Below are 56,841 nucleotides of genomic sequence, written 5' to 3' on the forward strand. Positions count from 1 at the left end.
CAGCCACTCGCGCTCCCCGGAGTATTTGGAAAAAGATGAAGTGGGCGGAATTGCACTCGGGGGTGGGGCGTGCATGATGCAGTAAAAGGAAAGAGGGTTTCATGGCAGCGACAGATTTTCTGGAGACGCCGCAGGGGCGGCGGCTGGCGTATCACAAGACCGAAGGGGCAGGACCGACCACCATTTTTTTGGGCGGGCTCAAATCGGACATGGAAGGCACTAAGGCAGTGCATCTGGAGGCATGGGCGCAGGCGCGGGGGCAATCGTTCTTGCGGTTCGATTATTCTGGTCACGGCGAAAGTTCGGGCGCGTTCACGGATGGCTGCATTGGTGACTGGCATGAGGATACATTGGCCGCCGTTTCCGCCTTGACCGACGGGCCCCTGATGATTGTTGGATCCTCTATGGGCGGTTGGCAGGCCCTGTTGTTGGCCAAGGCCCTGCCGGAACGGATAGCTGGCATGGTCACAATCGCCGCGGCACCAGATTTTACAGAGGACGGCTATTGGGCGTCATTCAGCGACGATCAAAAAGCTGCGCTGGATACAGTCGGTCATGTTGAACTGCCGTCCGATTACATGGAGCCCTACATCATCACCAAACGGATGATCGAAGACGGGCGACAGAACCTGGTGCTGCGTGAGCCTCTGATCCTGCCGTTTCCCGTTCGTTTCTTGCAGGGTACTGCGGATACTGCCGTTTCGACTGAAACAGCGGTGCGGTTGCTGGAACATGCGACTGGCACAGACATGCGGCTGCTTTTGGTCAAGGATGCCGACCATCGGTTCTCGGACGAGACCTGTCTGGGATTGATCGATGCAGCTGTTCTGGATGTTTTGGGAGAGTCTTGATGCGGCGCTTTGGTTGGTTTCTGGGCCGCTTACTTCTGGCATTGGCTGCTCTTGGCGGTTTCGTTTATTTATTCGGCCCGCGTGAAGAGGTGAATCTGCATCCGGTTTTTGACTCTGGGAAGTTTGGCGAGGGTGTTCAGGTGTACTTCGAAAGCACCGAGGCCGCCTATGATGACATCGTTCCGGGTGTCGAAAAGCGTGTGGTCTGGCAAGAGGGATTCAAGGAACAGCGCACGCCGTACTCTGTTCTCTATATCCACGGCTTTTCGGCAAGTTCCGAGGAAATCCGACCCGTGCCTGATCTGGTGGCCGACGCGCTGGGGGCCAACCTTGTCTACACACGCTTGCAAGGACATGGCCGGGACGGATCGGCGATGGCAGAAGGCACGGCGTCGGGCTGGATGCAGGATGCGGCAGAAGGGCTGGCAGCGGCGCGCGCGGTTGGGGACAAGGTGATAGTGATTTCAACCTCGACCGGAGGGACCGTTGCTGCCGCCGCCGCGTTGGATGTCGACCTCAGCCAAGATGTCGTCGGCATGGTCTTGGTCTCTCCGAATTTCGGGGTGAACACTGTCGCTGCATGGGTGCCTACCTTACCATGGGCGCGGGATTGGTTGCCGATCCTGATGGGGGCAGAACGTGACGTCTCCGGCCCGGACCCGGAGAAAAACAAATACTGGTCATCGGTTTACCCTTGGGAAGCAGTCGTGCCGATGTCTGTTCTGGTGGAAGCGGTTTATGCATTGGATTTCTCAGGCGCTCTGGTCCCGGCGCTGTTCTGGTTCTCGGACGACGATCAGGTCGTGCGCCCGGACCGGACCCACAAGGTCGCCGAGGCTTGGGGGGCGCCGGCAACGGTCGAGTTGGTCACAATGGGGCCGGGCGATGATCCGTCGTCGCATGTCATTGCGGGGCGGCTGATGTCGCCGGGACAAACCGAAGCCACGGTTGCAGGCATTTTGGCTTGGCTGAAAGGGTTGGGAGTAGAGTGAAGCCTGATCAGAAGCGAGGATGAAATTGCGTAAACCCGGCAGCATGTGGAGCCTCGAGACTCTGGGTCGCGTCCGCCTGTCCCGGCATTTCTTCATGCGCGATTTTCTGTATTCGGAAATTGGTAACTTCCACCAGAAACAGAATATTCCGGACAACCCGGATTTGGCGATCGAAACAGGTCGCGCGTTTTGCGAGACGCTGCTTGATCCTTTGGAGGAAACGTTTGGCCGGGTCGCCGTGCGGTCGGGATACCGTTCGCCCTCGTTGAATCAGTTCGGCAATGAAAACAAACTGAACTGCGCCCGAAATGATAATCCGTTGGAATGCCATATCTGGGATCGCGGGGACGGGGATGCCCGCATTGCCGGGGCGTCCATCGTCATCCCCTGGTTCGCGGATCAATATGCACAGGGCAGGGACTGGCGTGATCTGGCGTGGTGGATGCACGATCACCTACAGTATTCCGAGATCTGGTTTTTTCCAAAGCTCTGCGCGTTCAATCTGGTGTGGCGACCCAATCCGCTTCGCCGGATCGACAGTTACGTTGCGCCGCGCGGATGTCTGCTGAAACCCGGTGCTGAACCGGCAGAAGACCTTTCTGCCCGGCAGGCCCGTTATGCGGATTTTCCGGCGTTTCGGGCAATCACCTATCCGTGAAGTTTCCCTTGCCCGAATGCGGCAAAACTTTCATCCTGAGGGTAAACGGAAGGACTCGGAAAACCGAGCAGATGGAGGCCCCCGCGTGATCGAGCCGCTGGTGATGTTGCCTGGATTGATGTGTGATGCGCGACTGTTTCGCCCTCAGATCGAGGTGCTGTCGCGGGCACGATCTGTCACCGTTGCGCCAATATCCACAGGTGAACGCATTGAGGAAATCGCCTCGGGTTTGCTGGATCAACTGCCACACAAGTTTGCATTGGCCGGGTTGAGCATGGGCGGCGTTGTGGCGCTGGAGCTGATCCGGCGCGCACCGGAACGGGTGTCGCGCCTGTGTTTGATGTCCACGGATGCGCAGGCGGATACACCTCAGATCGCTGCCAGTCGCGAGGACATGATCATTGGTGCGCAGGGTGGTCGGTTGGCAGAGGTGATACGCGGTCTTGTAGGGTCCGACACTTTGGCACCGGGGCCTCAGCGTATCCCGATCCTCAACGATCTTCTGGCGATGGCCGAGGGGTTGGGGGCCGAGATATTGGTGCGCCAGATGCGCGCCCTGCAACGCCGTCCGGACCAGCAGGCCGCCCTGCGGCGGATCAAGGTTCCTACTTTGGTACTGTGCGGCGCGCATGACACTCTGACACCGGTTCGGCGCCATTCTTTCATGGCTGACCTGATACCGGGGGCAGAGTTGCGGGTCGTTGAAAATGCAGGTCATTTGCTGACGCTGGAAGCTCCGGACGCCGTAAACGATGCCCTGCAAACCTGGCTGAATATCCCGCTAAAGTTCGACTACGGATAAAGGGCCGCGCGTTCGTCTTTCGAAATCATGGTTGGTGTCACCACAGCGTCGCCGGTCTCATGGTCGAAAAAAGGGGTATTCCTCCACCGGCCTGACAGGCGGGATCGCAAAACGCGGCGCAGAAGGCCAAAGGCCGCGAACCTCAGCTTTTCGTGTTTTTGTTTACCGTTGGGCTGGGGCACAAATCCGCGCGTCGTAACAGGCCCCAGAACCGAAGCGTCATCGGTAATTCTGCCGACAATAAACCCGGCAAAAGGAAAGCTTGCCGTCTGTGGTGTCGTCGCCAATGGGGCGTTGCAGCAACTGGCGTACCACCGCAGCGTGCCTTTGGGGCTGAGCTTCATAGCCGCAAGGAATTTGTCACCCGAGGTGACTTCGATCTCATCCGGCGTCATCTGAAAAATATCGATCGGGCCAGGTGCTGGGTCCGGTTGCTTGAAATACAGTTGGGCGGCACGGCAGTCATGGCAAAAACACACGACATGGGTTCCCAACCGAACCCCTCGGTCTGAGATACGTCCCGTCAACTGGCCGCAATGGCAGGAAAAGGCGAGGCCACTCTGCGCGGGCCCGCCCATTTCGATCAGGCGACCTTGTTGGTGTTCGCAGCGCGGCGGCTCGTATTGCGGCTGTTTTCGTTCATGAAATCAATCACAAGCGGGCGAATGTTGTCGCGCCAGCTGCGGCCTGCGAAGATGCCGTAATGGCCAGCGCCCGGTTCAACATGGCTGGCCTTTTTGCTGTCCGACAAGCCGGTGCACAGGTCAAGCGCGGCAATGCACTGGCCGGGGGCAGAAATGTCGTCATTCGCGCCTTCGACCGATTTCACGGCCACATCGGTAATCTTGCCGATATCCACTTTGTGGCCGGCGACCACAAATTCGTTGCGCGCGATCTCGCGGTTTTTGAAGACGCGTTCCACTGTCGACAAATAGAACTCGGCCGTCATGTCCATAACGGCGAGGTATTCGTCGTAGAAACGGTTATGCGCGTCCAGGTCCGAGGCTTCGTCTCGGGTAACACGCTGAATCTGATCGGAAAACGCTTTGGAGTGGCGTTCCGCATTCATCGACATGAACGAGGCAAGTTGCAGCAGGCCGGGGTAGACCATACGCCCGACGCCTTTGTACTTGAACCCGACCCGTTGAATCATCGTCTCTTCCAATTGCCCCATCGTGACGCGCCGTCCAAAATCGGTCACGTCGGTGGGTGTCGCATCCGGGTCAACAGGACCCCCGATCAGGGTCAGCGTGCTGGGTTGTGCCTTGGGTTCGACCTCGGCCAGGTAGGCCGTAGCGGCCAAAGTCAGAGGGGCGGGCTGACAAACCGCAACGACATGCGTGTCCGGCCCTAATTCTTTCATAAAATCTACAAGATAGAGTGTATAATCCTCGACATCGAACTTACCTGCAGACACAGGAATATCGCGCGCGTTATGCCAGTCGGTGATGTAAACCTCACAATTGACCAGCAGGCTTTTGACGGTCGAGCGCAGCAGCGTGGCATAGTGCCCGGACATGGGCGCGACCAACAGGACCTTGCGCGGCTGCTCTTCCCGGCCATTGACACGGAAATGGACCAGATCGCCAAAGGGACGTTCAAGAACAGTCGCGATCTCAACCAGATGGTCTTTTCCGTCTTCGCAGGTAAAGGTCCGAATGCCCCAGTCGGGCTTGACAACCATCCGCTGGAACGTGCGCTCGGTCACTTCGCCCCAGGCTGCCATCCAGTTGAACGCGGGGTTGGGAACCATGGAAAACATCGGATAAGATGCCATCGCGCTGGCCGTCGCGCCAAGCCACTGGTTGGTGTTGCGCATGGTTTCCATAAGGTCGTAGGTCATCATGTAGCGCATAAATGGGGCCTCCTGAGTGTCAGCCTGAGAGTTCGGACCATTCGTCGCTTTGCTCCCCAGCACCCACGACGTTATTCTGCATAGCAGCGAGGTTAGGGGGGAATTGTTAAAATGACAACAAGTGACGACCAAATGCCAGACGTATCCGAAGAACATATTGAACGCATTAGAGAAAATATGGAAAGGGTCGAGCAGCTCTCGAAGCGCCTGATCGAGACCATGGCTTCAAAAAAGTCGCATACCCCTGCGCTGGATGGTCCGAATCAAGAGCTTTTTGCACGGGCAGCAACGGCATATTGGGCTGAGGCGTGGCAAAATCCCGCCAAGCTGCTGGAACAGCAGATAGAATTTTGGGGAAAGTCGGTTTTGAACTTTGCCGAAGCGCAGCAAGCGCTGACAACGGGTGAAGTGGAGGACGAGGAAATCAAGTCCGGAGATAAACGGTTTTCCAACCCCCTTTGGGAAACGAACCCTTATTTTCGTCTGATCCGCCAGCAATACCAAACCAACGCAGAAGCCATTGCGCAGGCCGTCTCGTCGGTTGACGATCTGGATGCCAAGGACAAACGGCGCTTGCAATATTTCTCGCAGCAGATCATCGACATGATGGCGCCGACGAATTTTCTGGCGACCAACCCGGATGCTCTGCAAAAAGCGGTTGAGACCGAAGGCCAGTCCCTGATCAAGGGTCTGGAAAACCTTGTATCTGACCTTGAGGCCAATGATGGTGAACTGGTCGTCAAACTGGCGGATGAAAGCGCGTTCGAGGTGGGCGGCAATCTGGCGACCTCGCCCGGGGACGTTGTCTATCGTAACCGGATGATGGAGCTGATCCAGTACAAACCTGCGACGGAAACGGTCTATGAGACTCCGATCGTTCTGTTCCCGCCATGGATCAACAAGTTCTATATTCTGGACCTGAAAGCTCAGAACAGCATGATCAAGTGGATCACCGAGCAGGGCTATACCCTGTTTGTTGTCAGCTGGGTCAATCCGGACGAAAGCTATGCCGAAACAGGCATGGAAGATTACATTCAGGATGGTTTCCTCACCGCAATCGAGACGGCCAAGAAGATTTGCAAGGTCAAACAGGTCAACGCTGTGGGGTATTGCATCGCAGGCACCACCCTTAGCCTGACGCTGTCTCTGTTGAAACAGCGTGGCGACAAGTCGGTCAAATCGGCGACCCTGTTCACTGCTCTGACGGATTTTTCGGAACAAGGTGAATTTACCCCATTCCTGCAGAACGACTTCATCGACGGGATCGAAGAAGAAGTGAACAAGGAAGGCGTTCTGCGGTCCTGGATCATGGCGCGTACTATGTCATTCCTCCGATCACGTGACCTGATTTATGGTCCCGCCATTCGCAGTTATATGATGGGAGAGGTGCCGCCTGCTTTCGACTTGCTCTATTGGAACGGTGACGGAGCGAACCTGCCTGCGAAAATGGCCGTGGAATACTTGCGTGGGCTGTGCCAGCGCAATGAATTCGCCACCGATGGTTTTGAGTTGATGGGGCATAAGCTGACCCTCGACGACGTGGATGTGCCGCTGATGGCAATCACCTGCGAAACCGACCACATTGCGGCGTGGAAAGATTGTTACCGTGGGGTCCAGAAAATGGGCTCGCGGTCGAAAACGTTCGTGGTTTCAGAGTCGGGTCATATTGCAGGGATCGTGAACCCGCCCAGCAAGAAAAAATACGGGCATTACACCAATCCGGATCTGAAATCGGATGCTGGTACCTGGCTGAAAGAGGCTGATTTCCACGAGGGGTCCTGGTGGCCCATGTGGGATGCCTGGTTAAAGAAACGGTCGGGCAAGCAGGTTCCGGCCCGCGAACCGGGCGATTCGAAACATCCGAGCCTGGCACCGGCGCCCGGGACTTATGTGGTGGCGAAGCCAAACGTTTGATTTCATTTTGAAACTTAAATTTTTCTGCATCGCAGCAAGAAAAAACTTGCAATGCTGCGATGCAGCAATCATATTGCCCTCAAGCTGATGAAACCCGGGGTGGGCCCGGACCGGCTAAAAGGATTAGGACAATGGCTAAGACCCAAGACTTTACCGCGATCATGAAAGACATGATGGGTGCATTTCCGGTGGACACCACCGCGATGGAAGGCGCATTCAAATCGACCGCTTCGCTGAACGAGAAGCTGTCGGGCGTTGCTCTGGAAGCAGCTGAGAAATCGGCAGAGATCTCGAACAAATGGACCAAGGAAACCCTGGCCAAGCTGACCGAGATGTCGAAAGCAAAAGCAGAGCCTGCTGACTACGCAAAAGCCGCAACCGACTTCGCAAGCGCGTCGGCTGAAGTTGCTGCTGAAAACATGGCTGCTTTCGCTGAAATCGCGAAAAAAGTTCAGTCCGAAACCGTTGAGCTGCTGATGGCTGCTGGCAAAGACGCTGCTGAAGAAGCAACTGCTGCTGTCAAAAAAGCGACCAACGAGGTCACCACTGCCGCTAAAAAAGCTGCAACTGCAAAGTAAGAAACGTCCGCGAAGCGCACCCAACCCTCCCATTAGGTGCCAACGCGTTGGGCAGGTCCATTGACCTGCCCTTTCTTTTTGTGCTGCACTCGCATAACCTGTGCTGCAACGCATCATCCTTGGGGAGGGAACCCGGTGTCGGACCAAGAAAAACCGCTGCTGATCAAGCGCTATGCCAGCCGTCGGCTGTATAATACCGAGACCAGCGATTACGTGACGCTCGAAGATATTGCGGGGTTCATCCGCGATGGGCGCGAAGTGCAGATCATCGATCTGAAAACCGGCGATGACCTGACACGCCAGTACCTACTACAAATCATTGCCGAACATGAAAGCCGGGGCGAAAACGTGCTGCCGGTGAATGTTCTGAATGATCTGGTCCGCAGTTATATGCTGCCGGGCGGGGGCATGATGCCTCAATTTCTTCAAAGCTCGTTCGAGATGCTGCGCGAAAGCCAGAGCAAGATGATGGAAAACATGAACGCCATGAACCCGATGTCCCAGATGCCGGGCTTCGACGCGTTGCAGGCGCAGCAACAGGCATTCCTGAAAGCGATGACTGGCGGGCTGTCCAGCGGATGGTCCGGCCCGGACAAGGAAGAGGAAAAGTCTGAGCCGAAAGAGGATCTGGACGATATCAAGAAACAGCTGGCAGAATTGCAGCAAAAACTGTCCAAGCTGAATTGATCTGATCCGGATAAAGAAAAAAGGCCCGCAAGACGCGGGCCTTTGTTGTTTCAAAGTGTGTTGTTTTACGTGCCGTAAACCGGCATCGGACCCGTCACTTCGCCCACCGCGGCCAGCAGGATGTCTGTAATCACGTCCAGCTCTTCGCGGGTCAGGCGCACGGGAAGGCGAACATCGCATGCCTTCATCAACATGTCGCGTGTCTGGGGCAGGTCGAATGCCTCGGGCAGGAACTGCCAGTTCCAGAAGGCGCGTGCATTGTCTTCGCTCAGGCCAAAAACCTGAACTTTGACACCGCGCATTTCGGATGCGGCGGCAAAGGCGCGGATCTCATGTTCCTGCAAACCCACCAGATTGAACTGGATCGAATCCGGCGCACGCTGTTCGGGTGCAAGCGGGGCTGGAACGTCGATATAGGGTGAGGTGTTCAGGCGCCCGGCCACATAGTCGTGGTTCGCCAGACCATCACGGACACGGCGGGCCAGTTCCGGAATTTGCGGGCGGATCACTGCGGCGCTGAGGTTGCTCAGACGCAGGTTGTACAGCGGCAGTTTGTTCTGCCAGCGCGCAAAGGCCTCTTCCAGTTCGGGCGAGTTGTCACCCTGCGGAGTTTTGTGCTTCTTCCAGTTATGTTCATACGCGCCCGACATGATGACGGCGCGTGCGACCAGATCAGCGTCATTCGTGATCAGGATGCCACCTTCGCCGGCGTTGATCATCTTGTAGGACTGGAACGAGAAACAGCCGACCTTGCCGATCGTACCGATATTGCGGCCATGCCATGTGGTGCCCAGCGAATGCGCGGCGTCTTCGATCACGGGAATGTCGCGGGCGTCGCACAGTTCCATGATCGCATCCATATCCGAGGTATGCCCGCGCATGTGGCTGATGATCACCGCCTGAACGTTGTCCAGCTTGGCTTCGAAATCGGCCATGTCGATGCGATAGTTTTCACCCACTTCGCACAGAACCGGAATGCAATCCGCGTGGACGACGGACGAAGGCACCGCCGCAAATGTAAAGCCGGGGATCAGAACACGCGCGTCGCGGGGCAGATCAAGCGCCTTGAGCGACAGGAACAGCGCGGCCGAGCAGGACGACACCGCAAGAGCGTATTTCGTGCCCAGCAATTCTGCGAACTCGGCTTCCAGCAAGGCCACCGGGGCATCTTGTGGTGCGGTATAGCGGAACAGATCGCCCGACTGCATCAGGGCGTCGATGGCTTCTTTTGCGGCTGGGGGGATGGGTTCGGCGGCATGAACGTTTGGTGGAAGCGTCATATTTGGATTTCCCGAATTCTATCTTTGGGAAAGATAAAGGTATTCGAGGGGCAATCCAAGCCCTCAATCGCCGGGGTGGCGAAAAATCACCAATCTGTCGCAATTTACGTGAATCAGACCCCAAGCCGGTCGCGCAGCGCGAACCACGTCATGGCCAACACAAGCAGCGGGTTACGCAAGGCGGGGCCACCGGGGAAGGGCAGGGCAGGGACGCGCGCCATCGTGTAGAACCCCTCGGCTTGGCCCTGGATGGCCAGCGACAACGCGATGCCCAGATACGGGTTGCAATCCATCCCGGCGATGCGGGTTTCAACGCGACGTGCTTCGGGCCCCGACAAAGGTACACGAATACTGGTGGTTCGGTTGTCGCGCGCCCATTCCAGATTGATCGGCGCCGCATGGTCTTTCACATAGCGGCGGTATGAGTTCACATAGGGTGCCATCACCGCCAGACCGGCGGGCAGATGGTTCTGCAACCCGGCGATGAAGTGATAAAACGCGTCCGTCTCTCCGCTCTGGGACCCGAGAAGATGTTCTGAACGGATTCCATGTCGATGATCGAGTGATGGATGTGCATGGCCGAGCCCGGCTCTTCCTCGATCGGCTTCGCCATGAAAGTCGCAAAACAGTTGTGACGCAGCGCTGCCTCGCGGATCAGGCATTTGAAATAGAATACCTCGTCAGCCAGTTTGACCGGGTCGCCGTGGTGCAGGTTGAATTCCAGCTGTCCGGCACCGCCTTCCTGTGTGATGCCGTCATCTTGAACCCTTGATGCTCGGCGAAATCATAGATGTCGTCGATCACCGGACCGAACTCGTCCACCGCCGTCATGGAATAGGCCTGCCGTGCAGCCGCCGGGCGACCCGAGCGGCCCATCATCGGCTTGATGCCCTGAGCGGGGTCGACGTTGAGGGCGACCAGAAAGAACTCCATCTCTGGCGCAACAACAGGCTTCCAGCCCTTGTCGTGATACAGTTGCACAACGCGCTTCAGCACATTGCGCGGGCTTTATGGGATCAGGTTATCATCCCGGTCGTAGGCGTCGTGGATGACCTGCAGCGTCCGGTCCCCAGCCCACGGCGCGGCAGAGCTGGTCGAGAAGTCGGGTTTCAGGATCATGTCCTTTTCGATGAACCCGTCATCGCCGGCTGCTTCGCCCCAGCCACCGGTGATGGTCTGGTAAAAGATGCTGTCCGGCAGGTGGAAATAGGATTGCTTTGCGAATTTTCGTGGCGGGTCCCGCCTTGCCGCGCGCAATGCCCGGCAGGTCCGAGATGATGCATTCAACCTCATCCAACCGTTGTCCGTGGAAATACGCTTTGGCAGCTTCAGGCAGTTTATCAGTCCAATCAGCTATCACGCTCTCTCTTTCTTTAGGAACTCGGCCATGTGGCGCGCGATGTTGGCGTTGTCGTCAGGGGCGGTTTCGCGGTTTGCGGCTTCGCGCATCAGGTCTTCAGGGACGACGCCCTTGCCTTGCGTCCGCATCAGGCCCGAGACGAAGCCGTTGGCAAATTCGGGGTGCGTCTGAACCGTACAGATCGTGTCCCCATAAGCCAGCATTGCGTTTTCGCAGAACGCATTCCGGCCCATCCGCCGGAAAACTTTTCGACCTTGCCACCCAAGGCTTGCGCGATGATCTGGTGGCCGAAACACACGCCGATAAGCGGCTTGCCGCTTTGGTTGATCTCTCGGACCAGCGCTTCCAGCGGCGCAATCCAAGGCAGGTCGTCATACGCACCGTGGCGCGAACCGGTAATGATCCATCCATCGGCTTCATCGGCACCGTTTGGGCACACCCCATCGACCGCGGCAAAAGTTACAAAACCAAACCCGTTGCCATCGAGAAGCTTGGGAAACAGAGCGTCGTAATCCCCGAATTCACCTTGCAGCACATCTGGGGTGTGGCCGGTTTGTAGTATGCCAATTTTCGTACGTCACCAAATTTGATCAAATTAATTTTGGCCGAGTCCGAAAGAAGCAGCAAGAGGGGTCAAACCGCCTCGAGGTAGCTTAGCCAGTGATCCTCAGGTGGGGTGTCGGCAAATCGCGCGACCTCTTGCCGTTTGGTCATGGTCAGATAGCGAATTAGATCGGCCGGGAACAGTCGGGCCACCAAAGGGTCGGTTTCGAACCGGTCTATTGCGGCTGACCAATTGGGCATCAACTGGGGCAGGTCTGCAATGTCATACGCGTTGCCAGTGATTGGGGCGGGGGGTTGAAGCCCATCCTCGATACCAACAAGTGCCGCGCCCAGTACGGCGGTAAGCATCAGATAAGGATTGATATCCCCACCCGCGACGCGGTGTTCAATGCGCCGCGCCGCCGGGGCACCGCCTGGGATACGAATGGCGGCGGTTCTGTTCTCATAGGCCCAGCAGGCTCCGGTAGGCGCATGAGCGCCGGGTATGAGCCGTGTGTAGGAATTGCCGCGGGGTGCAAAAATCAGCGTGCTGCCCGGCATAGCTGCAACACAGCCCGCCACAGCGGAACGCAAAAGGTCTGTGCCGTCCGGGCCGCCATTGTCAAAGATGTTGCGACCGTCCTGATCCAGCACCGAGAAATGCACATGCATCCCGTTGCCCGCATCATCAGCATAGGGTTTGGACATAAAGGTGGCCGCAAACCCGTGCTTGCGCGCCAATCCGCGCGTCAATGCCTTGAAAAGCCATGTGTCGTCGGCGCAGCGCATCGCGTCTTGATGGTTCAGGTTGATTTCAAACTGGCCGATACCGCTTTCCGAGATAGCCGTCTGTGCAAGGATGCCCATATTGGCACAGCCGTCGTATAGGTCGGTGAAGAACGCCTCGAACGCATCCATTTCGGCAATCGACAGAATAGCCTCATCCGACAGGCGGCGTCCGGTTATGGGATTCAACGGAGGTTGCGGATGCAGGCCAGAAGAATCAACGAGCGTAAACTCTAATTCGGTGGCCGCGACGACCGACCAGTCGCGTAGGGCATAGCGGTCCAGCGTGGCTGATAAGGCGTGGCGCGGGTCTCCGGTAAATGGATTGCCCTCGTCATCATACAGGCTCATCGGCACCAAAGCCGTTTCACTGTCGAGCCAGGGTACAGGGACCGAGCCACGTTCGGTTGGACGCAATACGCCATCCGCGTCACCGGTTTCAAAGACCAGCGGGCTACCGTCGATGTCAGCGCCCCATAAATCTACGTTCAGTGCTGAAAGCGGCATCCGCACTGCGCCTTTTTCAAGTTTGTCTGCATATCCGGGGGGCACGCGTTTGCCACGCATCTGGCCATTCAGGTCACATGCTGCAACGCGAAAATTGTGCAGGGCGCTTAGGTCCATTGGGGGCTCCGTCGGTGCTACTTCCCCCGAGATGTACTGCAACGGATCTGTTTTGTCACAAAATTTGATCAAATTATGGTGCTGGAGAAAATTTAAGCACCCCGAGCCGATAGGGACCGGCGCGGGGAGGGGCTTTTAAGCAAAGCTCACGCCATGCTCTTCCATGGGCAGTTGCGCTACATGCACACCTGACAAGGCATTGATTGCATTGGCCAGCGCAGGTGCTGACGGCGGTGTGCCGGGCTCACCAACGCCGGTTGGCGCTTCGGTGGAAGGCACGATATGCACGTCAATCGCAGCAATATCGCCAATACGCAGCGGCTCGTAATCCGGGAAGTTGTACTGGTCCACCGCACCGCTGGTCAGTGTGATCTGGTCACGCATCACGTGGCCGATGCCATAACCAATGCCACCTTCCATCTGGGCGCGCACAACGTCGGGGTTCACGGCAATGCCGCAATCCACGGCGCAGGTGACTTTTTCGATCTTGATGCCGGATTCGGGATCACCTGAGACCTCGACCACTTCAGCGGCGTAAGAGCCAAAGGACTTGTGAACTGCAATCCCTTGCGACCGGCCTTCCGGTGCATTGCCCCAGCCCGCTTTTTCTGCCGCCAGCTTTAAAACGCCTGCCTTGCGCTGCTGATCGGGATTGCTGCTGTCGGTCAGGTGGGCCAGACGGAATTCCACCGGATCACGGCCTGCAGCTTCTGCCACCAGATCCATCATCGTTTCCATCGCGTAGGCGGTATGCGTGTGCCCGACCGAGCGCCACCACAGAACCGTGGTCGCCTTTGGCGTGTCCGTCAAACCCACTGCCATGCTTGGGATGGAGTAGGGACTGTCTGAGACACCTTCGACCGAGCTGTGATCAATACCGTCATGCACCAGCACCGCTTCGAACGGCGTGCCCTTGATGACGGATTGGCCTGCAATCTGGTGCTGCCACCCCACAATGTTGCCTTCTGCATCCAAGCCAACACGGACCTTATGACCAAAGGCAGGGCGGTAATACCCGCTGCGAATATCATCTTCGCGGGTCCAGACCAGCTTGACCGGACGCGAGCGGTCAGTGACGACAAAGGCCAGAGCGGCCTCGACCTGATAATCCGCATCCGGGGTTGCGCGGCGTCCGAATGAGCCGCCTGCCAGCATCGTTTTGATGTGAATCTTCTCAGCAGGCAACTGGAAGATCTGCTGACAAGCCATGTGCGGCCCGGTCGGCATCTGTGCGCCATCATGCAGGACGATGTCGCCCTCTGCCGTCTGCTCGATGGTGCAGTTCAGCGGCTCCATCGGTGCATGGGCAAGCAGCGGGAAGTAAAAGGTCTTTTCAACGACCTTATCCGCCCCGTCGATGGCCGCCGACACAGCCGCCACATCGGCCTTATTCACATTATACGTTGGCGCTGCGTCCAGAGCCGCCATGATCTCGGCTTTGATCTGATCCGAGTCACGGGTTTCAGCGCCGGACATGTCCCATTCAACTTCCAGAGCATCACGCGCCTGAATAGCGGCCCAGGTGTTTTCCGCGTAAACTGCGACACCTGCCTGATTGGGCAGAACGGCGGCATTAACATAGCCTTTGACCTCTTTCGACGCGCTGTCGTCAAAGCCAAGCGCGATGCTGCCTTTTGCTTCAGGGCGTTTGATCATAGCGACCATCTGGTTGGGCAGGTGAACGTCCATGGCGTACATCGCCTGACCGTTGCCCTTGATCGCAGAATCCTTGCGGCGCACGGATTCATTGCCGATCAGGCGGAACTCGGACGGGTCTTTCAGGCGCGGTTCCGCCGGGGCCTCCAACTGAGACGCAGCGGCCACGAATTCAGCGATAGGTGCTGACTTGTCGCCCGCCTTGACGACGCCTTCTTCGATGGTAACGCCTGATGCATCCACGCCCCAGCTTTGCGCGGCGGCGTTGATCAGCATCTCGCGTGCCGCTGCACCAGCCTGACGGTATTGCAGCCACGAATTTGCCATCGCGGTCGAACCACCGGTGCCCTGAAACGGGCCGAACAGAAGGTTGTTGTAGACGTTCGGATCAGACGGTGCGAATTCGTATTCGATCTGATCCATTGTCAGACCGATTTCTTCGGCAATCAGCGTCGGCAAACCGGTTGCAGGACCTTGACCCTTTTCAAAGTGTTTGACGATGGCGGTCACGGTGCCATCGGCATCAATCTTCACAAACGGGTTGAACTGAGCGGTCTCGGACGATGCCGCCGCCAACGCTCCGTCAGGACGGGCGCCGACCAGCAGCACGGTACCGGCAGCGGCGGCACCCTTCAGAAATCCGCGGCGAGAGGTGTTGATGGTCATGGATCAGGCCTCCAGAATTTCAGACGCGCGCTGAATGCCGGCGCGAATGCGTTGATAGGTGGCGCAACGGCAGGCGTTGCCGGACATGTAATCGTCAATCTCTTCGACAGACGGATTCGGGTTCTCGGACAGCAACCCGACGGCCGACATCACCTGACCCGACTGGCAATAGCCACACTGGACAACATCCAGTTCGACCCAAGCCTGTTGTACGGCAGCTCCGATCTTGTCATCTCCAACAGCCTCAATCGTCGTGATCTCGGCGTCTTCAACGTCTTCGATATAAGTCTGGCACGAGCGGACAGGCTCACCGTTCAAATGCACGGTGCACGCCCCGCAGGACGCGACGCCGCAGCCGAATTTGGTGCCGGTCAGTTTCAGTTCGTCGCGGATCACCCAGAGCAGTGGGGTTCCGGGTTCGGCGTCAACCTCGTGGGTTTCGCCATTCAGTTTTAATGTCAGTGCCATGAGGGGGCTCTCCATGTTGGCTGGTTACCTGAGTTGGTAAACTGGCGGGTTTACTCATGGCACATCGCTTCGCTTCTGTAAACTCCCGAGTTTACGCGGGAGTTTGACCAAGGCCCGTCAATAGGTCTATAGCTCTGACATGAACGAATGCAGCGCACAGAATGCGTCCAAACGCGCCCAGATCATTGAGGCTGCCGTGGCCGAATTCCAGGAAAAGGGATTTGCCGCAGCCAGCATGGATCGCATTTCAGCTCAGGCCGAAGTGTCCAAGCGCACGTTGTACAAGTACTTTGAAAGCAAGGAAAATCTGTTCCGGTCTATCGTTGTCGAGCTGTCGAGCCGCTTTGCTGAAGTGCTGGAAATCCGATACGAAAAAGGTCGGGACATTCGCGCTCAATTAACCGAATTGGCCTGGGCCGAAGGGCGCATTCTGATGCTGCCCGATGTCATAGCGATGGCGCGGATGGTGATCAGCGAAACTTTGCGCAACCCGGTGCTTGCGGCTGAGGCGCAGGGCAAGTTGGACAAGACCGCTACATTCATCGCGATGCTCAGAGACGCCGCAGAAGATGGACAACTGCGGATCGATGACCCGGAACAGGCGGGGCGCGAATTCATCGGCCTGATCAAGGCGCGTGCCTTCTGGCCTTTGTTGTTTACTGGCGGAGCACTCAGCGAACCAGAGATGGCGGAAACGATCGAAAGCAGCGTTCAAATGATGATGAGCCGATATGGCATCGACCCGAACACAGGTATCGCTTGATTTGATTGGCCCCTCGCCGGGACGACCGCTGAGGATTGTGTTAGGCCTTTGCAGCCTGATTCGGTTGGTTCGGATGATCCGTACGGGCGTCAGGATTTTAGTGCTCAGCAGAACGGAGGCGTTGCTGTGATCGGCAAGGCAACTCAGGCTGCGCGTTTAAGCGTGGCACCCATGATGGATTGGACAGATCGCCATTGTCGCTATTTTCATCGGCTGCTCAGCGCGGAAACGTTGCTGTATACCGAGATGGTGACCGCACCCGCGCTTGTGCGTGGCGGCGCGCTGCATCTGCTGAGCTATTCACCCGAAGAGCATCCAGTGGCGTTGCAGCTTGGCGGCTCTGACCCGGAGGAATTGGCGCAGGCGGCTCGTCTAGGTGCCGGGGCCGGGTATGATGAGATCAATCTGAACTGCGGTTGCCCCTCGGATCGGGTGCAATCCGGCACTTTCGGCGCGGTCTTGATGAAGGACCCTGGCCGGGTTGCAGACTGCGTGGCCGCCATGCGCGAGGCGGTGGATGTGGATGTCACCGTCAAGTGTCGCATCGGTGTGGATGAGCAGGAACCCGAAGAGGTTCTGCCCGCATTTCTTGAGCAAATCCGCACCGCGGGATGTCGCAGGGTGACGATCCACGCCCGCAAGGCTTGGTTGCAAGGCCTCAGCCCCAAGGAAAACCGGGATATTCCGCCCCTGGATTATGACCTTGTCCACAGGATGAAGGCAGAGTTCACGGATCTCCACCTTTCGATCAATGGCGGCATCAACTCCTTGGACGAGGCGGTCACGCATCTGAAAGCCGGTCTTGACGGTGTGATGATCGGTCGGGCCGCGTATCACCAGCCGGGCGATGTCCTGTCAGATGCTGACCGGCGAATATTTGGCATTGGGACAGCGCGCGATCCTATTGCGATCGTTCACCAAATGGTGCCCTATGTCGAACGGCATCTTGCCAACGGCGGGCGATTGCACCAGATCACGCGTCATATGCTGGGCCTCTTTGCGGGACGACCCGGAGCACGCGCTTGGCGGCGCGCCTTGTCCGAAGGGGCGGTTCAGGATGGGGCGGGTCCCGAGGTGATGTTGCAGGCGCTGGACCGCGTGGCGCCGATGGCAGAAGTTTAAACGGCAGGGGGAATGATGCCCGAGACGATGTTGCTGGCCCAAATGCTGGGCCTTTTGCTTGTGATCGGGGCGCTGGCCGGCGTGCTTGCCGGTTTGTTGGGCGTCGGTGGCGGTATTGTTCTGGTCCCGGCATTTTTCTACGCCTTCAAAACACTGGGCTATGGTGGACCTCAGCTGATGCAGCTGTGTCTGGCCACGTCTCTGGCTACGATCATCGTGACCTCGGTCCGATCCGTTCTGGCGCACAACAAGAAGGGCGCGGTGGATTGGAATATCCTGCGGGGTTGGGGGCCAGGCATCGTCGTCGGTGCGATTGTCGGGGTTCTGGTTGCGTCTGCACTACGGACAGAGGCTTTGCAGGCGCTGTTCGGCGTTTTGGGCATGGTCATCGGGGCCTACCTTGGTCTGGGTCGTTCGGAATGGCGGCTGGGGGATGTTATGCCCGGCGGGATCAAGCGGGCCACTCTATCCCCTTCGGTCGGGTTCCTTTCGGTGCTGATGGGGATCGGCGGCGGCAGCTTTGGGGTGCCGCTGATGAGCCTCTATAACACCCCGATCCACCGCGCTGTCGCAACCGCGGCCGGGTTTGGTGTGATTATCGCCGTGCCCTCGGTCATTGGGTTTTTGTTTCTGGATATTGCACCAGAACATCGCCCGCCGCTGACTATCGGGGCGGTCAATCTGGTGGCCTTTGGCATCGTCGTGGCAATGACGATGATCACCGCGCCGTGGGGGGTGAAGCTGGCCCATGCAATGGACCCGAAACCCCTGAAGCGGGTGTTTGCCGTGTTTCTGACGCTGGTGGCGCTCAACATGCTGAGAAAAGCGGTTGGGCTATGACGGATTTTCAAACCAAAGGCTGGGTGAAATTTCCCTATGATCCAACCCTGGCAGAGTGGGTGACCCAGGTGTTGCCTGCCGCACGGGCCTCGACAACGAATCCGGCCCATGCGGATTGGATGGATTGCGACGGTACGTGGTTCATTGGTGTCGATGCCCTGCCCAATGACGCGCAGGGCAGGGTCGGGCAATCGGGTCCTCTGGCCGGGGCTGCCATGTCATTCATTGCTGAGCGTTATGGTGACTTGCCGCTTCACCATGGACAGATCTCGGTCATGTATCCGGGGTATCCGCGCCCACGCCGCGGGGAAAACGAAGCCGCCGCGCGGTACCGCCGAAACCGGGATGCGGCCCATGTGGACGGTTTGCGCCCGACGGGGCCGGATCGCCGCCGCCGGGTGGATGAGCCGCACGCCTGGATTCTGGGTGTGCCGTTAACCGAGGCCAGCCCGGATGCGTCACCCATGGTGTTGTGGGAAGGCAGCCACCACATTCTTGGTGCTGCATTCAGGCGAGCCCTTGAAGGGCAGTCAGCGGACAACCTGCACGAGGTTGATGTGACTGATATCTACCAATCCGCCCGTCGAGAGGTTTTCGAAACCTGCCCGCGAATCGAATTGCCAGCCAAGCCGGGTGAGGCCTATCTGTTGCACCGCCATTGTTTGCATGGGGTTGCGCCTTGGGCAGAAACGGCAACGGCGGGGCCGGATGGACGGATGATCGCCTATTTCCGCCCTGAATGCGCCGGGGGTGTAGCCGAATGGATCGAATCCGCCTAACTTCCTGTCATTGTTTGGCTTTGGAGGTTTTGACCGATGATTACGGTCCATACGAATTCTGATGGTGCGTTGATTGAAGTCGAGTTGTCGGGGCATGTCACCAGCGCCGACTACGCCAACACTCTGGTTCCCGCGATCGAGGCTGCGTTGGCCGAACATGATGCTGTACGGCTACTGGCTATCGTTCAACCAGAGTTCAAGGGATATGATCTGGGGGCAGCCTGGTCTGACACCAAGCTGGGGTTAAGCCATTGGCGCGGATTTGACCGGATCGCAGTTGTGGCCGATCAGGGCTGGGTGCAAACCAGTATCCGACTGGCGGCTCCGATCCTGCCTTGTCCTGTTCAGGTGTTCGAATTGGGCGAGCTTGAGGCCGCACGCCGCTGGATGCGCGAGTCGCTGGGATCCATTCATGTCACTGACCTGAACGGTCCCTGTGTGCAGATCAGCCTTTTGGGCAAGCTGGACCCCGAGGAATACAAGCAGGCAGAGCGGGATTTGGATGTTTTGTTGCAGGACCGATCCGGCTTTCGTTTGCTGATCGACCTGCGGGAATTCGATGGTTGGCAGGGGCTGTCCGCGTTGGCTGCTCATTTTCGATTGGCGAGCCGTCATATCGGCCAGTTGGATCGCGCAGCCATCGTCGGGGACAAAAGCTGGCAGCATATGGCGCAGCGCGTCGCCAGCCATGTGTTGGGCACCCGGACACAGTTCTTTCCGTCCGAGGATATCGAAAACGCCAAAACCTGGTTGGCGGCCGGATAGAGTGATCAACTCTGCTGCGCGACCCGCCCGCCAGTAAGTGCCCGTTGTGCTTTGATTGCTGATCTGAGCGAGTCGCGGTCGAATCTGACCGCCCATTTTTGTTGACAGAGCACGTCCACCCTTTTCGCTGTCAGGTGTGGCCAAAATTGTGACGTAAGGGAACATTGGGAAATTTCCCAGTTTTCCCAATATCATCGTCATAATCGATTAAAACCTCAGTGTTTTCCCCCTAATTTTGACGATGAACGCCCTTAGCTACGCCGTGTCGCTGCGGGCTGCCACTCACGTTGAACGGTTTCGTTCATGAGCTGGCCCCTCGGAACTCGAAACCCGCCCGCGGCGACACAGTTATTGGAAGCGGGAAGTTTGCGATGACACTTAAGTTTTTGATGCGAAGATTCTCTGCGGGTAAGACACCCGAAACTGCGCTGGATAAGGCGGGCAAAAAACGTGTTCCGGACAGGGCGCGGAACGCAAAAACAAGTCGATCCGAGATCGCAGCTCTGTTCCAGACAGAGTTGCAAGGACAGGGGCAAGACCGGGCCATCCCGGATAAAGCCGCAAATTGCGAACGAGGTTCCTCGAAGCGGATCAGTTAACCTGTCAGGAGCCGCTCACACGCGCTGCACGCCCGCCGCGCCGTTTGCTGAGGCGCGGTTTGCGGGCTGGCAGGTCTTCCATGATCTCGGCGCGTTCGCTGCTGTCCATCTTGGACCAGCGGCTGATTTCGTCAATCGTGCGGTAGCAGCCGGTACAGATGCGTTCGGTCGGGTGAACGACACAGATCTGGACACAAGGGCTTTCGACCTCATTCCTTTTCCAAACCATATTCGTCATCGACGGTCTCCGACCTGTTACAGAAAGCGCAGCCTATCCAGCGCCCCTTGCAAGATATAACCGGCTGCAACGTGATCAATAACCTGTCCGCGACGTTTTCGTGTCGTATCCGCCTCAAGCAGTGCTTTTTCTGCCGCAACTGTGCTGAGACGTTCGTCCCAGAACCCGATGGGCAGATCCGTCAGTCGGGACAAATTGCGCGCAAAGGCGCGCGTTGACTGACATCTTGGCCCCTCGGTGCCGTCCATATTTTTGGGTAATCCCAACAGAATGCCGCCAATCTCACGATCGGTCACGATCTCGATCAAACGGGCGGAATCGAGTGTGAATTTCTTGCGCCGCACGGTTTCCAAAGGGCTTGCCACGCCGCGCATCCGGTCGGATACCGCGACACCGATTGTCTTTTCCCCAAGATCAAGCCCCATCAGGGCAGTCATTGGGTGCAGCGCTGCCGCAAAATCTTCGAAAGCGTCATGGATCATTGGGCAATTCCAGCTTGCAGTGCCGCCGCGTCAATGATCTGCAACGCTTCGGAGTTGTCGGCGAATACTTCCATTGCCTCTTTGCGGATATCGATGGCCCGCTGCCCCTGGCCGAGAACACCCAATGCTGCAATCAGGCGGGCCCATTCCTCGGGCGAGCCGCCTTCTGTTGCCAGGCGGTCAGACAGCTGATCCACCATACCTTGAATCATCTGCTGACGTTCTTCCGGGGTCAGTTCGGCTGCGGCAGCCATGTCTTCCTGACTTGGACCTGAGGGCGTGCTCAGATCCGGTGCATTAAAGACACCGGCGCGAAAAGCCAGCTCGTCGATCTGGGCCCGTATCGCATCTGCCCACGGCGCACCTGCCGGAGCTTCGCGCAGAGTTGCAACCCACATGCGATAAGCCAGATCGGGCCGCCCGACCTGAGCCAGCATTTGCCCCCAATAATAGCGCGCCGGACCGTGATGAGGGTCGCGGTTCAATGCTTCGATTAAAGCCTGTTCAGCCTCGGGCGACACATAGCCCCCCGCCGCCAGGATCATCATTTCAGCAAAATCCGCGTATGTGTCAGCCGTCGCCGCGTCCCCGGACAGCTCGATCACCCGTTGTTGCGCCGTATAACCATCCTTGAAATTGCCTGCATTCGTTTCGTGCTGCGCCAGCAACATCTGGCCCTGCAGGTCGTCTGGTCGGGTCGCGACCGTTTCCCGCAACTGGTTCAGCAAGGACGCATAACTTTCATCCAACTGCGCGGGCTGAGGTGGGGTCGCCAGCTTTTCCGCCGCGTCTTGGGGCGGGCGGTTGGCGCGCACGTCCTCAGCCAGTTCCAGCCGAGCCGACAAGGGCATGTCGGGCAGGCCAACGGCTCCGGTGCGGTGATACATTGCCAACGCGCCGCCGATCAGGATCAGCGAGATCGCCGCGATAGACAATATCGAAACGGCGCGTGATGGCCCGGCACCAGTACCGTTTTTCTGCATCTGATCATCAGCGGCCAGAATGCGGCGGGAAATTTCGGTACGCACGCGTTCCGCGTCCGCCTCGCCAATCACACCACGCGCCAGATCGCGGTCCACCCCGGCCAGTTGCTCACGGTAAACACGCAGATCGTATGCCGCGGCAGGCTCGTCCCCACGGCGTTTACGAAGGAGTGTAAAGCTCAGAAATGCCGTGATCAGGAGCGCGGCAAGAAAAATCAGAACCCAGAACGTCATGGTCCCTCCGAAGATGCTGTCCTGACTTAGACCCGTAGGCCGCCCGAAAAAAGGGACAAAAGGCCGCGAATGAGCGACATGTCGCAATAGTGCGATATTGCGGCGTTGTGCGGCAGGGGTAAACTGCGCACACACGGCATATCTGCGCCCAATCACCGAACCGGATGGATTCGCCTATGAAACACTATTCAGCCTTTGCTGTGGCGCGGGAAGCTCTGCGCTATCACACCGGATGGGAGCGCGCATGGCGCTCGCCCGAACCCAAGAAGAAATACGACGTCATCATCGTTGGCGCCGGCGGTCATGGTCTGGCTACCGCGTATTACCTGGGTAAGAACTACGGCATTCAGAACGTCGCCGTGATCGAGAAAGGCTGGCTGGGCGGTGGCAACACCGGCCGGAACACCACCATCATCCGTTCGAACTATTTGCAGGACCCCTCGGCGGCGATCTACGAAAAGGCGCGCAGCCTGTATGAAGATCTGAGCCAGGACCTGAACTACAACATCATGTTCAGCCCGCGCGGCGTTATGATGCTGGCGCAGACTCAGCATGAGATCCGCGGCTATCAGCGCACCGCCCACGCGAACGCACTGCAAGGCGTGAAGACCGAATGGATCACGCCCGAGCGCGTCAAGGAACTGGTGCCGATTATCAATCTGGACGGCCCGCGCTACCCGGTTCTGGGTGCGCTGTGGCAGGAACGGGGTGGCACCGCGCGTCATGACGCTGTGGCGTGGGGTTATGCGCGTGCCTGTTCTGCGATGGGCATGGATATCATCCAGCAGTGCGAAGTCACTGGCGTGCGCTCGGACAATGGTCGGGTTGTCGGCGTCGACACAACCAAGGGCGCCATAGATTGCGACAAACTGGGCATCGTGGTTGCAGGCCATTCCGGTCAGCTGGCCGAGATGGCAGGCTTCCGTCTGCCGCTTGAGGCGATTGCGCTGCAGGCGCTGGTGTCCGAGCCGATCAAACCCTGCATGGATGTGGTCGTTATGGCCAACACCGTGCATGGCTATATGTCTCAGTCCGACAAAGGTGAGATGGTGATCGGTGGCGGAACCGACGGGTTCAACAACTTCACTCAGCGTGGATCGTTCCACCATATCGAGGAAACCGTCCGCGCTCTGGTCGAGACTTTCCCGATGATCTCGCGTCTGAAGATGCTGCGCCAGTGGGGTGGGATCGTGGACATGACCGGCGACCGTTCGCCCATCCTGTCGAAAACACCGCTGCAGGGCTGCTTTATCAATGGCGGCTGGGGCACCGGCGGGTTCAAGGCCATTCCGGGATCCGGCTGGGGTATGGCGCAGTTGATGGCCACCGGGCATTCGCCGCTGACCGAAGCGTTCTCGATGGACCGGTTCAAAGAAGGCCGCTTCATCGACGAAAGCGTTGCCGCCGGGGTGGCGCACTAAGGGGCAGATCCCGAGGTGCCGTTTTACAGAATTCAGGTTGGCCTTGCCGCCAACCTCCCGTCAAAAGGATGACCACATGCTGATCCTGAATTGCCCCTATTGTGGCGTGGACGCAGAAGAATCGGAACTGGCCGCAGGCGGCGAGGCGCATCTGAAGCGCCACGGCCCCGGCTCGTCGGATGACGAATTCCACGACTATCTGTTCATGCGCGAAAACCCCAAAGGCGTTCATTTCGAGCGCTGGCGCCATGCGAACGGTTGCGGAAAATGGTTCCACGCCGCGCGCTGCACACAGACGCTTGAGGTCTTCGGCACGTACTCGGCCCAAACCACCGAGCCGCCGCAAGAGATCAAAGATGCCATCACAGCCAAACGTCCCGGCTGGAAATGGAGAGAGTTCTCCTGATGCTTCATCTTTTCAAAAATACTCCCGCCGGAGGCTCTGACGCCTCCATCTGCGAAAGGTCCGCAACATGAGCACCCGTCTCGCAAAACAAGGCCGGCTGATTGACCGGTCGAAACAGGTTACCTTTACCTTCAACGGCACCTCGATGCAGGGGTACGAAGGCGATACGCTTGCCTCGGCTCTGCTGGCCAATGACCAGATGATGATGGGCCGGTCGTTCAAGTACCACCGCCCGCGCGGCGTCGTCGCCAGCGGCGCGGAAGAGCCGAACGCCCTGGTCGGTCTGGGGCAGGGTGCCCGGTTCGAGCCAAACCAACGCGCCACCACGACCGAACTGTTCAACGGTCTGACCTCGGTGTCGCAGAACCATTGGCCGAACCTGGAATTCGACATCGGGTCGATCAACACCCACCTGTCGCGGTTCCTGCCGGCTGGCTTCTACTACAAGATGTTCATCCATCCGAAGCCGTTCTGGAAACATGTCTACGAACCCTTCATCCGCCAGTCGGCTGGTCTGGGCAAAGCGCCCGACAAAGAGACCAAGGATGCGGACACCTATGAGCACTTCTATGCTTTCACCGATGTTCTGGTGATTGGCGGTGGTGTTGCCGGTCTGCAAGCCGCCAAAGAAGCAGCGCTGTCCGGTGCCAAGGTTCTTCTGATTGAGCAGACGGCCCACTGGGGTGGTCGCGCCCCGGTTGACGGCGGCACCGTCGATGGCCAGCCTGTGGATAAGTTCGTGGAACAATTAGTTTCCGAACTCGAAACAATGGAAAACGTCACCATGCGCAACCGCTGCATGGGCGCGGGTGTCTATGACCACGGGTACGTGCTGGGTTACGAGCGCCTGACGGACCACACGCCGGGCGTGCAAGGTCCTCGCCATCGCCTGTGGCGCATCCGGGCCAAACAGGTCGTAACTGCAACTGGCGCAATAGAACGTCCGCTTTCGTTTGCAGGCAACGACGTGCCTGGCGTGATGCTGGCGTCGGCCATGCGCGATTATGTGGTGAACTGGGGTGTAACCCCCGGTGATCGCGTCATCGTCGCGACCAACAACGACGACGCTTACCGTACTGCAATCATCCTGAAACAGGCAGGTGTGGATGTTTTGCGTGTCGTCGATGCGCGCGCCACCGCCGGTCCACTGGCCGAAGAGGCGCGTCAACTGGGTATCCGCGTCGATCCCGGCAAAGCCATCGCCAAGGTCAAAGGCGGCAAGCGCGTCAAGAAAGTGTCGATCTGCAATCAGGAAGGCGTCGGTGGCGCACGCGAAGAGGTCGAGTGCGATGCCGTTGCCATGTCCGGCGGCTGGTCTCCGGTCGTGCACATGTGGTCGCATTGCGGCGGAAAGCTGATCTGGGATGACGCCAACGCGCATTTCCGCCCGGACCCGACCCGTCCGCCTCTGGGCGCGAATGGCGATGGCTTTGTTCTGGCTGCTGGCGCCTCGAACGGGCCGCTGGCATTGGGCGACGTTCTGACCGACGCGCATGCGGCAGGTCAGGCGGCAGCCAAAGCCGCGGGTTATGAGCCGAAAAGCTCTGCCGCGCCCGCAGGCGAGACCACGGATGAGGCGCAGATGGAAGCGGTCTGGCTGATGCCGGCCAACGCCGAAATTCAACTGCGTATGAAATCGTGGCTGGATTTCCAGAACGATGTCAAAGTGTCCGACGTTCAGCTGGCGGCACGCGAAGGCTATGAAAGCGTCGAACACACCAAGCGTTACACCACGCTGGGTATGGCGACGGATCAGGGTAAGTTGAGCAATATCAACGGACTGGCGATCCTTGCTGATGCACTGGAATCAGAGATTCCGAAGGTTGGCACCACGACTTTCCGTCCGCCCTATACCCCCATTTCGATGGGTGCGATCGGCGGCGAAGCGCGGGGTGACGTATTCCAGCCGATCCGTCAGACACCGATGCACAACTGGCATGACAAGAACGGCGCCGATTGGGAGCCGGTCGGCCACTGGCGCCGGACCTATGCCTATGTGCGCCCCGGCGAATCCGTGCATGACGCGGTGAATCGCGAAGTGAAAAACACCCGCGAAAACCTCGGCCTGCTGGACGCGTCGACGCTGGGTAAGCTGGTCGTCAAAGGCCCGGACGCAGGCAAGTTCCTCGACATGATGTACACCAACATGATGTCCACGCTGAAAGTAGGCAAATGCCGCTATGGCCTGATGTGTTCGGAAAACGGTTTCCTGATCGATGACGGCGTTGTCGCTCGTATCGACGAGGATACATGGCTGTGCCACACCACCACCGGCGGTGCCGAGCGCATCCATGGCCACATGGAAGAATGGCTGCAGACCGAATGGTGGGACTGGAAAGTCTACGTCGCGAACGTCACCGAGCAATATGCGCAGGTCGCCGTGGTTGGCCCCAACGCTCGCAAGGTGCTGGAAAAGCTGAACGCTCAGGCCGGCGGTGGCATGGATGTCAGCAAAGAGGCGCTGCCGTTCATGGAATGGCGCGACGGCAAGATCGGCGAGTTCGATTGCCGCGCGTACCGCATCTCGTTCTCGGGCGAGCTGTCCTATGAAATCGCCGTTCCTGCCAGCCAGGGTCAGGCGTTCTGGGATGCGCTCAACGAAGCTGGGCAGGAGTTTGGTGTGATGCCATACGGCACCGAATGTCTCCACATCCTGCGGGCCGAAAAGGGCTTTATCATGATCGGGGACGAAACCGACGGTACCGTGATCCCGCAGGATCTGGGGCTGCACTGGGCAATCTCGAAAAAGAAAGAGGACTTCCTGGGCAAGCGGGCGCAAACCCGTAGCCACATGGCCGATCCCGAACGCTGGAAACTGGTCGGTCTTGAGACTGTGGATGGATCAGTTCTGCCGGATGGTGCTTACGCGGTGGGCGAAGGCGTCAATGCCAACGGTCAACGCAACATGATCGGTCGCGTGACATCGACCTATTACTCGGCCAACCTGGACAAAGGTATCGCAATGGGTTTGATCAAACACGGCCCGGATCGTATGGGCGAGATTGTCGAGTTCCCGGGCACCGACGGCAAAACCTACAAAGCCAAGATCGTGGACCCGATCTTCTTCGACAAGGACGGGGAGAAGCAGAATGTCTGAACCCATCAGCGCACTGAACCACGCCAGCTTTGACGGCATCGCCAAAGTTGAGGAAACTGGCCTGCAGGGTATGATCACCCTGCGCGGCGATCTGTCGGACAAGGCGTTGGCCAAGGCCGTCAAGGACGCGACCGGGCAGAAGGTACCGGGCCAGCGCGAAGCAATCGTGAACGGAGACACCGGCGTGTGCTGGATGTCGCCGGACGAGCTGATCGTGCTGGTACCTTACGCCGAGGTGAACGAAAAGTTGGCGGCTATGAATGAATCGCTCAGCGGCATTCACGCTCTGGCAGTAAACGTGTCGGATGCCCGTGCGGTTATCCGCGTCTCGGGCTCAAATGCCCGCGAGGTTATCGGCAAAGTGGCTCCTGTCGATTTTTCGACGGAAGCTTTCCAGCCCGGTCAACTCCGCCGCTCGCGCTTGGCGCAGGTCGCAGGCGCGTTCTGGATGGACGACGCCGAGACCTTCCGCGTCGTCTGCTTCCGGTCGACTGCGGATTACGTCTTCAAACTGCTCAAGGTTGCCGCGCAGCCGGGCAGTGAGGTCGGGGTTTACTGATCACTTTTGACAGATGACATGAAAAGCTATGGCCACCTGCCCTGTGCAGGTGGCCTATGTATTAGCAAGGCCCTTTCCCGTCAGTGGAACGTCAGATCTTGCAGTGGAAGTTTGCGCGAGCTGGAGTCTGCAGCTTCTCCTATTGCGGGTGCCTCGTGACTAAGCTACTGATAGATAAAAGACTTTGGAAAAAACACTAGGATGAATTTAACTGGACTGCTCGTAAGCGGTTTAATCGCCCTTTCGACTATGCCTGACGTGGCCCTATCCGAGACGTATTCGGAGTCGTTTGAGTGTGTCTTTGAAAAGGGTCTTGCGAACCGGCTTACACCAACCCGTGTCGTTTTTTCAGTTGATGAATATGGTCGTTCGGCTCTTTTGCACGAAGTCGAATTGCGGGGAGTCGATACTTCTAAAATGTCGGCTTTGATAAGTCGTAACAGCTTTCGATTGCTTTCAATAAGTTGGCCTGGTGACGCGTATACGATTTCGCATACCGGCCGGCGGACGAGGGCAGGCGATCCTCGAAACAAGGTTCTTGATCTAGGCCGACAGGAGTTTTTTATCTTCTTAAATCGCGAAACGAAGCAGGCAATCGCGAGTTCAAGGTCGAACGTACAAGCCTCCCATGATGGCAACGCCAACGGGAAGTGCATTGAAATTTTATCTCTAAGTCAATAATTTATAGGAGTTTTTTATGAATCCATCAGCACTCGCATTGGCAGTAGGACTTGCCGCAATCTCGACGGTTTCGTTCGCCCAGACCTTTAAAGAGACGTATGAGTGTAGTTTTGGCAGTGGTCTTGTTAATCGCCCGACGCCCGAGCGCGTTGTCTTCTCCGTAGATGAGTTTGGCCGTTCGGTGTTTTTGCATGAGGTCGAAATTCCCAAGATTGACACCGATTTCAGCACTGGCCGAGTTAAACGTGATACTCCAAAAGTGCTTTTGATTGGGTGGGTCGGACAGAACTACACCTATACAGAAAGCGGTCGAACATACGCGACCAATGAATCGCGATACGATGCGATTGATCTGCTCAATTTGGAATTTACGGTGAATTTGAATCGGAAAACAATGAAGGCTATCGCTAAGTCAGCCAGCACTTCCACCTATCTTCCACGCGACGGCTTTGCGAAGGGAAAATGCAAACCCATAGCGGCCCCTGGTTCTTAAATCACAGGAATACTATGATGAAGCTTACTCTTTGTACTTTGATGTTTGGGATGTTTGCTGCGACCGCGCAGGCTGATGTCAAGAACTACGAATGTGATCTCCATAGCATTGAAGCCAGGGGATGGATTCCTCCTAAAATCTTGCTGAGTGTGGATAGCGAAAATAAGCGCGCCCGAGCTTTCGGTGGAGCCATACGTGCATCGAATGAACGTGCAGGCATTCCTGCGGAAACCCCAGCTGACGCGAAATTCAAAGAAACGCGAAAAGGTGAATACCGTTTATCCTGGAACGTAACCCTGCAGGCTAAAACATCGGGCAATTACAGGGTTGCATACACTGCAACATTTGATCCCAGAACTAACAACTTTAGACTCCGGGCCAGTTTCCCGCAGGCAAACGTGACGAACCGGCCAAGCGGCAGCGGGGCCTGTAAACCTATCTCTGCACCGACATTGTATTGAGAAGCTGATCGGCTGAGTTCCTGTTCCAGGGCCTCAGCCGGTCAGCAAAAATGTTTGGAATCCAGTAAGCGCCGAGGCATCGGCCAAGCATTTTAATCCGATGCGGGTTGTGTCGCTGGTTTGGCAGGATGGATAAAAGGAAAGGAGATCGGCAATCTCCTCCATCCGATCTTTACGCACCTCTGGATCAAGAAGCGGTGCATGAGTGGAAAGATAAAGCGCCGGGCGATGCTTTTTCAGAAATGAGATAAGGGTTGGAAGGACTGTGTATTCGGCACCTTCGATGTCCATCTTCACCAAGGACACACGGGATAGGTCGTTTGCGGCTTCGAACTGATCCCATGCGATGGTCAACGCATCCGACCCGTGTGCGCCATCATGCAGAAGCGAGCTGGTCGAATCTCCGGGTTCGCCCCGAACAGAGGCCATGCGGGCAACTCCGAACTGATCAGACAAGGCCACTCCAAAGGCCGAGACGTTCTGAACCCCATTCAGGTCAAGATTCCAAGCCAGATGCCGGAATGCGGTGGGGTCGGGCTCGAAACACCACACATGGCGTGCCTTGCGTGCACCGTAGAGGACGGTGGGGCCGATCCACGCCCCTATATCCAGATAATCGCTTTCAGGTGTCAGAAACTGATCCAGAACGGCAAATGTTTCGGGTTCCCAATTGCCGGCTGACGCCTTGCGCCAGAATTTCGAATGGTAAGGATCAAGGCGGAATAGCTCTCCGTTCAGGTTGCCCGCATAGTATCCGCGGGCGCGGTAGAACATCTTGCGCGCCTGTGTCAGCATCGCCTGCCTCCGGGTTTTCTTGTCTCGGCTCTTGACCTGAGGCGGCTGCCAAAGCATTTAACCCTTGGGAACCGCAACTTATATTTCACAGGGGGCCGACATGGCTTTTGAACTTCCTGATCTTCCTTATGCACATGACGCGCTGGCAGCCAAGGGCATGTCCGCCGAAACACTAGAATATCACCACGACCTGCACCACAAGGCCTATGTCGACAACGGCAACAAGCTGATTACGGGCACCGAGTGGGACGGTAAGTCGCTGGAAGAGATCATCGTTGGCACCTACGACGCAAACGCAGTTGCCCAGAACGGTATCTTCAACAATATCAGCCAGCTGTGGAACCACAACCAGTTCTGGGAAATGATGGGCCCCGGCGACAACGCCATGCCCGGAGAGCTTGAGAAGGCTCTGACCGAGAGCTTTGGTTCGGTTGACGAGTTCAAGTCTCAGTTCAGCGCCGCTGGTGCCGGTCAGTTCGGCTCGGGCTGGGCCTGGCTGGTCAAGAACGCCGACGGTTCGCTGGCTGTCACCAAGACCGAGAACGGCGTGAACCCGCTGTGCTTTGGTCAGACCGCTCTGCTGGGTTGTGACGTGTGGGAGCACAGCTATTACATCGACTTCCGCAACAAGCGTCCGGCGTACCTGTCGAACTTCCTCGACAATCTGGTGAACTGGGAAAACGTCGCATCGCGGATGTAAATTTATCCCGACTAGGGTTTTTGAAAGGCCTGCTGGCGGTGACGCTGGCAGGTTTTTTTATTTCATCCTGCGGGTTTTCGTCGAATTGCCAGTTTAAAGAGTTGATGATCTGCCGGTGAAAACCTGCCGATAGGTCACCTTTCGGTGTACCTGCACCTTGTTTGCCGTTTCTCAATACACATCTTTTGAGAGCGGAGGGAGAGAACCGCAAACCAATTCAAACAACGATCGGGCCGCGCACTGCTGCTGCGCCAACAAATCCGTATGCCCGACGGGTCGAGGGACACCCAGAGAACAACCTTTACAGGAGATCGCAATGGTCGCACTTACGCAGGGAACTTGGGTTATTGTTGCAGATGGAGAGAAAGCATTGGTGATGGAGAATATCACTGATGCAGACGATCCCAATCTTGTCGTCGTCGCAGTCGAAGAACAGGAAAATCTGATTGGAAAACCGTCCGACCGCGCGGGTCGCCGTAATGACAGCGGACCAAAGCAGAAATCGGCGGTCGAAGAACCCACGTGGAAGACCCATGCAAAAACCCTGTTCGTGCAGGATCTGGCGAACTTGCTGAATCGTAAAGGGTTGAAAGGGGCCTATAAGCGGTTGGTTCTTGTGGCCAGCCCGCATGTTCTGGGCCTGCTGCGTCGCCGGTTGCACAGCGAAGTGCTGGGCAAGGTCGTGGCCGAGGTGAACAAGACCCTGACCAACCATCCCTTGCACAAGGTCGAGCAGGTGGTGCGCCACAGCCTGCAACCAAAGGGCCGCACGGCCTGATCACCTTGGCGGGCGGTTCAACCGCCCGCACCTTCGGCCAAGGTCAGCTTAGTTTGTCTCGCAAGGTGACCATGGCCGCGTCGGCGTTGTCCACCCATGTGATGAAATCTGCCAGTGACGCATCGGCAAAGCCTTGGCCGATGACCTGGTTCAGCAATGTGTGCAACGCATCCCAGTAGCCATCCACATTGACTACGATAATGGGTTTGTCATGCAGGCCAAGCTGTCGCCATGTGAGCGCTTCAAACAATTCGTCCAGTGACCCCGGGCCGCCGGGCAGAACCACGACCGCGTCGGCGTTCATGATCATGACCTTCTTGCGCTCGTGCATTGTCTCGGTGATCACGAAATGAGTCAGGTCGGTCTTGCCAACCTCTCGCTGGACCAGATGCACCGGGATGACGCCAAAGGTCTCACCTCCGGCATTTTGCGCGGCACGGGCCACTTCGCCCATCAATCCGACATCCCCAGCCCCATAGACCAGCCGCCAGCCTTCTTGCGCCAGCAGCGTGCCGAAGTGCTGTGCGGTTTCAGAATAAGACTTCTCGGCTCCATTGCGTGACCCGCAATACACACAGACAGATTTCTGAGACATCAAAGGGGGGCTCCGGGGTTGTGTCAGAGGTTTTGACCCGTGATAGCGGGATTGGTAGATTGGCTCAACTGTCCGCCGGAAGGCTTTTGAACGTAAAGCTTTTGCTCGGTGGGGTGAAAGGAAAATAATGGACGCCAAATCGGGAAACGGAAGTTCGAGCAATTTCATCTGGGGTGTGATTGCAGGTCTTGTCGCGATATTGGGTGCAGGCGGATTGTACCTGTCCGGTGTCTTCACCAAGGCACCAGAGCCAAGTGCCCAGCCGGAAACTGCATCCGCCGCTGCTCCGGAGCCTGAAGCGCAGGCAGAAGCGCCCGAGGTGCAGGCCGCAAACCCGATTGAGCAGGCGACAGTTGTAGAAGATGAACCTGCGGACGGGCCAAACGAAGGGGCAAGCGAAGCCGCCTCTGACACGGATATTGCTGTTGCACCAGCGGACGTTGCAGAAGCAGCACCAGCAGTTCCCCCGGTGTTGGACCAGATCTTTGTTGAAACAGATGGAACAGCGCTTTTGTCTGGCGACGCCGCGCCCGGCAGCGAGATCGAAGTTCTGGTGAACGAAGAAGTCGTACACACATTTACCGTGGATAGCAGCGGACAGTTTGCCGAATTCGTTACGATCCCCTTCAGCGACACGGCTCAGGGGCTGGTCCTGCAAAGCAAGGATGGGGCGCAGGCCACGCAGTCTGACGATTATCTGATCGCCGCCTTGCCGAAGCCAGTCGAAGAGGAGCCGGTCGCTGAACAACCTACTGCACCAGATCAGGGCGCGACGACGGATGCGGAAGTCCAGATCGCCGACGCAACAACGGACGTGAAAGCTGATCCCGACACCGGAGCCGAGGGTCAAACCGCTGAAACTGAAGCCACTGTGCCCGAAACCGAGGAAGCTCAAACCGCGGAACGGCCAGCAGCGACCCCCGAACCGGATCAGCAGGTTGCAGTGCTGCGGTCAGGCGAAGACGGTGTTGAACTTGTGCAGCCCCCCGTGGTGCGGGACACGCCCCCGGAGCAGATCGCGTTGGACACAATCGGCTATTCCGACACCGGCGATGTCCAATTGACCGGGCGCGTTCAGGACGGAGCAGCTGTTCGCCTGTATCTGAATAATCGCTTGATCGCCGATCTGAGCCCCGAGCAGGATGGCAGCTGGCGCAGTGATCTGGAAGGGATCGATCCGGGTGTCTACACTTTGCGCGTCGATGCGGTGAACACGGACGGAACAGTACTCAGCCGTGTCGAAACGCCGTTCAAGCGTGAACCGGTCGAGGTTCTGGAGGCCGCCGCAGGATCCGACCAGCCGGGCACGCAGGAGGTTACACCGGCCATCCGTTCCGTCACGGTGCAACGGGGTGATACGTTGTGGGCCATCTCGCGCGACCGGTTTGGCGACGGTGTTTTTTATGTGCGGCTGTTCGAGGCCAATCGCGACTTGATCCGTGACCCGGATCTGATCTATCCGGGGCAGATATTTACAATACCTGAATAATCAGCGTCTCTGGTCCCTTGCGGGCCGGGGTCTTTCTCTGACCGCAGATAAGGTACGTGATGAGACGGACACTTCCTAAGAGCTCTGACGACGTGGTTCAGAGTGAAGAGCGCAGCTCGGGCTGGCGCACGATCCGCAAGGTGACCCCGTATCTGTGGCCGCAGGATGAGCCATGGGTAAAACGCCGTGTGGTTATTGCCATGGCCATGCTGGTTCTGGCCAAGCTGATCGCGGTCTATACGCCGATCCTCTACAAAGGGGCGGTTGATGCGTTGGCAGGCGAGGGCGTGCCGCCTGTGGCGCTGGGCGCGGTCGGGCTGACCGTGGCCTATGGTGTGGCGCGGATGATGACGGTGGGTTTCCAACAGCTGCGCGACGCGGCTTTTGCCCCCGTCGGCCAACGGGCCTTGCGCGCGCTGGCGTTGGAGACGTTCCGGCACATTCATAACCTTTCGATGCGGTACCACGTTTCCCGCCGTACCGGGGGGCTCAGCCGTATCATCGAGCGGGGTGTCAAAGGGGTCGATTTCCTGCTGCGTTTCCTGCTGTTTTCGATTGGGCCCCTGATCCTGGAATTGTTGCTGGTCGCCATCATCCTGATGTGGCTGTTCGATGTCTGGTATCTGGTGGTCGTCGTCGTCACCATAGGCCTCTATATCTGGTTCACCTTTGCGGTAACCGAATGGCGGGTGAAGCTGCGGCGTGAGATGAACGATCAGGACACCGAAGCCAATCAGCGCGCCATCGACAGTTTGCTGAACTTCGAAACCGTCAAGTATTTCAATGCCGAAGCGCGCGAAGCTGAGCGCTATGACGTATCAATGAAAGCCTATGCCGGTGCGGCACTGAAAACGGCGTACTCGCTGGCCTTTCTGAATTTCGGTCAGTCTTTTCTGATCACCTGCGGTTTGATCGGAGTGATGGTTCTGGCCGCCATTGGCGTTCAGAACGGCACGCTTACAGTGGGCGATTTTGTTATGGTTAACGCTTACATGATCCAGATCACCGTTCCGCTGAACTTTCTGGGCACGGTTTATCGGGAAATCCGACAGTCTCTGGTCGATATGGGGCAGATGTTCGATTTGCTCGAGCAACCTGCCGAGGTCACGGACAAAGCCTGTGCGCCGAACCTGAAGGTGAACGGCGGCGAAGTCACGCTGGACGATGTGCATTTCGGCTATGACCCTGAGCGCGAAATCCTCAAAGGTGTTTCATTGACTGTTCCGGCGGGGCAGACCGTCGCAATTGTGGGGGCAACGGGGTCGGGCAAATCTACAATCGGGCGGCTCTTGTTTCGGTTCTACGATGTGACCAAAGGGGCGCTGAGAATTGACGGGCAGGATGTAAGGGATGTAGCCCAGACCAGCCTGCACGCGGCCATCGGTGTCGTCCCGCAAGACACGGTGCTGTTCAATGACAGCATCCGTTACAACATTGCATATGGCCGCGACGGTGCCACCCCGGAAGAGGTTGAAGCCGCAGCCAGAGCAGCGCAAATCCACGATTTTATCACTTCTCTGCCCGACGGTTACGACACCATGGTCGGCGAACGGGGGCTGAAGCTGTCCGGGGGTGAAAAACAACGCGTCGGAATCGCGCGGACATTGCTGAAGAACCCGCCAATACTGTTGCTGGACGAGGCAACCTCGGCCCTGGATACGGATACCGAACAGGACATCAAGGATGCTCTGGCGCGCGCGGGAGAGGGACGCACGGTGATCACCATCGCCCATCGCCTCAGCACCATCGCCGAGGCTGACAGGATCGTGGTTCTGGAAGCTGGTGAGATCATTGAACAGGGCACACATGACGAGTTGCTGGCGCATGCGGGTCGATACTCGCAATTGTGGAACCGACAGCAAGCAGACGCTGCCTGATGCAGTCATTGCAACCCGTATGAGTCACCGCCCAAGACGGCGATAATTCATCCAGTATTCAATTGACGTTTATTTTCGTTGGTGAGTATCTACTGATCGTTACGGTGCAATACACCTTAGCCCATCCAGAACAAAGGAATAACTAATGAAAATACGTGCAGCGGCAGCGTTGGCAGCGACCGTTTTTATGGCCACCTCAGTATCGGCCGAGGATCTTGAATTCCTGATCATAAACGGCTCCAGCGCTGATCTGGTCGAGTTCAATATCTCACCAGCGTCTTCCGACAGTTGGGAAGGCAACCTGCTGCGGGGAGGATACTTGGCTCCCGACTATGAAGCCGACGTTGTTATCGCGGACGGTTTGACCACCTGCATCTACGATATTCGCGGGGCGTTCGATGATGGTTCGTCGGTCGAAGACTATGGCCTGGATCTCTGTGATCTGGGTGAATATGAATTCGTCGACTAAGTCCAGGCAAAGAAATATGGCGAACCTTGCGGTTCGCCATTTTCACTATTCGGCTGCTTTGAGCGGCGATGTTGGCGGGTGATCGGGTCGCTCCGAGCGACTGTCCTGTATCGGCCTTCCTGTTTGCGGCTCATCATCCCAGACAATCTCGGTGGCCCGCATCTGACGGGCCGAGCGCCCGATGGCCATGTCCTGCGCGATCCGGCTGGACCGGCCGGCAGTCACGCGGGCCAGAAGTCGGCTGAACCAAATGGCATAGGTCGTCACCCAGACCCGTAGCGCCAGAAGCGATGGTGTCACGATCAACGTCAGAACAGTCGCTATGCCCAGACCAAAGACCACGGCCGTGGCCAGCTGCTTCCACCACAGGGCAGTGGGGCTGTCGATGGAATAGCCGCCATTGATGAAGTCCAGCGAAAGGCCGAACATCATCGGTGTCAGGCCCGCCATTGTTGTCAGCGTAGTCAGCAAAACAGGGCGGATGCGCGACTCTGCGGTGCGGATGATCGCTTCGATACGGGGCATGTAGGTGCTGTATTCCTGATAGGTGTCGATCAGGACGATGTTGTTGTTCACCACGATCCCAGCAAGCGCCACGATGCCGGTTCCGGTCATGATGATCGAGAACGGCTGTTCCATCACGATCATGCCGATCAGAACCCCGGTGGTCGACAGAATGACCGCCAGCAGAACCAGAACCGAGTTGTAGAACGAGTTGAACTGCGCCAGCAGGATCACGAACATCAGCCCTAAGGCGCCCATGAATGCGTTTACGAGGAAGGCACCGGATTCCTCCTGTTCTTCCTGATCGCCCGTCCATTCCCAACTGATCGAGTTGGCGAACGGCCCGGTTTCAAGCCATTCCGTCAGAACTGCGATCCGCTCATTCGGGTTGATCAGCGCAAACTGCGCATCCCCGTCTTCAATCGTACTGCGCAGCTGATCGATACTTTCTGCACCGGTGAGTTGAACCAGTTCGTATGACTTTCCTCCCGCGCCGTCCAAAACAGTACGTGTTGGGGTATAACCTTCTGTCACTTCACGCATGACGGCCAGCCGCACGGGCTGCCCATCGGATCCTTCGACCGTTACCGTACTCAATCCCGGTTCCACATCCGCTTTGACATCATAGTAACGCTGCTGATCGACACGGTTGATCTGGGCCAGTTTGGATACCGGTTTACGCGTTACGAAGTTCGACAAAGGCACCAGCCCGTCCGGAGTGCGCACCTTGAGCGTGTCCAGTGTCGACAGAACGCGATCTTCTTCCGGCAGGCGGACGCGGATTTCGATCTCTTCGTCCGTGCTGTCCGGGCGCATCTCGCCCAGCAGAATGCCGCGCGTGACCAACTGGACCATGGCGCCGACAGTGGCCACGTCAGCGCCGAACCGGCCGGCTTTGGCGACGTCGACGTCAATCTGCCAGTCGATGCCCGGCAGGGGCAGAGTGTCTTCGATCTTGATCAGGCCCGGTGTAGCGTCGAAAATCTCGCGCGCCGCGACCGTTGCCGTTGTCAGGTCGTCCCACCCGTCACCTTTGATGCGTAGATGAACGGGCTTGGCTGACGCTGGCCCTTGTTCCAGCGGCAGGATCTCGACCATGATCCCGGGGATTGTGGCCAGTTGGGCGTTCAACTCATCAATTACGAAGTCGCCGTCAAACTCTGGCGCAACGAAGTGCCGTTCGAACAAACCCCAAAGGGCCGATTCCGAAACATTAGGACGATCTTCCCAAGGGATGATTTCGAATTGCACCTGGCCCACTGTATCAGCCGGAGCCTGAGCGCCACCGTCATTCTGATTCAGACCGCCTTCGCCGGCAAATGCAAAGACATTGATGACGGCTGGATGAGATCCGATGATCTGTTCGGCTTCAAGAACCATCGCGTCTTTTTCATCCAATGACAGGTTCCCCCGGGCGCGTACAAAGGCTGTTGCCTGCTCGGGTTCGCTTTCCACGAAGAATTCAACGCCTCGGGACTCTTTCGGGAACCAGACGAAGGCAACCGTGTAAACTGCAGCGAAAACCAACGCCAGAGACACGATGGGCATTATCGGGTTGCCGACCAGGAACTTGATCACATGGCCGACCGGCGAGCGTTCATCCGCACTATGAACACGATCTTCCTCGGCACGTTCAAATTTGGCGGCACTTAACGCAACTGAGCCGCCAAATGCACCGAACATCAGCAGAACTGCTCCGAATATCACACCAAGCCAGGATGAGTCCGGCATCAGGTATTCGGGGTTCACCATCTGCATCGCACCCAGGAACATCATGTAGAGTACGGGTGCGACAAGAACCGCGCGCACCCACCACGGGGTCGTGGCGCGCAACCAGTCAGAAGTGTGATCAAAGACCCGGCTGAGGCGACCGGATACACCCCCCACAACCGGCAGGTAGATCAGTGCCACAATCAGAGATGCCGACAGAACGAAGATCAGCGTGATCGGCAGCATTTTCATGAATTCGCCAGGAACGCCCGGCCAGAACAACATTGGCAAAAACGCGCACAATGTCGTGGCTGTTGAAGATACGATGGGCCAGAACATCCGCTGCGCCGCCTCGACATAGGCGTGCATCGGACCGACACCTTCCCTGATGCGTTTATCGGCGTATTCGACCACCACGATGGCACCATCCACCAGCATGCCGACGGCCAGGATCAACCCGAACATCACCATGTTCGAGATACTGACGCCCATGACCGCCAGAAAGGCAAAGCACAGCAGGAATGACGTTGGAATTGCAAAGCCAACCAGTAGGGCGGCGCGTGTACCCAATGAGGCCAGAACCACAATCATGACCAGTGCGATGGCGGTCAGAACCGACCCTTCAAGCTGACGAACCATCGAGTCGACGATACGGCTCTGGTCGTTGGAGGTGCCTACATCAACTGCGGCTTGCAGTTCGGCTGGCCACTTCGATTTTGCCTCGGCTACTTTCGCCTTCACATCGGCAACGGTATCAATCAGGTTGAAGCCTTTGCGTTTGACAACCTGCAGCGCCACGGTTGACTCACCGTCGAAACGGGCGGTGCCCGCGCGGTCTTCGAAGGTGTAGTTGATCTGTGCCAACTCACCCAGGGTAACGACCCGGTCCCCGTTGACCTTGACCGGCAGGCCATAAACGTCCTGAGCGGTTTTGAACGACGATGGAATCTTGACCGAAAACGTACCTTGCGCAGTTTCGACCTCACCCGCTGCGATCAGCTGGTTGTTGTTCCGGACCACGTTGATCAGTTCGTTGGCGGTGACATTGTAGGCTTCAAGGCGCAGGGGATCGATCACGACCTCGAGCATCTCGTCGCGATTGCCTGCAATCCCTGCCTCAAGAACTGAATCAAGTGTTTCTAGATCGTCCTGCAGATCCTTGGCGATTCGCGCCATGGTACGTTCGGGAACTGCACCGGTCAGATTGACGATGACGATGGGAAATTCCGAAAAATTGACTTCGGTGATGGTGTACTGCTCTGCCCCGTCAGGGAAGTCGCTCTGAGCTGTATTCATCGCATCACGCACATCAGCGATGGTGGCCGACTTGTCCCAGCCGAACTCGAACTCCAGCAGAATACCAGCATAGCCCTCGGCGGCGGTTGCGCTCATCTTGTCCAGCCCGTCGAGATCGGCCATTTCGGTTTCCATGGGCTTGATCAGCAGGCTTTCACTGTCCTCAGCTGAAATTCCCGGGAACTGAACCGATACGAAAAGCATCGGGATATCGATATCCGGTTCGCCTTCCTTAGGCAGGCTCACATAGGCAAAGCCGCCGATGATCAGGGAAATGGCAATAAAGGCCAGGACCATGCGGGCCCGGCCAGCGGCCCAACTGACGATGCCGGTCATTCTGATGCTTCCCGATATGTTGGCGCGACAGTGACGCCGCGGGTCACGAATTCCTGCCCGACAACGATAATATCGACGGTTTCAGGCAACCCGCCCACCCAGACGCCCTCGGCGGTGTCGCGCAAAATACGCACAGGCATGAAATCGACCAAATTGCCCGCGCTGACAGTCCGGACACCCAACTGCCCCTCGTTGTTCAGGGTCAGGGCGGACTGCGGCAACAGATGGGCCTTTGCACCCTCGGAGGCAATCTGGATGGTCGCGGTCTGACCGTCGCGGACCGTCAGATCCGGGTTCGGAACAGTGATTTCTACTTCGAATGTGCGCGTTGTCTCGTCCGCCGAACGGCTGAGGAACGTCACCCGGCCGCCAAGCTGCCGCCCGGTGACCAGAGTTGCCGACGCCTCGGAACCGACCTGAACGCGGTTGACCTCGGTTTCCGGCACGAACCCGACCAGCTTGATCGGGTCGAGTTGGATAACAGTCGCGCAAAGCGATCCGGGCTGCATCAGGCTGCCCAGTTCCGCGGTATCGCTTTCCAGCAGACCCTGGAAAGGGGCCGTGATGGTCAGGCGGCCAACCTCGCGTTGCGCAGCCTCAACAGCGGCGGCAGCGGCCTCAATACCGGCCTTGGTGGCTTCGAGCCCGGCTTCGGCGGATTTCACACCCGCTTTGGCAGTGCTCATCGACGCTTCGCTGGAAATCCGACGGGTTTCCGAGGCAAAGCCGGTTTCCGCCAACTTGCGGGACGCGGTCAGGTTGATTTCAGCTTCGGCCACCAGCGCGTGCGCCTCTTGCAGGCGCGCTTCTGCTTCGGGAATGCGGCTTTCTGCCTCCAGTTTACCAGCCATAGCTTCGGCCAGTTGCGCAGGACGCGTGCCGGGGTCAAGCTCGCACAAAATATCACCGGCTTCGACAAAGGCACCTTTCCGCTTGGGTTCCGAGATTACCGTGGATGTGGTCTCTGCAAGCACTTCGACTTGTCGGTTCGCTTTGGTTTGCCCACGCAACAGGACTGCACTGTCAATCTCGCTCGCTTTCGAGCGCAGCGCGACGACGCCCACGGCAGTGATATCGGTATTGTCGGCTTCGGCGGATTCGTTTTGCGTCGTTTCCTCTGCGTCACCGCGTCCGGCGAAAGCAAACAAAGTGTCGCGTTCAAAAACAAGAAAATACAATGCAACGATCACCAGAAGGGCGTTGATGAATGAAATCAAACGCATACAGTATTTCTCCTAGAATTCTGCGCCAACAAGAGCGGGGCCGCCTCGTTAAGAAATGGGGCGTCGGCCAGGCAATTTCCACACTGAACTGAATAGTTCGGTTTAGTTTTTTACGCAAGAGTGAAGCCCAACGGTGAAAATGTGCAAAATCGGACCCTTGGCTTGGCGTTGGTGCCGGGGTATGACATGGCCCACTTATACAAGATACACAGCCCAGGGGGCAGGAATGAGCGACACAGACAGTTTCATTGATGAGGTCACGGAAGAGGTACGCCGCGACCGGATGTATCTGCTGCTGCGCCGCTGGGGCTGGGTTGGTGTGGTCGCCGTCGTGCTTATTGTGGGCGGAGCGGCGTTCAATGAATACCGCAAGGCGCGAGATGCCGCGCAGGCGCAGAATCTGGGTGACTCGATTCTGGCGGCTCTGTCGGAAAACGACTCGGACGCACGCGCTGCCGGGCTCAGGGGGATCGAGGCGATGTCGCCCGGCGGGGATGCCGTTCTGAACATGCTGCTGTCTGCATCTCAGGTCGAGGCCGGATCACGCGAGGACGCGGTCGACAGCCTGAACGAGGTTGCTGTGCAGGGCGATCTGCCCGAGATTTATCGCGCCATTGCAAGCTTTAAGGCGCTGCTGTTGCAAAGCGACACCATGCCTGCTGCGGATCGTCGGCAACAGTTCGAGGCGCTGGCGACACCGGGCGCGCCCCTGCGTCTGCTGGCTGAAGAACAATTGGCTCTGATCGACGTGTCCGAGGGGAATGTCGACGCAGCGCTGGAGCGTTTGCAAGCGCTGCGTCAGGATGCCGAGGTAGGCATTGATCTGCAGCAGCGCGCGGCACAGTTGATTGTCGCTTTGGGTGGCGAACCAGAACCCCTTGTGGCGCAACAGGGCTGAACAGGCGGGATAAAAGACTTAATGACAGGCGAGTTCGGAACACTATGGTAACAAGACTATTTTCCCGCGCGGGATTGCCGGTTGCGGCGCTGGCTCTGACCGCTTTGACCGCCTGCGAACAGCCAGAAGCCATTCTTCCAGGTGAACGCGAAGACATTCGTCCGGTGTCCGATCTGGAAACGATCGAAAAAAGCGGCTCTCAGCCGATCAGCCTGCCAAGTCAGCAAGCGAATGCGAGTTGGCCACAAAGCCCGGGAACGGCGGCGTACCGAACCACAAACGCTGCGCTGCGCGCGACACCGCAGCGAATCTGGTCGGCATCGATTGGCGAGGGCGACTCGCGCAAGCAACGCATCACCGCCGAGCCGGTGGTCGCGGGAGGCTTGATCTATACGCTGGATGCGGGCGCGACGGTTTCCGCTGTCACTCCGCAAGGCCAGTTGGCCTGGGATACCGACCTGATTCCCCCAAGCGACGGTGACAGAGACGCCACGGGCGGGGGCATGGCCTATTCGAACGGCGTTCTCTACGTGTCGTCCGGATTTGGACGGTTGACCGCGCTGGATGCAAAGACAGGTGCGGTACGGTGGCAGAAACGGTTGGATGCGACTGGTAGCGGCGCACCGCTGGTCAATGACGGGCTGTTGTATCTGGTGGCCGGAGACGAAACCGGTTGGACCATCAACACCAAAGACGGTCGTATCGCCTGGCAAATCGAAGGGACCCCCAGTGTCGGCAACGTTCTGGGCGCACCTGCACCTGTGATCGCTTCGGATCTGGCTGTGTTTGCCTTTGGCTCCGGCGATGTGGCAGCCACGTTCCGTCGTGGCGGCATCCGTCGTTGGAATGCCTCGGTCGCAGGCGGTCGTCGGGGACGGGCCGCTGCGCAAATCGTCGATGTGACCGGCGGCCCGATGGTTGTCGGAAACAGCATCTATATCGGCAACCATTCCGGTCGGACCGTCGCTTTTGACGCTGCCTCGGGCGAACGCCGCTGGACAGCCGATGAAGGCGCAATCGATACTGTCTGGCCAGCAGGCAACAGCATTTTCCTGATCAGTGACCGCAGCCAGCTTGTCCGCCTGAATGCGGCAGACGGCTCGGTCGTCTGGGCCCAGGATTTGCCGGGTTTTGTGAAAGACAAACGAGGCCGTCGTGGACCGATCTTTGCCCATTACGGTCCGATCATGGCCGGTGGCCGCATTGTGATTGCTTCCAATGATGGGTATCTGCGGTTCTTCAATCCTGTTAACGGAGCACTGGTTCATCAGGTCGAAGTGCCCGGAGGGGCGACTACGGCGCCCGTTGTGGCGGGGCAAACGCTGTATGTCGTTTCGACAAAGGGTGATCTACACGCTTTCCGTTGATGGCAAGATGCGCTAAAGGGCGCATCTTGAGTCTTGAAAGTTGAGTATCATGTCGCTGACCCTCGCCATCGTGGGGCGCCCGAATGTGGGCAAATCCACCCTGTTCAACCGCCTTGTGGGCAAACGTCTGGCCTTGGTCGACGATCAGCCCGGCGTGACGCGTGACTTGCGCGAAGGCGAAGGGCGGCTGGGCGATTTGCGCTTCACCGTGATCGACACGGCGGGCCTTGAGGACGCAACGGATGACAGTCTGCAAGGCCGGATGCGCCGCCTGACCGAACGCGCCGTGGACATGGCTGATGTCTGCCTGTTCATGATCGACGCGCGAACGGGCCTGACGCCAACGGATGAAATGTTCGCGGAAATCCTGCGCAAACGGTCCAAGCATGTGATCCTTGCAGCCAACAAGGCCGAAGGCAGCGCGGCTGATGCGGGCGTTCTGGAAGCATATAATCTGGGTCTGGGCGAGCCGGTGCGTCTGTCGGGCGAGCATGGCGAGGGGATGACCGACCTTTACGCCCAACTCATGCCTTTGGCGGATGCCGCCGAAGAAAAGGCTGAGGATGAAGCCCCGGAAACGGACATCGAACTGGACGAGGACGGAGAAGGTGACGCGCCGCTGATCACCGCCACCAAGCCGTTGCAGGTTGCCGTTGTGGGCCGCCCGAATGCCGGCAAGTCCACGCTGATCAACAAGATCATCGGCGAAGACCGCTTGCTGACCGGTCCCGAGGCCGGGATCACGCGCGACGCGATCAGCCTGCGGCTTGACTGGGCCGACCCGGACGGGGACAGCACACCGATGCGTATCTTTGATACGGCGGGTATGCGGAAAAAGGCCAAGGTTCAGGAAAAGCTGGAAAAGCTGTCGGTTTCGGACGGTTTGCGTGCGGTGAAGTTTGCCGAGGTCGTCGTGGTGTTGCTGGACGCCGCGATCCCGTTTGAACAACAGGACCTGCGTATCGCCGATCTGGCGGAACGCGAGGGCCGGGCCGTTGTCGTTGCGGTAAACAAATGGGACGTCGAAGACAACAAGCAGGAAAAGCTGCGCGAGTTGAAAGAATCGTTCGAACGTTTGTTACCCCAACTGCGCGGCGCACCGCTGATCACGGTCTCGGCCAAGACGGGCCGGGGGCTAGAGCGTTTGCGCGCCGCGATCTTGCGCGCCCATGACGTCTGGAACCGTAGGGTGCCGACTGCCGCGCTGAACCGTTGGCTGACTGCCATGCTGGAACAGCACCCGCCACCGGCGCCACAAGGCCGTCGGATCAAACTGCGCTATATGACACAGGCCAAAACCCGGCCACCGGGGTTTGTTGTGATGTGTTCGCATCCCGACAAGATGCCCGAGAGCTATACCCGCTATCTGGTCAACGGCCTGCGTCAGGATTTCGACATGCCGGGCACTCCGATCCGCCTGACGTTGCGCGGGCAGGGGGATAAGAACCCCTATAAAGGACGGCGCAAGAAAAACGCAGGTGCATTGGCCAAACATCTCAAGGGCCGCGCGTAACTGCGCCAATTTTCAGCATTTTCGCTCAGGGGGCGTGACAGCCCCTGTTCTGCGCGCTAGCATTCATGTGTGTGCATTTGTTGGCACACGCACTGCTTGTTCGCGGTTAAACCGCATCCAGATTTTGAACAGTTGATAACAGGGCCATCGTGGGGAGCGGACTGGATGGATCTGAGGGAATATACAAGACACTACGCAGTTCAGGACAACAGATTGGCTGCGCTAAGCTATTTTGGCACATTTGCGGTGTATTTCGCGTCGCTGGCTCTGGCGATCGTATTTGTGGATCGCTGGTACGTCATGGTGCCCGCCGGGATCGTCTTCGCCTTTTCGGCAGTGCGCTTGTACGTGCTGCAACACGATTGCGGACATCACTCTCTGTTTGAGACGCGACTGCAGAATGAGTGGGCGGGCCATGGTCTGTCTCCGTTTACCTTTGCACCCTTCGAGGTGATGAAGCAGAACCACAACCTGCACCACGCGGGTATCGGCAATCTCGAACATCGTGAGACCGGCGAAATTCACACGATGACCGTGCGAGAATGGAACGAAGCAGACTGGAAAAAACGGTTGTTCTACAGGCTGTATCGCAACCCGTTCATCTTGGTGCCAGTCGGCGCGATGTTTACGTATTTCATTCGCTATCGCTGGCCCAAGAATACAGTGCGCTTTGGCGTCAAAGGCGTGTTGCTGCACAACGTATCGATAATCGTTTTTCTTGGTTTGCTGTACCTGGCCGCGGGCATGACGGGTATATGGGTCTGGCTGGCGTTTTCGTTTCTGGGTGGAATGCTTGGCGTATTCCTCGTGTATCTTCAGCACAATTTTGAGGACACCTACTGGGATCGCCGTCCTGATCTGAACCCTCAGATTGCAGCGCTACAGGGGTCGTCTGCGCTGGATTTCGGATGGTGGTTCGATACCGCGGTGGCCTGTATCACCTTGCATGATATCCACCATTTCAATGCCCGTATCCCGTCATATCGATTGCGGGCCTGCCACTATAACCTGCCGCCTGAATTTACCCCGCGCCGGATCAAATTCCCCGAGGCCGTTGCCGCATTGAACCTGAAGCTCTGGGATGAGGAAGCAAAACGCCTCGTGCCCTTCCCGAAACACGATCAACGCGCCGATCTGGCACACAGCTAGGTTACTGAGCTTGCTGAGGCAGCCGCAAAGCTTGCAGACCTGTATATCCAGTGTACATACGGATATGCAGGCAGACAGAGAAAGGACCCATAATGACCGCAGTGACCGACGTTAAAGGTGTAGGAGAGGCTCTTGGACGGTCTCTTGCTGCCAATGGCTTCAAGACTGCAGAAGCGATAGCCAAGGCGGCCCCTGCGGATCTGGTGAAGGTCCCCCGGATCGGTGAGGCGCGCGCGGCGATTTTGATTGCCGCCGCCAAAGAGGCGGTTGGCGCGGCGCCCGCAACCAAGAAACCTACAGCGCGCAGAGCACCGGCGCGAACATCATCCGCCCGCAAACCGGCTGCCCGTAAAGCAGCCCCGCGCAAGACAGTGGCGGCGGCTGCGGCCGAAAAACGGGCCGAGGCAGCTGCACGCAAGGCGGCAGAAGAAAAAGCGGCTGCTGAAAAAGCCGAAGCCGCAGCCAAGAAAAAGGCCAAAGCAAAGGCTAAGGCCGAGAAAGCAGCCAAGAAACGTAAGGAAATGGAAGCCGCGTTTTCCAAGGCCAAGGACAAGGTGAAAGCTAAGTCCAAGAAGGACAAAAAGTCCAAGAAGGACGACAAGAAGAAAGACGCCAAGAAAAGCGACAAAAAGAGCGACAAAAAGAGCGGTAAGAAAAAGGAAAAGAAAAAGGCGAAGAAGTAACCTTCCTCACCTTTCATTTCTTACGGAACCGGTGCCTGTTGGTGCCGGTTTTGTTTTGTCAGGCCAGGGTACCGTCCAGTTGCAGGGTCAGCTTGCCGCCAAGATAGGGGGCAAGAACCTCGGGCAAAGTCACGGTCCCGTCTGCGTTCTGGCCGTTTTCCAAAACCGCAATCAGGCAACGCCCAACGGCAAGGCCCGAGCCGTTCAGCGTGTGGACATATTCTGGCTTGCCGCCGCCCTCAGGGCGGAAACGCGCATTCATGCGGCGGGCCTGAAACGCGCCTGTGGTCGAGACAGAACTGATCTCGCGATAGGTATCCTGACCGGGCAACCAGGCTTCGATGTCAAAGGTACGCCGTGCGCCAAAGCCCATATCACCAGTGCACAGAACAACGGTGCGGTAAGGGATACCCAAGTGTTCCAGCAAATCTTCAGCACAGCGCAACATGCGTTTCTGTTCGTCATCCGATTTTTCCGGATGGGTGATCGATACCATTTCGACCTTTTCGAACTGGTGTTGCCGCAACATTCCCGAAGTGTCCTTGCCTGCGCTGCCGGCCTCGGACCGGAAACAGGTGGTGTGGGCGGTCATACGGATGGGCAGGGTGGCCTCGTCCAGAATGTCACCGGCGACGGAATAGGTTAGCGTGACCTCAGACGTCGGGATCAGCCACCAGCCGTTGGTTGTCTGGTAACTGTCGTCACCGAATTTCGGCAGCTTGTCAGTGCCGTACATCGCCTCATCCCGCACCAGAACCGGAGTTTGCATCTCGGTCAGTTCGTTCTTGTCGATATGCGTGTCCAGCATGAATTGAGCCAGCGCGCGGTGGATGCGCGCAACCCCTTTGGACAGGTTCACGAAACGGCTTCCGCTGGTTTTTGCGGCGGTCTCAAAATCCATGGCGGCCGCAACCGCGGGAATCTCAAAGTGCTCCTTCGGAGAGAAGTCGAATGCGCGCGGCGTACCCCATCGGTTCACCTCGACATTGTCGTCCTCATCCGCGCCTTCCGGCACATCCTCTGCGGGCAGGTTGGCGATCCGCGCCAGTTGATCCGTCAACAGGGCGTCCAGATCCTTGGCTTCGGTCTGCATCCGGGCCACTTCGGCCTTTTTCTCAGCCACCAGTGCGCGAAGGCGTTCAAACTCGGCTTCATCACCTCGACCCTTGGCCGCACCGACTTCCTTGCTGGCCTTGTTCTGCTCCGCCTGCGCGGTCTCGGCGGCCAGAATCTTGGCGCGGCGGCTTTCGTCCAGCCTGAGCAAATCTGACGACACCGGCGCGTCCCCACGGCGCGCTAGGGCGGCGTCGAAGGCGGCAGGGTTTTCGCGAATGGCGCGGATGTCGTGCATGGTTCAGAATCCTCAAATGCGTGAATCACTGAAATCGCTTATGCACCATCTGAAAGGCGGGGTGTAGCGCCGGTTACGGTTTATCCGCCTCCGCGTGCGTTTCGTGCGCCAGATGGCCATCCCATTCCTCAGCCGGGATCTTGGGCTCGGGCGGATCGGCCATATAGGACGGCGTCATGATCTGCACACTATTCTCGTTGAACACCGCGACGATATTACGGTGCAGGTCCGACCGGATTTTCGGAATGATACTGCCACGGGTTGTGTAACCGTTGATCTGATAGTTGATCGCGTAATCCGCCAAAGCTGTCCACAAAACAAAAGGTTCGGGTTTGGCCTTGATCCCCTTGGTCCGGTGGGCGGCCTCGATCAGCATCGCCTCGATCTTCTCGGGCGGCTCTTCGTAGCCGATGCCGACTGTGGTGTGCAGCAGCAGCCCACTGCCATCGGTTTTCTTCGAGAAATTCACCACGTCCGAGTTCATCAACTGCGCATTGGGGATCGAAATCAGCTCGTTCTTGATCGACTTCAGATGCGTTTCCATCAGTTTGATCTGCACCACATCGCCGATGTGATCCCCGATCTGAATACGGTCTCCGATCGAAGTTGAACGGCGATAGATCACGAACAACCCCGCCAACATGTTTGAGACTACCGAGTTCGCCCCGAGCGACAGCATCGCACCAACCAGTATGGTCAGCCCCTGAAACGCGGCCGAGTCCGACCCCGGAATGTAGGGCACGGCAAAGACTAGCGCGATCAGAATGACGACAACGCGGGCGATGTTGAAGGTCGGGTTGACCCAGTGTTTCTCGAAATCGCCCAGTTCGAATGACCCGGCTTCAACCGCGTCGAAAAACACACGCATGCCCTTGATTAAATACATCGTGACCCAGGTGATCAGGCCCAGCATGATCATGTTGGGGATATAGCTGAGGATGCCCCGGAAGATCAGCAGAACAGGCTCGGTCAGGTAGGTCAGAAGAAGCTGCGCGAAATAACGGGTCTCGGCAAAGGCCAGCAGGACGAAGGACAGGTAGTAATAGAACCCCAGAAAGAAGATCACCAGCAGCACGAAATTCAGCCCGTACCTGACCAAAGCGGCTATCGCCTCGGCCTGGACGCTTTTGGCTGTGGCGGTTTCCACATCCTTAAGGTGGCGTTTGACAAACTTCAGCGTTTTCCGTCGTATCCGGCGGTGCAGCCACAAGATAATCACGATGAACAGAACAAAACCGAAGGTCCAGGCGGCAGCTTCGATGGCACCGGAAACGCGCGCCTGTTCTGTACGGTTGGATCGATAAGCCTCGATGGCTTGTTTGATCGCGTTGCCGTGCAATACGCTGAGAACGCTCAGCTCCATCTGATCCAATTCGGAATCGGCGGTGGTGACGATTGAGATCCTCTCTCCGTCGGCCAGAATCCAGATGCCAAGTTCGGTCTCTTCAAAGGTGATTTCGACCATGGGGGCGTCGGAGGCTTCGGCGATTTCTATGATCTTGTCTTGTACCGTTTCCGCGCGTTCCGGGGCGGGCAGGGCGCTGGACCCCCGGACCTGAAACAAAACGTCACCGTCGACGATAACCGGGGCCATGAAAACATCCGATTCCGCTGTCTCGGACGTGGAGGTTTCAGTGGTCGTGTCCTGCGCCTGGGCCGGGCCCGCAAGCCACAGGCTGACCAACAATGCAGCCAGGAAATTAAGCAACAAAAGGAAAGGCTTGAAAGGCGTTGTCATTGGTCCCCCTTATGCCGAACTATACCCGGTTTCAGCCCTGTTCCTAGGACATATCTGCAACGCTTTTGCGGTAGTTGCCGTGGCATAAGCAGTTTCAGAAGGGACACATCACCGCCTTTGCTTGCAAACAGGCATCTCAAAGCATAGGTTCCGGCCAAATTTGCGGAACGGTGCCGCAAGGTCTGAATAAAGGAATATCCCATGGAAGGTGGCGCAATCGCCCAGTTTCTCCCGCTGATCCTGATCTTTGCGATCATGTATTTCCTGCTGATCCGTCCGCAGCAGAAGAAGATGAAACAGCATCAGGCCATGGTCGATGCCGTGCGCCGGGGCGATCAGGTCGTCACCCAGGGCGGGTTGATCGGCAAAGTGTCCAAGGTCAAGGAAGGCGACAACGAGATTGAGGTCGAGATCGCCGAGAACGTCAAGGTACGTGTGGTCAAATCGACCATCGCGCAGGTTCTGAACAAGACCGAGCCGGCGAAGTAATTTCGCGCGACAATTCCTTGAAAAGGCAGGGTAATGCTGCAAATTGATACCTGGAAGCGGGTTCTGATCTGGCTGGTCTGCGTGACTGGCCTGCTCATGGCCCTGCCAAACGCGTTTTACACGCGGGTCGAGCAATCAAACGACGCCAAAGCCGCGATTGAGCTTGGTGTCGACACTCCTGAAATGCAGGCCGAGGCGTCTCAGTGGCCAAACTGGCTGCCATCGTCTCTGGTCAACTTGGGCCTCGATCTGCGCGGCGGTGCGCATCTGCTGGCCGAAGTTCAGGTCTCGGATGTCTACGAATCCCGGATGGAGGCGATGTGGCCTGAAATCCGTGACGCCCTGCGCGATGAGCGATCCACTGTTGGAACAATCCGTCGTCAGGATTCAGCCCCTGATGAGATTCGTGTGCGCATCAGTCAGCCCGAGGGCATATCGCGCGCATTGGAGGTTGTGCGTGGTCTGGCCCGTCAGGTGCAGACTTTGACTGGTGTCGGGGCCACGGATATCGAAGCCCGCGCTGATGGCGACACAATCGTTGTTCAATTGTCCGAAGCAGAACAGCTGGCCTCAGACGATCGCACGGTGCGTCAGGCACTGGAGATCATTCGCCGCCGGATCGACGAAGTCGGAACGCGTGAACCCACCATTCAGCGTCAGGGCGCGGATCGTATCCTGATTCAGGTGCCGGGCATCGGCAGTGCAGGTGAATTGAAGGATATTATCGGCACCACGGCACAGTTGACGTTTAACCCGGTCGCTGGGCGCGGCACCGATCCGGATGCAGTTGCAGGTATTGGTGAAGAAATCGTGCCTTCGATTGACGAGAGCGGCGTTTACTACACAATCGAATCCAACCCGGTTGTTACGGGTGAGGAACTGGTCGACGCGCAACCCGCGTTCGACCAGAATGGCCGCCCCGCAGTCAACTTCCGGTTCAACACATCCGGTGCGCGTAAGTTCGGCGATTATACCCGCGACAATGTCGGCGCGCCTTTTGCTATCGTTCTGGATGACGAGGTGATCTCGGCCCCCGTGATCCAAAGCCATATTCCGGGCGGTTCAGGTATCATCACCGGTAACTTCACCGTAGAGGAAAGCACCAATCTGGCCGTCCTGCTGCGCGCCGGTGCGCTGCCTGCCGGTCTGGAGTTCCTCGAAGAACGCACCATCGGCCCGGAGCTTGGGCAGGACAGCATCGACGCAGGTAAAGTCGCAACCATCGTGGCCTTTGTCGCCGTACTGACCTTCATGGCGCTCAGCTATGGCCTGTTCGGGCTCTTTGCCAACATCGCGCTGATCATCAACGTGGGCCTGTTGTTCGGTCTGCTGTCCCTGATCGGAGCAACCCTAACCCTACCGGGTATCGCGGGCATCGTGCTGACAGTCGGTATGGCGGTGGACGCCAACGTTCTGATTTTCGAACGTATCCGCGAAGAACTGAAATCCGCCAAAGGTCCCGCACGTGCGATTGAGCTGGGTTATGAAAAGGCGCTGTCGGCCATTCTGGATGCGAACGTAACCACTTTCATCACGGCGACCATCCTGTTCGCCATGGGCAGCGGCCCGGTGCGCGGGTTTGCCATTACGCTGGGGCTGGGTATTCTGACCTCGGTCTTCACCGCGATCTTCGTGACACGTCTGTTGGTCGTCATGTGGTTCGAACGCCGCCGTCCGAAAACGATCGAGGTTTGACATGAGACTGAAACTCGTACCCCAGTACACCTCGTTCGACTTCTTCAGCCGTTGGAAAATCTGGCTGGGTATATCCGGGCTGATGATGGTGATTGCCTTCACCTCGTTCCTGCTGCAAGGGCTCAACTTCGGCATCGATTTCCGCGGAGGGACAACCATCCGTACCCAAAGCGCGGTCGAGATTGATGTGGGCACATACCGTGATGCCATCGCTCCGCTTGATTTGGGCGATGTCACGATCACCGAGATTTTCGATCCGACCTTTGGAGAGGACGAAAACGTCGCAATGATCCGCATCCAGGCTCAGGCAGACGCCGAGGCCGTGGAGGCAGCGACCATCACGGCCGTGGAACAAGCGCTGCAGCAGGTTATACCTGATATTCAGTTCGTCTCCGTAGAATCCGTGGGCCCCAAAGTGTCGGGCGAGTTGATCCAGACGGCCGTTATCGCGGTGGCACTGGCCATTGGTGCCGTGCTTGTCTACATCTGGCTCCGCTTCGAATGGCAGTTCGCGTTGGGGGCCGTAGCCGCGCTGGTGCATGACGTGATCCTGACCATCGGCATCTTCTCGGAGCTGCAAATTCGCTTCGATCTGGCGATCATTGCGGCGCTTCTGACCATCGTTGGTTATTCGCTGAACGACACTGTGGTCGTCTTCGACCGCGTGCGTGAAAACCTGCGGAAATACAAAAAGAAAGACCTCAAAGAGGTCCTGAACATCTCGATCAACGAAACGCTCAGCCGGACAGTCATGACCTCGGTCACCACGCTGCTGGCGCTGATCTCGCTCTATGTACTGGGCGGGGACGTTATCCGAGGCTTCGTCTTCGCGATGATCTGGGGCGTGATCGTGGGGACGTATTCGTCGGTCTTCGTAGCCTCGACCATCCTGCTGTGGCTTGGGGTCAAGCGCGATTGGTCCAAGCCGTCGAATACGGCCGGCAACCAGTTTGCCAATATTGATGCCTGAGGCATTGCAACAAGCCCTGGCATTGCCAGGGCTGGGCTGGTTGGTCCTTACTATCGGAGCCGCGGGTCTTGTCCGCGGCTTCACTGGTTTCGGCACCGCAATGATCTTTGTTCCGGTCGCGACCCAGTTCCTGCCGATCGCGGATGTTGTGTTTCTGATGGCGGCTACCGGGATCGTATCGACCTTGGCGCTGGCACCGCAGGCCTGGCGCGAATGCGACAAGACCGAGATCAGCACATTGGGGATAGCTGCTGCCGTTACCGTACCGCTGGGCCTGTGGATCATGGCTCAGGTGGACACAATCGTACTGCGCTGGATCGCCTGCGGTATCATCGGCCTGACCCTGTCTGCCGTCATAACTGGATGGCGCTGGCAGGGGCGACTAGGGATGCCTGGGCGGTTTGCGATTGGAGGAAGCGCCGGAGTGATCGGCGGCATGACCGGGCTGACCGGTCCGGTTGTCATTGTGTTCTACCTGGCCAGTTCCACGGATGTACGCAAGATCCGCGCCAATACGATCATCTTTCTGGCGTTGCTGGACGTTGCCATCGTCTTCAGTATCCTGATCGCAGGCGCTGCGGATTTGTCGATCCTGTGGGTTGTCATGTTGCTAGGCGTGCCCTACCTGACCACAACACTGATCGGCAAAGCGCTTTTTGACCCAAAGCTCGAGCGAATCTATCGCATTGCAGCGTATTCGGTCATCCTGACAGCTGTGGTGTCAGGACTGCCGATCCTGGATTGAATGAGGGATGACATGCGCCTGAACCAGGTTTCATATACCGATGCAAAACCGGTGGACGGTTACGGCCCCGGGTTCTTCCGGATCGGGGGTGAAGTGTTCGAAGGCAGTGTCCTGACAGGTCCCGCCGGGCCCGTAAAATGGGGCGGTTACGAAGATGCGCAGCCACTTCTGAACATGGCCGATGACATTGACGTTCTGTTCATTGGCACTGGCAAAGACATGTCCCATATCCCCCAAACCCTGCGGGCCGAATTGGAAAACGCCGGAATTGGCGTGGAAATCATGAACTCCCCCGCCGCTTGCCGCACCTACAATGTGCTGCTCTCCGAGGGTCGCCGCATCGCGCTCGCTCTGATCCCTGTCTGACGGGATCCCTTTCATCTGGCCGAAAATATCCCGGGGAGTGTGAGGGGCTGGCCCCTCACTCCGCCCTTGGTTACAAGAACCGCTGCCGCCGGACTGCGGCAAATCCCGCCTTTTGCCCCTGATGACAATCCGCTAAGCGGGTTTCATGACTTTAACTGTGACTGACCTGGCGATCACCCGTGGTGGCATCCCCGTTCTGGAAGGCCTCAGCTTTCAGCTGCCGCCGGGCAAGGCGCTGATTTTGCGTGGCCCGAATGGGATTGGCAAAACCACCCTTCTGCGCACATTGGCGGGTTTGCAACCTCCACTGGAAGGGCAGATCGAAGGGGCCGAGGACCGGATCGCCTATGCCGCCCATTCGGACGGGCTGAAGCCGACGTTGTCAGTGACCGAAAACCTGACCTTCTGGTCCTCGGTCTTTGGAACACATGGCATCCAATCGGCGCTGGATGCTTTTGATCTCAACGAATTGGCAGATCGTCACGCCGGGAACCTGTCGGCGGGTCAAAAACGGCGGCTGGGGTTGGCGCGAATGCTGGTCACCGGGCGTCCCATCTGGATGTTGGATGAACCCACGGTGTCGTTGGACAAGAATGCGGTGCAGATGTTCGCAGACGCAGTCCGCGCACATCTCGGGCAGGGCGGGTCAGCCCTGATCGCCACCCATATCGACCTTGGTCTGGACGGAGAAGTTCTGGACGTGGGTCCCAACAAGGCCAAACCCAAACCCATTGACGATTTCGACGGAGGCTTCCTGTGATCGCCCTTTTGTTGCGTGACCTGAAACTGGCCTTCCGTGCGGGTGGCGGATTCGGGTTGGGTCTGGCCTTTTTCCTGATCGTGACCGTGATGGTTCCATTTGCGGTGGGGCCGCAATCCTCGCTGCTGTCCACCATTGCACCCGGTGTACTATGGCTTGGGGCCTTGCTGGCGTGCCTGCTGTCTCTCGACCGTCTTCTGGCTCTGGATTGGGAGGACGGATCGCTGGACCTGCTGGCCACTGCACCGTTGCCATTGGAATCGGTTGTGACCATCAAGGCGCTTGCCCACTGGCTGACCACCGGGCTGCCGCTGGTTCTGGCAGCCCCTTTTCTAGGGGTTTTGCTGAACCTGCCCGTACCAGGGTTCTTCTGGCTCGTGGTCTCTTTGCTGATCGGAACCCCGGCCATGAGCGTGATCGGAACATTCGGCGCGGCCCTGACTGTCGGCCTGAAGCGTGGCGGGTTGCTGTTATCACTACTGGTTCTGCCGCTTTACGTGCCCACATTGATCTTCGGGGCTGAGGTCGCCCGGCGCGGCGCAACGGGTATGGAGGTGCAGACGCCATTGTTGATGCTGGCAGGGATCACGGCTGCGACCATCGCATTGTTGCCCTTTGCCAGCGCAGCTGTGCTACGTATCAATCTGCGGTGAACCGTCTCAGCTTTGATTGATGTCAATTGAGAACCACCCCAACTCGGACTAGATAGGGCCCATGTCTATCGCAGCCAAAGCCAACGCCCTTTGGGAATACGCCAACCCGCGCAAGTTTCTTGCAACCAGTGAGCGTGTCCTGCCGTTTTTCTGGACCGTCTCGATCGCCTGCATCGTCGTCGGTCTGACCTGGGGCTTTTTCTTTACCCCGGACGACTACAAACAAGGGTCGACGGTCAAGATTATCTACCTGCACGTCCCGGCGGCGCTGATGGCGATCAATTGCTGGCTGATGATGCTGGCCACCTCGCTGGTCTGGTTGGTGCGGCGTCACCATGTCAGCGCGCTGGCGGCGCGTGCGGCGGCGCCCATCGGGATTGTTATGACCCTGATCGCGCTGCTGACTGGGGCGATCTGGGGGCAGCCGATGTGGGGCACCTGGTGGGCGTGGGATCCGCGCCTGACCTCGTTTTTGATCCTGTTCCTGTTCTATCTTGGATATGTCGCACTGTGGGAAGCCATCGAAGACCCGGACACGGCGGCTGATCTGACATCGGTCCTGTGTCTGGTAGGGTCGGTGTTTGCCATCCTCAGCCGCTATGCGGTGAACTTCTGGAACCAGGGTTTGCATCAGGGCGCATCGGTCATGCGGGCGGCGGCTGTCACCGGGGCGGATACCGAAGAAAAGGTCAGCAATATTTATTTCTACCCGCTGATGCTGTGCATCATTGGGTTTGTTCTGCTGTTCATCGCTTTGGTATTGTACCGCACCGGAACTGAAATCCGTGCACGTCGCGTCAAGTCGCTGTTGGCGCGGGAAAGGGTAGGCGGATGATCCCTGATCTTGGAAAATACGCTGATGCTGTGCTGTCGTCTTATGCGGTTTCCATCATACTGCTTGTGGCCCTGGTGGTGTTCAGTGTGATGCGCGGACGCAAGGTGCGCGCTGAGATGGAAAAAGTTGAACAAAGGATGTCGCGCAATGGCTAAAATCTCGCCCCTGATGATCGCGCCGCCGTTGATTTTTGGTGCCTTCGCGGTGTTGGCCG

Annotated in this window: 54 protein-coding genes and 2 pseudogenes (1 of these 56 only partly in view); 38 read left to right on the forward strand and 18 right to left on the reverse strand. The window is 57.9% G+C overall.

The features are described from left to right. Window positions 1-101: 101 nt before the first annotated feature. From ACR0LF_RS00005 to ACR0LF_RS00020, 4 genes are all read left to right on the forward strand, one after another. Window positions 102-851 (forward strand): alpha/beta fold hydrolase, encoded by a 750-nt coding sequence (locus tag ACR0LF_RS00005; protein WP_480573113.1) that lies wholly within the window; start codon window positions 102-104, stop codon window positions 849-851. After that, window positions 851-1,843 carry an alpha/beta hydrolase gene (locus tag ACR0LF_RS00010; RefSeq protein ID WP_480573115.1) on the forward strand — a complete coding sequence of 331 codons (993 nt, stop codon included), beginning with the start codon at window positions 851-853 and terminating at the stop codon, window positions 1,841-1,843. Before ACR0LF_RS00005 ends, ACR0LF_RS00010 begins: the two co-directional genes overlap by 1 nt. Before the next feature lie 43 nt (window positions 1,844-1,886). Next, the gene (locus tag ACR0LF_RS00015; protein ID WP_480576105.1) at window positions 1,887-2,501 is read left to right on the forward strand and encodes a hypothetical protein; all 615 of its coding nucleotides are present in this window, start codon (window positions 1,887-1,889) and stop codon (window positions 2,499-2,501) included. Window positions 2,502-2,586: 85 nt separating this feature from the next. Beyond that, window positions 2,587-3,303, forward strand: a complete 717-nt coding sequence (locus ACR0LF_RS00020; RefSeq protein WP_480573118.1) for an alpha/beta fold hydrolase — start codon at window positions 2,587-2,589, stop codon at window positions 3,301-3,303. Here ACR0LF_RS00020 and ACR0LF_RS00025 read toward each other — a convergent pair. Together ACR0LF_RS00025 and phaZ are read right to left on the reverse strand one after the other, a co-directional pair. Beyond that, a complete protein-coding gene (locus ACR0LF_RS00025) occupies window positions 3,294-3,881 on the reverse strand; it encodes a DUF6151 family protein (protein WP_480573121.1) in 588 nt (195 codons plus the stop codon). The genes ACR0LF_RS00020 and ACR0LF_RS00025 overlap by 10 nt on opposite strands. A gap of 5 nt (window positions 3,882-3,886) precedes the next feature. Beyond that, the gene (gene phaZ, locus ACR0LF_RS00030) at window positions 3,887-5,158 is read right to left on the reverse strand and encodes a polyhydroxyalkanoate depolymerase (RefSeq protein ID WP_480573124.1); all 1,272 of its coding nucleotides are present in this window, start codon (window positions 5,156-5,158) and stop codon (window positions 3,887-3,889) included. Between the two features lie 111 nt (window positions 5,159-5,269). Between phaZ and ACR0LF_RS00035 the strand changes: the two genes are divergently transcribed. From ACR0LF_RS00035 to phaR, 3 genes are all read left to right on the forward strand, one after another. Continuing rightward, entirely contained in the window at window positions 5,270-7,072 is a 1,803-nt protein-coding gene (locus ACR0LF_RS00035) for a PHA/PHB synthase family protein (RefSeq protein ID WP_480573127.1), read from the forward strand. Window positions 7,073-7,203: 131 nt separating this feature from the next. Further along, window positions 7,204-7,650, forward strand: a complete 447-nt coding sequence (locus ACR0LF_RS00040; protein ID WP_480573130.1) for a phasin family protein — start codon at window positions 7,204-7,206, stop codon at window positions 7,648-7,650. Between the two features lie 135 nt (window positions 7,651-7,785). Then, window positions 7,786-8,337 carry a polyhydroxyalkanoate synthesis repressor PhaR gene (phaR, locus tag ACR0LF_RS00045; RefSeq protein WP_480573133.1) on the forward strand — a complete coding sequence of 184 codons (552 nt, stop codon included), beginning with the start codon at window positions 7,786-7,788 and terminating at the stop codon, window positions 8,335-8,337. A 65-nt stretch (window positions 8,338-8,402) separates the two neighbouring features. Here the strand turns inward: phaR and ACR0LF_RS00050 are convergent, their stop codons facing one another. From ACR0LF_RS00050 to ACR0LF_RS00080, 7 genes and pseudogenes are all read right to left on the reverse strand, one after another. Further along, window positions 8,403-9,617, reverse strand: a complete 1,215-nt coding sequence (locus ACR0LF_RS00050; RefSeq protein WP_480573136.1) for a DegT/DnrJ/EryC1/StrS family aminotransferase — start codon at window positions 9,615-9,617, stop codon at window positions 8,403-8,405. 113 nt (window positions 9,618-9,730) lie between these two features. Next, window positions 9,731-10,613: pseudogene (locus ACR0LF_RS00055) on the reverse strand (glutamine synthetase family protein). A 12-nt stretch (window positions 10,614-10,625) separates the two neighbouring features. Further along, window positions 10,626-10,910: a hypothetical protein gene (locus tag ACR0LF_RS00060; RefSeq protein ID WP_480573139.1), complete on the reverse strand. Its 285-nt coding sequence runs from the start codon at window positions 10,908-10,910 to the stop codon at window positions 10,626-10,628. Between the two features lie 63 nt (window positions 10,911-10,973). Next, window positions 10,974-11,545 (reverse strand): annotated as a pseudogene (locus tag ACR0LF_RS00065) (type 1 glutamine amidotransferase). Window positions 11,546-11,610: 65 nt separating this feature from the next. Beyond that, complete coding sequence (locus ACR0LF_RS00070) at window positions 11,611-12,930, reverse strand: glutamine synthetase family protein (protein WP_480573142.1); 1,320 nt, start codon at window positions 12,928-12,930, stop codon at window positions 11,611-11,613. Window positions 12,931-13,065: 135 nt separating this feature from the next. After that, window positions 13,066-15,252, reverse strand: coding sequence for a xanthine dehydrogenase family protein molybdopterin-binding subunit (locus ACR0LF_RS00075; protein ID WP_480573145.1), 2,187 nt, complete (start codon window positions 15,250-15,252; stop codon window positions 13,066-13,068). Between the two features lie 3 nt (window positions 15,253-15,255). Beyond that, a complete protein-coding gene (locus tag ACR0LF_RS00080; RefSeq protein WP_480573148.1) occupies window positions 15,256-15,720 on the reverse strand; it encodes a (2Fe-2S)-binding protein in 465 nt (154 codons plus the stop codon). Between the two features lie 139 nt (window positions 15,721-15,859). Between ACR0LF_RS00080 and ACR0LF_RS00085 the strand changes: the two genes are divergently transcribed. From ACR0LF_RS00085 to ACR0LF_RS00105, 5 genes are all read left to right on the forward strand, one after another. Then, on the forward strand, window positions 15,860-16,483 hold the full coding sequence (locus ACR0LF_RS00085) for a TetR/AcrR family transcriptional regulator (protein ID WP_480573151.1): 624 nt from the start codon (window positions 15,860-15,862) through the stop codon (window positions 16,481-16,483). A gap of 126 nt (window positions 16,484-16,609) precedes the next feature. Continuing rightward, window positions 16,610-17,605 carry a tRNA dihydrouridine(20/20a) synthase DusA gene (dusA, locus tag ACR0LF_RS00090; protein WP_480576108.1) on the forward strand — a complete coding sequence of 332 codons (996 nt, stop codon included), beginning with the start codon at window positions 16,610-16,612 and terminating at the stop codon, window positions 17,603-17,605. A 15-nt stretch (window positions 17,606-17,620) separates the two neighbouring features. Next, on the forward strand, window positions 17,621-18,445 hold the full coding sequence (locus ACR0LF_RS00095) for a sulfite exporter TauE/SafE family protein (RefSeq protein WP_480573154.1): 825 nt from the start codon (window positions 17,621-17,623) through the stop codon (window positions 18,443-18,445). Beyond that, on the forward strand, window positions 18,442-19,224 hold the full coding sequence (locus tag ACR0LF_RS00100; RefSeq protein ID WP_480573156.1) for a hypothetical protein: 783 nt from the start codon (window positions 18,442-18,444) through the stop codon (window positions 19,222-19,224). The genes ACR0LF_RS00095 and ACR0LF_RS00100 overlap by 4 nt, the downstream gene beginning before the upstream one ends. A gap of 36 nt (window positions 19,225-19,260) precedes the next feature. Next, complete coding sequence (locus ACR0LF_RS00105; RefSeq protein WP_480573159.1) at window positions 19,261-19,989, forward strand: SpoIIAA family protein; 729 nt, start codon at window positions 19,261-19,263, stop codon at window positions 19,987-19,989. Window positions 19,990-20,592: 603 nt separating this feature from the next. Here the strand turns inward: ACR0LF_RS00105 and ACR0LF_RS00110 are convergent. From ACR0LF_RS00110 to ccmI, 3 genes are read right to left on the reverse strand one after another with little or no spacing between them, the layout of a single operon-like run. After that, window positions 20,593-20,826 (reverse strand): DUF1289 domain-containing protein, encoded by a 234-nt coding sequence (locus ACR0LF_RS00110; protein WP_480573162.1) that lies wholly within the window; start codon window positions 20,824-20,826, stop codon window positions 20,593-20,595. A 17-nt stretch (window positions 20,827-20,843) separates the two neighbouring features. After that, a complete protein-coding gene (gene ruvX, locus ACR0LF_RS00115; RefSeq protein WP_480573165.1) occupies window positions 20,844-21,308 on the reverse strand; it encodes a Holliday junction resolvase RuvX in 465 nt (154 codons plus the stop codon). Then, window positions 21,305-22,525 carry a c-type cytochrome biogenesis protein CcmI gene (gene ccmI, locus ACR0LF_RS00120; RefSeq protein WP_480573169.1) on the reverse strand — a complete coding sequence of 407 codons (1,221 nt, stop codon included), beginning with the start codon at window positions 22,523-22,525 and terminating at the stop codon, window positions 21,305-21,307. The genes ruvX and ccmI overlap by 4 nt, the downstream gene beginning before the upstream one ends. 176 nt (window positions 22,526-22,701) lie before the next feature. On the opposite strand from ccmI, the gene ACR0LF_RS00125 reads away from it, so the two are divergent. The 6 genes from ACR0LF_RS00125 (at window position 22,702) to ACR0LF_RS00150 (ending at window position 29,643) form a co-directional block, all read left to right on the forward strand. After that, the gene (locus ACR0LF_RS00125) at window positions 22,702-23,946 is read left to right on the forward strand and encodes a sarcosine oxidase subunit beta family protein (RefSeq protein WP_480573172.1); all 1,245 of its coding nucleotides are present in this window, start codon (window positions 22,702-22,704) and stop codon (window positions 23,944-23,946) included. A 76-nt stretch (window positions 23,947-24,022) separates the two neighbouring features. Beyond that, on the forward strand, window positions 24,023-24,352 hold the full coding sequence (locus tag ACR0LF_RS00130; RefSeq protein WP_480573175.1) for a sarcosine oxidase subunit delta: 330 nt from the start codon (window positions 24,023-24,025) through the stop codon (window positions 24,350-24,352). Window positions 24,353-24,419: 67 nt separating this feature from the next. Continuing rightward, the gene (locus tag ACR0LF_RS00135; RefSeq protein ID WP_480573178.1) at window positions 24,420-27,449 is read left to right on the forward strand and encodes a sarcosine oxidase subunit alpha family protein; all 3,030 of its coding nucleotides are present in this window, start codon (window positions 24,420-24,422) and stop codon (window positions 27,447-27,449) included. Further along, window positions 27,442-28,008, forward strand: coding sequence for a sarcosine oxidase subunit gamma (locus ACR0LF_RS00140; RefSeq protein ID WP_480573181.1), 567 nt, complete (start codon window positions 27,442-27,444; stop codon window positions 28,006-28,008). Before ACR0LF_RS00135 ends, ACR0LF_RS00140 begins: the two co-directional genes overlap by 8 nt. A 697-nt stretch (window positions 28,009-28,705) precedes the next feature. Further along, the gene (locus ACR0LF_RS00145; RefSeq protein WP_480573184.1) at window positions 28,706-29,182 is read left to right on the forward strand and encodes a hypothetical protein; all 477 of its coding nucleotides are present in this window, start codon (window positions 28,706-28,708) and stop codon (window positions 29,180-29,182) included. A 17-nt stretch (window positions 29,183-29,199) separates the two neighbouring features. After that, window positions 29,200-29,643 (forward strand): hypothetical protein, encoded by a 444-nt coding sequence (locus ACR0LF_RS00150; protein ID WP_480573187.1) that lies wholly within the window; start codon window positions 29,200-29,202, stop codon window positions 29,641-29,643. A gap of 33 nt (window positions 29,644-29,676) precedes the next feature. Here the strand turns inward: ACR0LF_RS00150 and ACR0LF_RS00155 are convergent, their stop codons facing one another. Beyond that, a complete protein-coding gene (locus tag ACR0LF_RS00155) occupies window positions 29,677-30,438 on the reverse strand; it encodes an FkbM family methyltransferase (RefSeq protein ID WP_480573190.1) in 762 nt (253 codons plus the stop codon). A 100-nt stretch (window positions 30,439-30,538) separates the two neighbouring features. Here ACR0LF_RS00155 and ACR0LF_RS00160 point away from each other — a divergent pair, with 100 nt between their 5' ends. Next, on the forward strand, window positions 30,539-31,138 hold the full coding sequence (locus tag ACR0LF_RS00160; protein WP_480573193.1) for a superoxide dismutase: 600 nt from the start codon (window positions 30,539-30,541) through the stop codon (window positions 31,136-31,138). Between the two features lie 316 nt (window positions 31,139-31,454). Beyond that, window positions 31,455-31,916 carry a baeRF12 domain-containing protein gene (locus ACR0LF_RS00165; protein ID WP_480573196.1) on the forward strand — a complete coding sequence of 154 codons (462 nt, stop codon included), beginning with the start codon at window positions 31,455-31,457 and terminating at the stop codon, window positions 31,914-31,916. 43 nt (window positions 31,917-31,959) lie between these two features. Here the strand turns inward: ACR0LF_RS00165 and ACR0LF_RS00170 are convergent, their stop codons facing one another. Further along, window positions 31,960-32,511, reverse strand: coding sequence for an LOG family protein (locus ACR0LF_RS00170; RefSeq protein ID WP_480573199.1), 552 nt, complete (start codon window positions 32,509-32,511; stop codon window positions 31,960-31,962). 127 nt (window positions 32,512-32,638) lie between these two features. Here ACR0LF_RS00170 and ACR0LF_RS00175 point away from each other — a divergent pair, with 127 nt between their 5' ends. From ACR0LF_RS00175 to ACR0LF_RS00185, 3 genes are all read left to right on the forward strand, one after another. Next, complete coding sequence (locus tag ACR0LF_RS00175; protein WP_480573202.1) at window positions 32,639-34,000, forward strand: LysM peptidoglycan-binding domain-containing protein; 1,362 nt, start codon at window positions 32,639-32,641, stop codon at window positions 33,998-34,000. Between the two features lie 59 nt (window positions 34,001-34,059). Continuing rightward, window positions 34,060-35,877: an ABCB family ABC transporter ATP-binding protein/permease gene (locus ACR0LF_RS00180; RefSeq protein WP_480573205.1), complete on the forward strand. Its 1,818-nt coding sequence runs from the start codon at window positions 34,060-34,062 to the stop codon at window positions 35,875-35,877. Window positions 35,878-36,022: 145 nt separating this feature from the next. After that, window positions 36,023-36,346, forward strand: a complete 324-nt coding sequence (locus tag ACR0LF_RS00185) for a hypothetical protein (RefSeq protein ID WP_480573208.1) — start codon at window positions 36,023-36,025, stop codon at window positions 36,344-36,346. Window positions 36,347-36,391: 45 nt separating this feature from the next. On the opposite strand, the gene ACR0LF_RS00190 is transcribed toward ACR0LF_RS00185, so the two are convergent. Both ACR0LF_RS00190 and ACR0LF_RS00195 read right to left on the reverse strand, forming a co-directional pair. Further along, on the reverse strand, window positions 36,392-40,192 hold the full coding sequence (locus ACR0LF_RS00190) for an efflux RND transporter permease subunit (protein ID WP_480573211.1): 3,801 nt from the start codon (window positions 40,190-40,192) through the stop codon (window positions 36,392-36,394). Then, window positions 40,189-41,415: an efflux RND transporter periplasmic adaptor subunit gene (locus ACR0LF_RS00195; protein ID WP_480573213.1), complete on the reverse strand. Its 1,227-nt coding sequence runs from the start codon at window positions 41,413-41,415 to the stop codon at window positions 40,189-40,191. Before ACR0LF_RS00195 ends, ACR0LF_RS00190 begins: the two co-directional genes overlap by 4 nt. 226 nt (window positions 41,416-41,641) lie before the next feature. On the opposite strand from ACR0LF_RS00195, the gene ACR0LF_RS00200 reads away from it, so the two are divergent. From ACR0LF_RS00200 to ACR0LF_RS00220, 5 genes are all read left to right on the forward strand, one after another. After that, entirely contained in the window at window positions 41,642-42,313 is a 672-nt protein-coding gene (locus tag ACR0LF_RS00200) for a hypothetical protein (RefSeq protein ID WP_480573216.1), read from the forward strand. Between the two features lie 44 nt (window positions 42,314-42,357). Then, a complete protein-coding gene (locus tag ACR0LF_RS00205) occupies window positions 42,358-43,680 on the forward strand; it encodes a PQQ-like beta-propeller repeat protein (protein ID WP_480573219.1) in 1,323 nt (440 codons plus the stop codon). Window positions 43,681-43,729: 49 nt separating this feature from the next. After that, window positions 43,730-45,193, forward strand: a complete 1,464-nt coding sequence (gene der, locus ACR0LF_RS00210) for a ribosome biogenesis GTPase Der (protein ID WP_480573222.1) — start codon at window positions 43,730-43,732, stop codon at window positions 45,191-45,193. Window positions 45,194-45,358: 165 nt separating this feature from the next. Next, a complete protein-coding gene (locus ACR0LF_RS00215; protein ID WP_480573225.1) occupies window positions 45,359-46,342 on the forward strand; it encodes a fatty acid desaturase in 984 nt (327 codons plus the stop codon). A gap of 92 nt (window positions 46,343-46,434) precedes the next feature. Beyond that, entirely contained in the window at window positions 46,435-47,025 is a 591-nt protein-coding gene (locus ACR0LF_RS00220; protein ID WP_480573228.1) for a helix-hairpin-helix domain-containing protein, read from the forward strand. 58 nt (window positions 47,026-47,083) lie between these two features. Here the strand turns inward: ACR0LF_RS00220 and serS are convergent, their stop codons facing one another. After that, window positions 47,084-48,376, reverse strand: a complete 1,293-nt coding sequence (gene serS, locus ACR0LF_RS00225) for a serine--tRNA ligase (protein ID WP_480573231.1) — start codon at window positions 48,374-48,376, stop codon at window positions 47,084-47,086. Window positions 48,377-48,449: 73 nt separating this feature from the next. Further along, entirely contained in the window at window positions 48,450-50,114 is a 1,665-nt protein-coding gene (locus tag ACR0LF_RS00230; RefSeq protein ID WP_480573234.1) for a mechanosensitive ion channel family protein, read from the reverse strand. A 201-nt stretch (window positions 50,115-50,315) separates the two neighbouring features. Here ACR0LF_RS00230 and yajC point away from each other — a divergent pair, with 201 nt between their 5' ends. From yajC to ACR0LF_RS00280, 10 genes are all read left to right on the forward strand, one after another. Beyond that, window positions 50,316-50,603: a preprotein translocase subunit YajC gene (yajC, locus tag ACR0LF_RS00235; protein ID WP_480573237.1), complete on the forward strand. Its 288-nt coding sequence runs from the start codon at window positions 50,316-50,318 to the stop codon at window positions 50,601-50,603. A 33-nt stretch (window positions 50,604-50,636) separates the two neighbouring features. Continuing rightward, complete coding sequence (gene secD, locus ACR0LF_RS00240; RefSeq protein ID WP_480573240.1) at window positions 50,637-52,298, forward strand: protein translocase subunit SecD; 1,662 nt, start codon at window positions 50,637-50,639, stop codon at window positions 52,296-52,298. Between the two features lies 1 nt (window position 52,299). Continuing rightward, window positions 52,300-53,268 carry a protein translocase subunit SecF gene (gene secF, locus ACR0LF_RS00245; protein WP_480573243.1) on the forward strand — a complete coding sequence of 323 codons (969 nt, stop codon included), beginning with the start codon at window positions 52,300-52,302 and terminating at the stop codon, window positions 53,266-53,268. Then, window positions 53,261-54,013 (forward strand): TSUP family transporter, encoded by a 753-nt coding sequence (locus ACR0LF_RS00250; protein ID WP_480573246.1) that lies wholly within the window; start codon window positions 53,261-53,263, stop codon window positions 54,011-54,013. Before secF ends, ACR0LF_RS00250 begins: the two co-directional genes overlap by 8 nt. A gap of 12 nt (window positions 54,014-54,025) precedes the next feature. Beyond that, a complete protein-coding gene (locus ACR0LF_RS00255) occupies window positions 54,026-54,379 on the forward strand; it encodes an Mth938-like domain-containing protein (RefSeq protein WP_480573249.1) in 354 nt (117 codons plus the stop codon). 145 nt (window positions 54,380-54,524) lie between these two features. Further along, a complete protein-coding gene (gene ccmA, locus ACR0LF_RS00260; RefSeq protein WP_480573252.1) occupies window positions 54,525-55,139 on the forward strand; it encodes a heme ABC exporter ATP-binding protein CcmA in 615 nt (204 codons plus the stop codon). Then, complete coding sequence (gene ccmB / locus ACR0LF_RS00265; RefSeq protein WP_480573254.1) at window positions 55,136-55,792, forward strand: heme exporter protein CcmB; 657 nt, start codon at window positions 55,136-55,138, stop codon at window positions 55,790-55,792. Before ccmA ends, ccmB begins: the two co-directional genes overlap by 4 nt. 61 nt (window positions 55,793-55,853) lie before the next feature. Next, a complete protein-coding gene (locus tag ACR0LF_RS00270) occupies window positions 55,854-56,627 on the forward strand; it encodes a heme ABC transporter permease (RefSeq protein ID WP_480573257.1) in 774 nt (257 codons plus the stop codon). Continuing rightward, on the forward strand, window positions 56,624-56,782 hold the full coding sequence (gene ccmD / locus ACR0LF_RS00275) for a heme exporter protein CcmD (protein WP_480573260.1): 159 nt from the start codon (window positions 56,624-56,626) through the stop codon (window positions 56,780-56,782). The genes ACR0LF_RS00270 and ccmD overlap by 4 nt, the downstream gene beginning before the upstream one ends. After that, window positions 56,775-56,841 carry the start of a DsbE family thiol:disulfide interchange protein gene (locus ACR0LF_RS00280; protein ID WP_480573263.1) on the forward strand. Its footprint extends 473 nt past the window's final position, so 67 of the gene's 540 nt are visible here — the first part of the coding sequence; it begins with the start codon at window positions 56,775-56,777; its stop codon lies off the right edge, out of view. The genes ccmD and ACR0LF_RS00280 overlap by 8 nt, the downstream gene beginning before the upstream one ends.

This window comes from Ruegeria sp. E8, assembly GCF_056533985.1.

Coding starts and splice junctions, on each gene's coding strand:
- ACR0LF_RS00005 (WP_480573113.1), top strand. CDS start 102: ATGGCAGCGACAGATTTTCTGGAGACGCCGCAGGGGCGGCGGCTGGCG.
- ACR0LF_RS00010 (WP_480573115.1), top strand. CDS start 851: ATGCGGCGCTTTGGTTGGTTTCTGGGCCGCTTACTTCTGGCATTGGCT.
- ACR0LF_RS00015 (WP_480576105.1), top strand. CDS start 1,887: ATGTGGAGCCTCGAGACTCTGGGTCGCGTCCGCCTGTCCCGGCATTTC.
- ACR0LF_RS00025 (WP_480573121.1), bottom strand. CDS start 3,881: ATGGGCGGGCCCGCGCAGAGTGGCCTCGCCTTTTCCTGCCATTGCGGC.
- phaZ (WP_480573124.1), bottom strand. CDS start 5,158: ATGCGCTACATGATGACCTACGACCTTATGGAAACCATGCGCAACACC.
- ACR0LF_RS00035 (WP_480573127.1), top strand. CDS start 5,270: ATGACAACAAGTGACGACCAAATGCCAGACGTATCCGAAGAACATATT.
- ACR0LF_RS00040 (WP_480573130.1), top strand. CDS start 7,204: ATGGCTAAGACCCAAGACTTTACCGCGATCATGAAAGACATGATGGGT.
- ACR0LF_RS00050 (WP_480573136.1), bottom strand. CDS start 9,617: ATGACGCTTCCACCAAACGTTCATGCCGCCGAACCCATCCCCCCAGCC.
- ACR0LF_RS00060 (WP_480573139.1), bottom strand. CDS start 10,910: ATGAGGTTGAATGCATCATCTCGGACCTGCCGGGCATTGCGCGCGGCA.
- ACR0LF_RS00070 (WP_480573142.1), bottom strand. CDS start 12,930: ATGGACCTAAGCGCCCTGCACAATTTTCGCGTTGCAGCATGTGACCTG.
- ACR0LF_RS00075 (WP_480573145.1), bottom strand. CDS start 15,252: ATGACCATCAACACCTCTCGCCGCGGATTTCTGAAGGGTGCCGCCGCT.
- ACR0LF_RS00080 (WP_480573148.1), bottom strand. CDS start 15,720: ATGGCACTGACATTAAAACTGAATGGCGAAACCCACGAGGTTGACGCC.
- ACR0LF_RS00085 (WP_480573151.1), top strand. CDS start 15,860: ATGAACGAATGCAGCGCACAGAATGCGTCCAAACGCGCCCAGATCATT.
- ACR0LF_RS00095 (WP_480573154.1), top strand. CDS start 17,621: ATGCCCGAGACGATGTTGCTGGCCCAAATGCTGGGCCTTTTGCTTGTG.
- ACR0LF_RS00100 (WP_480573156.1), top strand. CDS start 18,442: ATGACGGATTTTCAAACCAAAGGCTGGGTGAAATTTCCCTATGATCCA.
- ACR0LF_RS00105 (WP_480573159.1), top strand. CDS start 19,261: ATGATTACGGTCCATACGAATTCTGATGGTGCGTTGATTGAAGTCGAG.
- ACR0LF_RS00110 (WP_480573162.1), bottom strand. CDS start 20,826: ATGACGAATATGGTTTGGAAAAGGAATGAGGTCGAAAGCCCTTGTGTC.
- ruvX (WP_480573165.1), bottom strand. CDS start 21,308: ATGATCCATGACGCTTTCGAAGATTTTGCGGCAGCGCTGCACCCAATG.
- ccmI (WP_480573169.1), bottom strand. CDS start 22,525: ATGACGTTCTGGGTTCTGATTTTTCTTGCCGCGCTCCTGATCACGGCA.
- ACR0LF_RS00125 (WP_480573172.1), top strand. CDS start 22,702: ATGAAACACTATTCAGCCTTTGCTGTGGCGCGGGAAGCTCTGCGCTAT.
- ACR0LF_RS00130 (WP_480573175.1), top strand. CDS start 24,023: ATGCTGATCCTGAATTGCCCCTATTGTGGCGTGGACGCAGAAGAATCG.
- ACR0LF_RS00135 (WP_480573178.1), top strand. CDS start 24,420: ATGAGCACCCGTCTCGCAAAACAAGGCCGGCTGATTGACCGGTCGAAA.
- ACR0LF_RS00140 (WP_480573181.1), top strand. CDS start 27,442: ATGTCTGAACCCATCAGCGCACTGAACCACGCCAGCTTTGACGGCATC.
- ACR0LF_RS00145 (WP_480573184.1), top strand. CDS start 28,706: ATGAATCCATCAGCACTCGCATTGGCAGTAGGACTTGCCGCAATCTCG.
- ACR0LF_RS00150 (WP_480573187.1), top strand. CDS start 29,200: ATGAAGCTTACTCTTTGTACTTTGATGTTTGGGATGTTTGCTGCGACC.
- ACR0LF_RS00155 (WP_480573190.1), bottom strand. CDS start 30,438: ATGCTGACACAGGCGCGCAAGATGTTCTACCGCGCCCGCGGATACTAT.
- ACR0LF_RS00160 (WP_480573193.1), top strand. CDS start 30,539: ATGGCTTTTGAACTTCCTGATCTTCCTTATGCACATGACGCGCTGGCA.
- ACR0LF_RS00165 (WP_480573196.1), top strand. CDS start 31,455: ATGGTCGCACTTACGCAGGGAACTTGGGTTATTGTTGCAGATGGAGAG.
- ACR0LF_RS00170 (WP_480573199.1), bottom strand. CDS start 32,511: ATGTCTCAGAAATCTGTCTGTGTGTATTGCGGGTCACGCAATGGAGCC.
- ACR0LF_RS00175 (WP_480573202.1), top strand. CDS start 32,639: ATGGACGCCAAATCGGGAAACGGAAGTTCGAGCAATTTCATCTGGGGT.
- ACR0LF_RS00180 (WP_480573205.1), top strand. CDS start 34,060: ATGAGACGGACACTTCCTAAGAGCTCTGACGACGTGGTTCAGAGTGAA.
- ACR0LF_RS00185 (WP_480573208.1), top strand. CDS start 36,023: ATGAAAATACGTGCAGCGGCAGCGTTGGCAGCGACCGTTTTTATGGCC.
- ACR0LF_RS00190 (WP_480573211.1), bottom strand. CDS start 40,192: ATGACCGGCATCGTCAGTTGGGCCGCTGGCCGGGCCCGCATGGTCCTG.
- ACR0LF_RS00195 (WP_480573213.1), bottom strand. CDS start 41,415: ATGCGTTTGATTTCATTCATCAACGCCCTTCTGGTGATCGTTGCATTG.
- ACR0LF_RS00200 (WP_480573216.1), top strand. CDS start 41,642: ATGAGCGACACAGACAGTTTCATTGATGAGGTCACGGAAGAGGTACGC.
- ACR0LF_RS00205 (WP_480573219.1), top strand. CDS start 42,358: ATGGTAACAAGACTATTTTCCCGCGCGGGATTGCCGGTTGCGGCGCTG.
- der (WP_480573222.1), top strand. CDS start 43,730: ATGTCGCTGACCCTCGCCATCGTGGGGCGCCCGAATGTGGGCAAATCC.
- ACR0LF_RS00215 (WP_480573225.1), top strand. CDS start 45,359: ATGGATCTGAGGGAATATACAAGACACTACGCAGTTCAGGACAACAGA.
- ACR0LF_RS00220 (WP_480573228.1), top strand. CDS start 46,435: ATGACCGCAGTGACCGACGTTAAAGGTGTAGGAGAGGCTCTTGGACGG.
- serS (WP_480573231.1), bottom strand. CDS start 48,376: ATGCACGACATCCGCGCCATTCGCGAAAACCCTGCCGCCTTCGACGCC.
- ACR0LF_RS00230 (WP_480573234.1), bottom strand. CDS start 50,114: ATGACAACGCCTTTCAAGCCTTTCCTTTTGTTGCTTAATTTCCTGGCT.
- yajC (WP_480573237.1), top strand. CDS start 50,316: ATGGAAGGTGGCGCAATCGCCCAGTTTCTCCCGCTGATCCTGATCTTT.
- secD (WP_480573240.1), top strand. CDS start 50,637: ATGCTGCAAATTGATACCTGGAAGCGGGTTCTGATCTGGCTGGTCTGC.
- secF (WP_480573243.1), top strand. CDS start 52,300: ATGAGACTGAAACTCGTACCCCAGTACACCTCGTTCGACTTCTTCAGC.
- ACR0LF_RS00250 (WP_480573246.1), top strand. CDS start 53,261: ATGCCTGAGGCATTGCAACAAGCCCTGGCATTGCCAGGGCTGGGCTGG.
- ACR0LF_RS00255 (WP_480573249.1), top strand. CDS start 54,026: ATGCGCCTGAACCAGGTTTCATATACCGATGCAAAACCGGTGGACGGT.
- ccmA (WP_480573252.1), top strand. CDS start 54,525: ATGACTTTAACTGTGACTGACCTGGCGATCACCCGTGGTGGCATCCCC.
- ACR0LF_RS00270 (WP_480573257.1), top strand. CDS start 55,854: ATGTCTATCGCAGCCAAAGCCAACGCCCTTTGGGAATACGCCAACCCG.
- ccmD (WP_480573260.1), top strand. CDS start 56,624: ATGATCCCTGATCTTGGAAAATACGCTGATGCTGTGCTGTCGTCTTAT.